General features: G+C 56.7%; 54 protein-coding genes and 1 pseudogene (1 of these 55 cut by a window edge). 33 read left to right on the top strand and 22 right to left on the bottom strand.

The window, feature by feature from the left end; all coding sequences use genetic code 11:
- A pseudogene (locus tag DC3_RS22820) lies at positions 1–187 on the top strand (carbohydrate ABC transporter permease); the annotation flags it as partial.
- A gap of 49 nt (positions 188–236) precedes the next feature.
- On the opposite strand, the gene DC3_RS22825 reads toward DC3_RS22820, so the two are convergent.
- The gene (locus DC3_RS22825) at positions 237–764 is read right to left on the bottom strand and encodes a hypothetical protein (protein WP_146888766.1); all 528 of its coding nucleotides are present in this window, start codon (positions 762–764) and stop codon (positions 237–239) included.
- A gap of 307 nt (positions 765–1,071) precedes the next feature.
- Here DC3_RS22825 and DC3_RS22830 point away from each other — a divergent pair, with 307 nt between their 5' ends.
- Positions 1,072–2,310 (top strand): hypothetical protein, encoded by a 1,239-nt coding sequence (locus DC3_RS22830; RefSeq protein WP_146888769.1) that lies wholly within the window; start codon positions 1,072–1,074, stop codon positions 2,308–2,310.
- Between the two features lie 121 nt (positions 2,311–2,431).
- Positions 2,432–2,740, top strand: a complete 309-nt coding sequence (locus DC3_RS22835; protein WP_146888772.1) for a hypothetical protein — start codon at positions 2,432–2,434, stop codon at positions 2,738–2,740.
- A gap of 73 nt (positions 2,741–2,813) precedes the next feature.
- On the opposite strand, the gene lipA is transcribed toward DC3_RS22835, so the two are convergent.
- Both lipA and lipB read right to left on the bottom strand, forming a co-directional pair.
- Positions 2,814–3,788, bottom strand: a complete 975-nt coding sequence (lipA, locus tag DC3_RS22840) for a lipoyl synthase (RefSeq protein WP_146888775.1) — start codon at positions 3,786–3,788, stop codon at positions 2,814–2,816.
- A gap of 12 nt (positions 3,789–3,800) precedes the next feature.
- On the bottom strand, positions 3,801–4,457 hold the full coding sequence (gene lipB, locus DC3_RS22845) for a lipoyl(octanoyl) transferase LipB (RefSeq protein WP_371863446.1): 657 nt from the start codon (positions 4,455–4,457) through the stop codon (positions 3,801–3,803).
- A 197-nt stretch (positions 4,458–4,654) separates the two neighbouring features.
- Between lipB and DC3_RS22850 the strand changes: the two genes are divergently transcribed.
- The 15 genes from DC3_RS22850 to DC3_RS22920 all read left to right on the top strand — a co-directional run bounded on the left by DC3_RS22850 (position 4,655) and on the right by DC3_RS22920 (position 22,107).
- Complete coding sequence (locus tag DC3_RS22850) at positions 4,655–5,005, top strand: hypothetical protein (RefSeq protein ID WP_146888781.1); 351 nt, start codon at positions 4,655–4,657, stop codon at positions 5,003–5,005.
- Between the two features lie 65 nt (positions 5,006–5,070).
- The gene (locus DC3_RS22855) at positions 5,071–5,607 is read left to right on the top strand and encodes a single-stranded DNA-binding protein (RefSeq protein WP_246130776.1); all 537 of its coding nucleotides are present in this window, start codon (positions 5,071–5,073) and stop codon (positions 5,605–5,607) included.
- Between the two features lie 237 nt (positions 5,608–5,844).
- Positions 5,845–6,636, top strand: coding sequence for an ABC transporter permease (locus DC3_RS22860; protein WP_186816200.1), 792 nt, complete (start codon positions 5,845–5,847; stop codon positions 6,634–6,636).
- A gap of 1 nt (position 6,637) precedes the next feature.
- The gene (locus DC3_RS22865) at positions 6,638–7,444 is read left to right on the top strand and encodes an ABC transporter permease (RefSeq protein ID WP_146888787.1); all 807 of its coding nucleotides are present in this window, start codon (positions 6,638–6,640) and stop codon (positions 7,442–7,444) included.
- Positions 7,445–7,456: 12 nt separating this feature from the next.
- Positions 7,457–8,440 (top strand): ABC transporter ATP-binding protein, encoded by a 984-nt coding sequence (locus tag DC3_RS22870; RefSeq protein WP_146888790.1) that lies wholly within the window; start codon positions 7,457–7,459, stop codon positions 8,438–8,440.
- A gap of 55 nt (positions 8,441–8,495) precedes the next feature.
- The gene (locus DC3_RS22875) at positions 8,496–9,374 is read left to right on the top strand and encodes a choline/ethanolamine kinase family protein (RefSeq protein WP_186816201.1); all 879 of its coding nucleotides are present in this window, start codon (positions 8,496–8,498) and stop codon (positions 9,372–9,374) included.
- A 98-nt stretch (positions 9,375–9,472) separates the two neighbouring features.
- Positions 9,473–10,456: an aldo/keto reductase gene (locus tag DC3_RS22880; protein ID WP_146888796.1), complete on the top strand. Its 984-nt coding sequence runs from the start codon at positions 9,473–9,475 to the stop codon at positions 10,454–10,456.
- A gap of 222 nt (positions 10,457–10,678) precedes the next feature.
- Positions 10,679–10,981: a hypothetical protein gene (locus DC3_RS22885; protein ID WP_146888799.1), complete on the top strand. Its 303-nt coding sequence runs from the start codon at positions 10,679–10,681 to the stop codon at positions 10,979–10,981.
- 144 nt (positions 10,982–11,125) lie between these two features.
- Positions 11,126–13,357: a diguanylate cyclase domain-containing protein gene (locus DC3_RS22890; protein ID WP_146888802.1), complete on the top strand. Its 2,232-nt coding sequence runs from the start codon at positions 11,126–11,128 to the stop codon at positions 13,355–13,357.
- Positions 13,358–13,846: 489 nt separating this feature from the next.
- Positions 13,847–14,848: a LacI family DNA-binding transcriptional regulator gene (locus tag DC3_RS22895; RefSeq protein WP_186816202.1), complete on the top strand. Its 1,002-nt coding sequence runs from the start codon at positions 13,847–13,849 to the stop codon at positions 14,846–14,848.
- A gap of 174 nt (positions 14,849–15,022) precedes the next feature.
- Positions 15,023–16,666 (top strand): ABC transporter substrate-binding protein, encoded by a 1,644-nt coding sequence (locus DC3_RS22900; RefSeq protein WP_146888808.1) that lies wholly within the window; start codon positions 15,023–15,025, stop codon positions 16,664–16,666.
- Positions 16,667–16,913: 247 nt separating this feature from the next.
- Positions 16,914–17,900: an ABC transporter permease gene (locus DC3_RS22905; RefSeq protein WP_146888811.1), complete on the top strand. Its 987-nt coding sequence runs from the start codon at positions 16,914–16,916 to the stop codon at positions 17,898–17,900.
- Between the two features lies 1 nt (position 17,901).
- Entirely contained in the window at positions 17,902–19,770 is a 1,869-nt protein-coding gene (locus DC3_RS22910) for a dipeptide/oligopeptide/nickel ABC transporter permease/ATP-binding protein (RefSeq protein ID WP_146888814.1), read from the top strand.
- Positions 19,767–20,765: an ABC transporter ATP-binding protein gene (locus DC3_RS22915; protein ID WP_146888817.1), complete on the top strand. Its 999-nt coding sequence runs from the start codon at positions 19,767–19,769 to the stop codon at positions 20,763–20,765. Before DC3_RS22910 ends, DC3_RS22915 begins: the two co-directional genes overlap by 4 nt.
- Positions 20,758–22,107 (top strand): GH1 family beta-glucosidase, encoded by a 1,350-nt coding sequence (locus tag DC3_RS22920; protein ID WP_146888819.1) that lies wholly within the window; start codon positions 20,758–20,760, stop codon positions 22,105–22,107. Before DC3_RS22915 ends, DC3_RS22920 begins: the two co-directional genes overlap by 8 nt.
- 49 nt (positions 22,108–22,156) lie before the next feature.
- Here the strand turns inward: DC3_RS22920 and DC3_RS22925 are convergent, their stop codons facing one another.
- A complete protein-coding gene (locus DC3_RS22925) occupies positions 22,157–22,543 on the bottom strand; it encodes a hypothetical protein (protein WP_146888822.1) in 387 nt (128 codons plus the stop codon).
- A 399-nt stretch (positions 22,544–22,942) separates the two neighbouring features.
- On the opposite strand from DC3_RS22925, the gene DC3_RS22930 reads away from it, so the two are divergent.
- Complete coding sequence (locus DC3_RS22930; protein WP_146888825.1) at positions 22,943–23,374, top strand: hypothetical protein; 432 nt, start codon at positions 22,943–22,945, stop codon at positions 23,372–23,374.
- Between the two features lie 226 nt (positions 23,375–23,600).
- Here DC3_RS22930 and DC3_RS22935 read toward each other — a convergent pair whose 3' ends face one another.
- From DC3_RS22935 to DC3_RS22950, 4 genes are all read right to left on the bottom strand, one after another.
- The gene (locus tag DC3_RS22935) at positions 23,601–24,815 is read right to left on the bottom strand and encodes an MFS transporter (protein WP_146888829.1); all 1,215 of its coding nucleotides are present in this window, start codon (positions 24,813–24,815) and stop codon (positions 23,601–23,603) included.
- 94 nt (positions 24,816–24,909) lie between these two features.
- On the bottom strand, positions 24,910–25,527 hold the full coding sequence (locus DC3_RS22940) for a TetR/AcrR family transcriptional regulator (RefSeq protein ID WP_146888832.1): 618 nt from the start codon (positions 25,525–25,527) through the stop codon (positions 24,910–24,912).
- A gap of 283 nt (positions 25,528–25,810) precedes the next feature.
- Positions 25,811–28,591 (bottom strand): glycoside hydrolase family 3 N-terminal domain-containing protein, encoded by a 2,781-nt coding sequence (locus DC3_RS22945; protein WP_146888835.1) that lies wholly within the window; start codon positions 28,589–28,591, stop codon positions 25,811–25,813.
- A gap of 109 nt (positions 28,592–28,700) precedes the next feature.
- Complete coding sequence (locus DC3_RS22950; RefSeq protein WP_146888838.1) at positions 28,701–29,708, bottom strand: LacI family DNA-binding transcriptional regulator; 1,008 nt, start codon at positions 29,706–29,708, stop codon at positions 28,701–28,703.
- A gap of 218 nt (positions 29,709–29,926) precedes the next feature.
- On the opposite strand from DC3_RS22950, the gene DC3_RS22955 reads away from it, so the two are divergent.
- The 4 genes from DC3_RS22955 to DC3_RS22970 all read left to right on the top strand — a co-directional run bounded on the left by DC3_RS22955 (position 29,927) and on the right by DC3_RS22970 (position 32,533).
- Complete coding sequence (locus tag DC3_RS22955) at positions 29,927–30,301, top strand: hypothetical protein (protein ID WP_146888842.1); 375 nt, start codon at positions 29,927–29,929, stop codon at positions 30,299–30,301.
- Between the two features lie 39 nt (positions 30,302–30,340).
- On the top strand, positions 30,341–30,688 hold the full coding sequence (locus DC3_RS22960) for a hypothetical protein (protein ID WP_146888845.1): 348 nt from the start codon (positions 30,341–30,343) through the stop codon (positions 30,686–30,688).
- A gap of 85 nt (positions 30,689–30,773) precedes the next feature.
- Positions 30,774–31,622: a GNAT family N-acetyltransferase gene (locus DC3_RS22965; RefSeq protein ID WP_146888848.1), complete on the top strand. Its 849-nt coding sequence runs from the start codon at positions 30,774–30,776 to the stop codon at positions 31,620–31,622.
- A 17-nt stretch (positions 31,623–31,639) separates the two neighbouring features.
- Entirely contained in the window at positions 31,640–32,533 is an 894-nt protein-coding gene (locus DC3_RS22970) for an aminoglycoside phosphotransferase family protein (RefSeq protein ID WP_246130778.1), read from the top strand.
- A 3-nt stretch (positions 32,534–32,536) separates the two neighbouring features.
- On the opposite strand, the gene DC3_RS22975 is transcribed toward DC3_RS22970, so the two are convergent.
- The gene (locus tag DC3_RS22975; RefSeq protein ID WP_146888854.1) at positions 32,537–33,124 is read right to left on the bottom strand and encodes an HAD-IA family hydrolase; all 588 of its coding nucleotides are present in this window, start codon (positions 33,122–33,124) and stop codon (positions 32,537–32,539) included.
- A 218-nt stretch (positions 33,125–33,342) separates the two neighbouring features.
- Entirely contained in the window at positions 33,343–34,542 is a 1,200-nt protein-coding gene (locus DC3_RS22980; protein ID WP_146888857.1) for a cytochrome P450, read from the bottom strand.
- A 196-nt stretch (positions 34,543–34,738) separates the two neighbouring features.
- Here DC3_RS22980 and DC3_RS22985 point away from each other — a divergent pair, with 196 nt between their 5' ends.
- Positions 34,739–36,772 (top strand): GGDEF domain-containing protein, encoded by a 2,034-nt coding sequence (locus DC3_RS22985; RefSeq protein ID WP_146888860.1) that lies wholly within the window; start codon positions 34,739–34,741, stop codon positions 36,770–36,772.
- A gap of 3 nt (positions 36,773–36,775) precedes the next feature.
- On the opposite strand, the gene DC3_RS22990 is transcribed toward DC3_RS22985, so the two are convergent.
- Both DC3_RS22990 and DC3_RS22995 read right to left on the bottom strand, forming a co-directional pair.
- Positions 36,776–37,813, bottom strand: a complete 1,038-nt coding sequence (locus tag DC3_RS22990; protein WP_146888863.1) for a M42 family metallopeptidase — start codon at positions 37,811–37,813, stop codon at positions 36,776–36,778.
- Positions 37,814–38,006: 193 nt separating this feature from the next.
- A complete protein-coding gene (locus DC3_RS22995) occupies positions 38,007–38,495 on the bottom strand; it encodes an LEA/WHy family protein (RefSeq protein ID WP_146888866.1) in 489 nt (162 codons plus the stop codon).
- A 90-nt stretch (positions 38,496–38,585) separates the two neighbouring features.
- Here DC3_RS22995 and DC3_RS30020 point away from each other — a divergent pair, with 90 nt between their 5' ends.
- Positions 38,586–38,717, top strand: coding sequence for a hypothetical protein (locus DC3_RS30020; RefSeq protein WP_281292584.1), 132 nt, complete (start codon positions 38,586–38,588; stop codon positions 38,715–38,717).
- A 141-nt stretch (positions 38,718–38,858) separates the two neighbouring features.
- Here the strand turns inward: DC3_RS30020 and DC3_RS23000 are convergent, their stop codons facing one another.
- The gene (locus DC3_RS23000) at positions 38,859–40,370 is read right to left on the bottom strand and encodes an amidohydrolase (protein WP_146888869.1); all 1,512 of its coding nucleotides are present in this window, start codon (positions 40,368–40,370) and stop codon (positions 38,859–38,861) included.
- Between the two features lie 158 nt (positions 40,371–40,528).
- On the opposite strand from DC3_RS23000, the gene DC3_RS23005 reads away from it, so the two are divergent.
- The gene (locus DC3_RS23005) at positions 40,529–41,350 is read left to right on the top strand and encodes a metallophosphoesterase (protein ID WP_246130780.1); all 822 of its coding nucleotides are present in this window, start codon (positions 40,529–40,531) and stop codon (positions 41,348–41,350) included.
- Positions 41,347–41,862 (top strand): GNAT family N-acetyltransferase, encoded by a 516-nt coding sequence (locus DC3_RS23010; RefSeq protein ID WP_186816203.1) that lies wholly within the window; start codon positions 41,347–41,349, stop codon positions 41,860–41,862. The genes DC3_RS23005 and DC3_RS23010 overlap by 4 nt, the downstream gene beginning before the upstream one ends.
- Before the next feature lie 140 nt (positions 41,863–42,002).
- On the opposite strand, the gene DC3_RS23015 is transcribed toward DC3_RS23010, so the two are convergent.
- The gene (locus DC3_RS23015; RefSeq protein ID WP_146888875.1) at positions 42,003–42,908 is read right to left on the bottom strand and encodes a DMT family transporter; all 906 of its coding nucleotides are present in this window, start codon (positions 42,906–42,908) and stop codon (positions 42,003–42,005) included.
- Positions 42,909–43,096: 188 nt separating this feature from the next.
- On the opposite strand from DC3_RS23015, the gene ispF reads away from it, so the two are divergent.
- The gene (ispF, locus tag DC3_RS23020; protein ID WP_371863447.1) at positions 43,097–43,573 is read left to right on the top strand and encodes a 2-C-methyl-D-erythritol 2,4-cyclodiphosphate synthase; all 477 of its coding nucleotides are present in this window, start codon (positions 43,097–43,099) and stop codon (positions 43,571–43,573) included.
- Positions 43,570–44,025 (top strand): tRNA (cytidine(34)-2'-O)-methyltransferase, encoded by a 456-nt coding sequence (locus DC3_RS23025; protein ID WP_146888881.1) that lies wholly within the window; start codon positions 43,570–43,572, stop codon positions 44,023–44,025. The genes ispF and DC3_RS23025 overlap by 4 nt, the downstream gene beginning before the upstream one ends.
- A gap of 43 nt (positions 44,026–44,068) precedes the next feature.
- On the opposite strand, the gene DC3_RS23030 is transcribed toward DC3_RS23025, so the two are convergent.
- The 4 genes from DC3_RS23030 to DC3_RS23045 form a co-directional block, all read right to left on the bottom strand.
- A complete protein-coding gene (locus DC3_RS23030) occupies positions 44,069–44,698 on the bottom strand; it encodes a hypothetical protein (RefSeq protein WP_146888884.1) in 630 nt (209 codons plus the stop codon).
- A gap of 67 nt (positions 44,699–44,765) precedes the next feature.
- Positions 44,766–45,485 carry a bifunctional dihydropteridine reductase/dihydrofolate reductase TmpR gene (gene tmpR / locus DC3_RS23035; protein WP_146888887.1) on the bottom strand — a complete coding sequence of 240 codons (720 nt, stop codon included), beginning with the start codon at positions 45,483–45,485 and terminating at the stop codon, positions 44,766–44,768.
- Positions 45,482–45,886, bottom strand: a complete 405-nt coding sequence (locus DC3_RS23040; RefSeq protein ID WP_146888890.1) for an NUDIX domain-containing protein — start codon at positions 45,884–45,886, stop codon at positions 45,482–45,484. The genes tmpR and DC3_RS23040 overlap by 4 nt, the downstream gene beginning before the upstream one ends.
- A gap of 17 nt (positions 45,887–45,903) precedes the next feature.
- Positions 45,904–46,728, bottom strand: coding sequence for a CDP-alcohol phosphatidyltransferase family protein (locus DC3_RS23045; RefSeq protein WP_146888893.1), 825 nt, complete (start codon positions 46,726–46,728; stop codon positions 45,904–45,906).
- Positions 46,729–46,864: 136 nt separating this feature from the next.
- Between DC3_RS23045 and uvrB the strand changes: the two genes are divergently transcribed.
- The 3 genes from uvrB to DC3_RS23060 all read left to right on the top strand — a co-directional run bounded on the left by uvrB (position 46,865) and on the right by DC3_RS23060 (position 51,488).
- On the top strand, positions 46,865–48,880 hold the full coding sequence (uvrB, locus tag DC3_RS23050) for an excinuclease ABC subunit UvrB (protein WP_281292585.1): 2,016 nt from the start codon (positions 46,865–46,867) through the stop codon (positions 48,878–48,880).
- Positions 48,881–48,986: 106 nt separating this feature from the next.
- A complete protein-coding gene (locus DC3_RS23055) occupies positions 48,987–50,012 on the top strand; it encodes a hypothetical protein (protein WP_146888899.1) in 1,026 nt (341 codons plus the stop codon).
- 120 nt (positions 50,013–50,132) lie between these two features.
- Positions 50,133–51,488 (top strand): GH1 family beta-glucosidase, encoded by a 1,356-nt coding sequence (locus tag DC3_RS23060; RefSeq protein WP_146888902.1) that lies wholly within the window; start codon positions 50,133–50,135, stop codon positions 51,486–51,488.
- A gap of 180 nt (positions 51,489–51,668) precedes the next feature.
- On the opposite strand, the gene DC3_RS23065 is transcribed toward DC3_RS23060, so the two are convergent.
- The 3 genes from DC3_RS23065 to DC3_RS23075 form a co-directional block, all read right to left on the bottom strand.
- Positions 51,669–53,894, bottom strand: coding sequence for a carbohydrate binding domain-containing protein (locus DC3_RS23065; RefSeq protein ID WP_146888905.1), 2,226 nt, complete (start codon positions 53,892–53,894; stop codon positions 51,669–51,671).
- An 80-nt stretch (positions 53,895–53,974) separates the two neighbouring features.
- Positions 53,975–54,373, bottom strand: a complete 399-nt coding sequence (locus DC3_RS23070; RefSeq protein WP_146888909.1) for a RidA family protein — start codon at positions 54,371–54,373, stop codon at positions 53,975–53,977.
- A gap of 29 nt (positions 54,374–54,402) precedes the next feature.
- Positions 54,403–54,627, bottom strand: a complete 225-nt coding sequence (locus tag DC3_RS23075; RefSeq protein WP_146888912.1) for a hypothetical protein — start codon at positions 54,625–54,627, stop codon at positions 54,403–54,405.
- Positions 54,628–55,046: 419 nt separating this feature from the next.
- On the opposite strand from DC3_RS23075, the gene DC3_RS23080 reads away from it, so the two are divergent.
- Complete coding sequence (locus DC3_RS23080) at positions 55,047–55,616, top strand: hypothetical protein (RefSeq protein WP_146888915.1); 570 nt, start codon at positions 55,047–55,049, stop codon at positions 55,614–55,616.
- A 58-nt stretch (positions 55,617–55,674) separates the two neighbouring features.
- Here the strand turns inward: DC3_RS23080 and fumC are convergent, their stop codons facing one another.
- Positions 55,675–56,650, bottom strand: partial view of a class II fumarate hydratase gene (gene fumC / locus DC3_RS23085; protein ID WP_146888918.1) — the 3' portion only. 422 nt of this gene lie beyond the right edge of the window; only the last 976 of its 1,398 coding nucleotides appear in the window; the start codon falls outside the window, past its right edge — the gene reads right to left on this strand; it ends in the stop codon at positions 55,675–55,677.

The raw sequence follows: 56,650 nt of genomic DNA on the forward strand, positions 1-56,650 counted from the left end.
ATTCACCTCGGACAACCGTACGGTGCCAGTGGTGATTGCGAACTACTCTGGAGCGTCGCAGTTTGAGTTGCCGTGGGCGAACATCATGGCGGCGTCTATTCTGGTGACGGTGCCCCTGATCATCCTGGTGCTGATTTTCCAGAGAAACATCATCTCCGGTCTCACCTCCGGCGCTGTCAAAGGCTGAACGGAGCCCTCAAGATTTCGAAACCCACCGCAAGGTGGGTTTTTTCATCTCAGAATTCAGGCTCCAGACACGGTTTCTGGAGGGCCTGATCTGCGAGCTTGCGGGCCAGCACATTCTGGTTGGCCTGTGGTTTGATGATTCCCACCACACAGGCCGATTTTGAGGTGATCTTGCTGACCACCAGATATGAGGTGATGAGGCTGCCATCTTCTGGATTTTCACTGGCGTTGTAACGCAGAATCAGGGCCACAGGAAGGTTTTTTTGTACCCTCCATTCTGCTTTTGGTCCCAGAGAGGAAAACCCTGAAGACACTCTGGAGATCAGGTCCAGAGTGGAGAGGTGCCCATCCGGGTACTGCACCTGAACGTTGCTTCTCAGGTCCCCTTCGCTGACTTCCAGGCGGTATTTTCCCACCCCAGGGCAGCGTTGCCTTATGAACTCACCTGGCCCCGTGTGCTGCTCCAGTGTGATGCAATCCCGGGCATTCAGTGAGGTGTAAATGCTCTGTGTCCTGAGAGACTGGGCTGTTGCATGTGGCACGAGCAGACCCAGCAGCACCACCAGAGAAAGTTTCATGAAATCATTTTACTGCGAACGGATGGAGCTCTCTGTGCTCAAAGGAGCAGGATGAAATGTTTTCTGTCAAACTGAACTGTGCTGTGTCATCATTGATCCACACAAAAAGAACTGCACGTGGCCTGGATGTCCTGACCGTATCTCATGCTTTGCTCGGCCAAAAGCACTGCAGTGGTTTTGGCGAACATCAATAAAATCTGCAGCTGCCAAAACAATTTCAGAACTGAAAATAGACATCTTCGACCGAAATAGACAGTCGACCTTGAATTGTGCGATTTCACACTTTAAGATGTTGAGCGGTTAAAATATGAAAAAATCTCTTGCTTTTGCTCTGCTTCTCCTCTCCACCAGTCAGGCCCAGAACATCCGTCAACTTGGAATGGGTGGTGTCTTGCTCCCCGAGCAGGATGTGGCATATCACAATCCTGCCTTTTATGGATTTGAGCGATATGATGTGGACACCAGTTACGCTTTTCCCCTGGGAGCCCTGCAAGCTTACCGCATGAGCCAGCAGTCGAACAGTGGCACCACCGATCTGCTGATGTTCGACAAGGTGTTCCATCCGCTGGAGTGGAGCTTTGCTGTTGGCCATGAGAATGTGATTCCAAACGATGGCTCAGCCAACGCTCGATTCTTCACCTGGGCAGATGGATGGAATGCCTCCCAGCACAACCACACCCTGATCCCTTTCGATCTGGCTTTCTCTGTGGCCCCCTCATGGTATCTGGACGTCACCCCCAGCATTCGGGCTTACGTGGGAGATTTGAAGTTCAGTGACAATTACCGTGAAGTTCCAGAAGGTGGCAAGCTGAAACCCAATCAGGTGTACACCGGTGCTTTTGAAGGGGGATACCGCTCCTCCATCGATGCTGGGGTGTCCTACCTGCCCGTGCTGTCCGAGGAACAGGACATGAAACTGTATGGTGGGGTGCGCAACCGCTTCAGCCTTGGATTGTTGAGGGTGCAGGGCAGTGTGCAGGACAGAACCGTCACAGACATCAATGGGGACCGGGTGGATGCCCTCAGCAGCAGCAAAGCCGAACTTTTCGCCAATGTCGATCCCTACCGTCCAGGCTTCGGGGTGCACCTGGATGCGGGTCTGATGGCCAACATGAAAGATTTCACCTTCGGGGTGGGGGTGCGCAACCTGCTGCAATACGAAGCCTGGCAGGGAAGCCGCAGTGTCACCGAAGGGAACAAAACCACCACCTCACATGCCACCTTTGTGGAACCCATTTTTGCTCCAGAAGTCCTGCTGAATGCTGCTTATGAGCTGCCCTCGGGGGACAGCAAGTGGATTCTGGGTGCGGACACGGCCTTTGGGGTGAATCAGGACCTGGCCCTGCATGTCGGTGCTGAATACCAGAACGGAAGCATGCAATACCGTGCCGGTGTGGGATACGAGAAAGGCCTGCAAATCGGTGTGGGTCTTGGAGCAGACCTGGGAGACCACTTCAAGGTGGACCTTGCCCTCACCGGACACCAGGCGGTGATCACCCGTCAATTTGTGGTGGGTGTGGCTGTAGGAGCGAAAATCAAGTTCTGAGGGTCAGATGCTCAAGTTTGAAAGGAGTGGGGGATGAACCCCACTCCTTTTTGTCCCAAAGCACATGCCCATGGAACGCTGCATGTCTTAAAATCAAAATGTTCTGGAGGAAGAAGCAAACATGATCAGGCGAAACATCCAGTGGTGGAATCCCCTGAGACCGTCTTACATCCCTGCCATTCTGCTGGCCCTTTCCTGGCCGCTTTTGTGGGCCTGGATTTTGCTGGACTGGCTGGTGTTCAATCCCTTCAGATTGTTTGACAACCCCAGAGACAACACCTACAACGTGTTGCTGGATGTTTTTCTGGTGGTCAGCTGGATTTCTCCTTTGCTGGCCTTATGGACGTACCGCACCAGGGGATGGCACTGGAGTGCAGCCCTCTTCCTGCTGGCTTTCGGTCTGTTTCTGATTGCTTCTTTCCTGCTGTGATGCTGCAAAAAGCCCCGGTTTGTCCGGGGCTCTGGCTGATGGCTGATGGCAGATGGCTGAACGCTGACGGCTTTTAAATCAGGTTTGGGGTTTCTTTCAGGTGGGCGAGGTGCTCGGGGATGTCCTGGGTGGGGCCATCATTCATGAACACCTGCTCGGCCTTGTAACTGCTGCGCACCAGAGGACCGGACACCACTTCCAGGAAACCGAGTTCCATGCCGATCTTCTGCACCTCATCAAACTCCTGGGGGGTCCAGTATTTCTCAACAGGCAGGTGGTGGCGGGTGGGGCGCAGGTACTGTCCGAAGGTGATGATGTCCACTCCGGCGTCACGGCAGTCTTTCATGGCCTGCACGACTTCTTCGAGGGTTTCACCGAGGCCCAGCATGATGCTGGTCTTGGTGTACACATCAGGACGGTACTGTTTGGCGTGGGCCAGCACTTTCAGGGTCTGACGGTAACTGGCGCGGATGTCCCGGACCGGGTGAGTCAGGCGTTCCACGGTTTCCATGTTCTGGGCGTACACGTGCACGCCAGAATCCAGAATCATCTCGACGCATTTCAGGTTGCCCTGAAAGTCCGGAGTCAGGGTTTCCACCTTGGTCTGGGGATTCATCTTGATGATCTGCTCGACGGTGCGGGCAAAGTGGTAAGCGCCCCCATCAGGCAGATCGTCCCGGTCCACGCTGGTCAGCACCACGTATTTGAGGCTCATCAGCTTGACGGACTCTGCGACATTGTAAGGCTCCATCACATCCAGCTTGCCCTGCGGGTTGCCGGTGTCCACGGCGCAGAAACGGCAGGCGCGGGTGCAGATGTGACCCATCAGCATGAAGGTTGCGGTGCCTCTGGACCAGCATTCCCCGATGTTGGGGCACATGGCTTCCTCGCACACCGTGTGCAGCTTGTGGTCCTTCACAATGCCCTTGGTGTGCTGGTAGATGTCCCCACTGGGCATGCGGACCTTCAGCCATTCGGGTTTCTTCTCTCTGACGGGTTCGGCATTCTTGCGATAAATGCCGTTCTTGATGTACCGGGGTTCGCTCATAATCCCTCTTTTTTACAATTCAGGAAACGAGAAATCGTACTCCTGAAAGGTCTGCCGGAAGTCTTCTGCGACAAAGTTCTTGACTTCCTGCATATTGATTTCACGCCCGAGCAGTTTCTGCAGGCTGGTGACGCCCCTGTCCTGAATGCCACACGGAATGATGTAGGAGAAGTGGTCCAGGTTCGTGCTGACATTCAGGGCGAAACCATGGAACGCGACATGCTTCTGGATGGCCACGCCAATGGCGGCAACTTTCTCATCGCCGACCCATACGCCAGCGTACCCCGGAGAGCCACTCGCTTCAAGCCCGTACCGTGCGAGTGTCTTGATGAGTGCCCCCTCCAGCAGCCTCAGGAAATCCCTGACCCTGCGGCCCACCGGGAAGATGGGGTAGCCCACCAGCTGTCCGGGTCCGTGGTACGTCACGTCTCCGCCCCGTTCAATGGCATGCACAGAGATGCCCTGTCCTGCCAGAAATTCACGGGGCACAATGATGTTCTCGCCCTCTTTGGCCTTGCGCCCCAGGGTCAGCACAGCGGGATGCTCGACCAGCAGCAGCGTGGGCTCCATCTCCCTTGCTGCCACCTTGCCATGCACCTCGTGCTGGACGTCTAAGGCTTTCAAATACTCGAGCGTTCCCAGGTCGGTCACGCGAAATGTTTCACTCACGTTAAGCATTCTAATGGTTTTGGGGAGGGGACAGTGGGAGGCAATGAGCAATTCATGCAGAAAGCAGAAAGCAGAAGGCAAAAGGCAAAAAGTGCTTAAGCTTGAGCATCCTGTGCTTTCTGCCTTGGCCTTCAGCCTTCTGCCAGACCGCCACATATCCGACAGCATCTCATCCTGGAATATGATGGGTTTAAGTTATGGACAAAGAAAAACTGTACATGATCGGCGGATTTCTGCTTTTTGGAATTTCTGGATACCAGGCCTGGGCGTTTCATGGTGGGGTGGTGCACTGGCTGGGTGGGTTGCAGTTTGTCGGGTCCGTGGTTTACCTGGCCTGGTACCTGTCGAAAAGCCTGAGCCTGCAGCAGATGATGCCCGCTCTTTGGGTGCTGTGGGCGGTGGGTCTGGTGGCCTGGATGCTGGATTTCTCCAGAGGCAATCCTGCATTCATTTTTGCCCTGCTTTTGTGGGGACTTGCCTTGCAGGACGATCAGAGAAAATCCCGTACCAGTGGGCGGGTTAAACATAAGGAGATTTCCCGGTCTTGATTTAGGTAAAAACATAATATACAATGGTGGGTATAGAAATCAGCTGTGCCTGAGAGGAGAAAACCATGACAGCAGTGCCTAGAAACAAGACGCAGAATTATGCCACACCCTACCCCCAGGAGCATACTGAACCCATGATTGAACTGCACCTTACAGGCATTCTGGGAACCAAGATCACTGTCCACGTGAAAGACGAAGATGAAATGCTCCGCGTCATGCGCCAGTATGGCCGCCGGGGCTGGACCAGTGGTGAGATCCCCGCAGGCGGGCTGATTCTTCCCCTGTCCATGGCCGACACCTTCGACTGGTCCCTGATCGGTGCACGCGAGTTCACCAATTCTGAGGGCGAGAAGAGCGTCTACCACAAAGGCCAAGTCTACAAGCGCCGTGAACTCGAAGAGGTGGACACCAAAAAGCTCAAGCTCCCCAGAATTGTGAAATACTCTCGCGGAGCCCGTCCCACCGACCCCGAGCACCTCAAAGAAGGCGAAGAGTCCGTGCGTTATGTCACCCTCATCACCTTCAGAGGCAATGGTCGTGCTCTGGAAGCCTTCCAGAACCCCGAAAAAGTTGCCGAACAGCAACAGAACCAGAACCCGTAAATCGTCATTGCTTCCCCCAAGGATGCGCCCCCCAGCTGCAACTGGGGGGTTTTGTTTTTGGAGCAGAAGACAAAAGGCAAAAGGCAAAAAGTGCTAAAGCTCAAGCGTTCCATGCCTTCTGCCTTGGCCGTCAGCCTTCTGCCATAAAGCTGACCGCTGCCTACGCCAAAACCCCCATCCCACACAGAGCACGACATGCTACCCTTCTTGGGTTTTCCCCAATCAACAAGGAGGCACATGACGGTTTTCTGGGAGATCATGGTCAGGGCGTATCAGCGGCAGATCACTTACCGGGCGGCGGCCATTGCGGGGCTCACCACCAATCTGTTTTTCGGGTTCATCAAGGCGGCGATGGTGGTGGCGTTCTACCAGAACACCTCCAGCCTGTCTGGGATGGATGAGAAGGCTGCGGTGACTTACACGGTGGTCACGCAGGCCTTGCTGGGTTTCCTGAGCATTTTCGGCACGTTTGACCTGATGCGCACGATTTACCGGGGGGAGGTGGCCACGGACCTCCTGAAACCCATTTCCTTTTTTGGGCTGTGGATGGCCCGGGATTTCGGGCAATCGGTGGCGCAACTGGTGCTCAGGGGCAGTGTGATCCTGCTGGTTTACGGGCTTTTCATGGACATGGATTTTCCTTCAAGCCTGATGCAGTGGGTCTGCACGATTGTGTCTCTGCTGCTGGGGTGGACGGTGTGGTTCACCGTGCGTTTTCTGGTGAACCTGACGGCTTTCTGGTCTCCTGATGCCAGAGGGATTGCCCGGCTCTGTTATGCGGTCACCATGTTCCTGTCCGGTCTGCTGATGCCCCTCAGGCTGTATCCGGAGTGGGTGCAGGAGTTCGCTGCCTGGACTCCCTTCCCGTACGTCCTGAACACACCGATGGAGGTGTACACCGGGGTGATTTCGGGAATGGACCTTCTTCCTGCTCTGGCCTTGCAGGTTTTATGGCTTGTGGTTCTGCTGCTCCTCACCCAGGTGATCTGGAATCAGGCCAGCAGACGCCTGATGGTTCTGGGAGGCTGAAATGCACACCTTCTCTGTTTACCTGCGCCTGATTCATGGCCTGGTGCGCAGCCAGATGCAGTACAGGGTGTCTTTCGTGATGGACCTGATCGCCACCACGTTCTACACGGTGGTGGAGTTTGCCTCTCTGGTGCTGATCCTCACCAGGATTCGCACGCTGGGAAGCTGGAGCATTCCCGAGATCACCCTGCTGTACGGTCTGGCAGAGTTGTCCTTTGCCCTGATGGATCTGGTTTTCGCAGGGTTTGATCCTGCCATTTTTGGAGCATTCATCCGGCAGGGGAGCCTGGACCAGCTCATGCTGCGCCCGGTGAGCCTCACTGCGCAGGTGATGGGTTCGGATTTTGGCCTGAGGCGTCTCGGGAAGTGCCTGATGGGTCTGGGCATCCTGCTTTATGGGGTGTGGGCTTCGGGAATCGACTGGACGCCCGAAAAAGCCCTCTTCCTGGTGCTGGTGCTGGTCGGGATGGTGTTGTTCTTTGCGGGGCTTTTCATGATTGGCTCGACCATCACCTTCTGGACGGTGGATTCCGTGGAGGCCATGAACCTGCTGACCTACGGGGGCCGCGCCATGATCCAGTACCCGATGAGCATTTATCAGGACTGGCTGCGCAGGATCTTCACTTTTGTGGTTCCGGCCATCTTCCTGAATTACTACCCGGTGCTGTACCTGCTGAACAAACCAGATCCATTCGGCATGCCCACCTGGATTCACTGGCTCTCGCCTGTGGTGGGTTCAGGCACTTTTCTGCTGGCGGTGCTGTTCTGGCGTTACGGCATCCGGCACTACCAGAGCACAGGCACCTGAAGGGAGCGAACCATGATTGAAGTCGAGAACCTCTCCAAACACTTCCACATTCGCAAGCACCACAAGGGGGCTTTTGCAGGCTGGAAGAATTTCTTCACCCGTGAATCCACCCTGCTCAGAGCCGTGGACGGGATCTCGTTCAGCATCCAGAGAGGGGAGACTGTGGGCTACCTCGGTCCCAATGGGGCAGGGAAATCCACCACCATCAAGATGCTTTCGGGACTCCTGTTCCCGACCTCAGGCAAGGTTTCCGTGGGCGGCCTGGTGCCCTGGCAGAACCGCAAAGCCTACGTGTCCAGAATCGGGGTGGTCTTCGGACAGCGCACCACCCTGTGGTGGGACCTCCCGGTGATTGAATCCCTGGAGCTCTTCCAGCACATCTATAAAGTGCCTGCAGAGCGCTTCAGGAGCAACCTGAAAGAATTTGAAGACCTGCTCGGCCTCAAAGAATTCATGCACACCCCGGTGCGTTCCCTGTCCCTGGGGCAGCGCATGCGTGCAGACCTGTGCGCGGCCCTGCTGCATGACCCTGAAATCCTCTTTCTGGATGAGCCGACCATCGGTCTGGACATCCTGGCCAAAGAACGCATCCGCGAATTCATCCTGCATGTGAACCAGCAGCGGGAAACCACCGTGCTGCTGACCACCCATGACCTTTCCGATGTGCAAACCCTGTGCCAGCGGGTGATGATCATCGACCACGGGCACCTGCTCTACGATGGGGACATCCCAACCCTGCAAAAACGTTTTGGGGGCGAGCGTGAACTGATCGTGGACTTTGCCGAAACCTACCCGGATGTCAGCATTCCCGGGGCAAAGGTAGGAAAGTGGGACCATACCCGGGTCACGTACACCTTCAAAGACATTGCTGCTTCAGAACTGATCCGCAGGATTTCAGAGCGGTACAGCATTGTGGACCTCACGGTGAAAGAACCGGACATCGAGGGGACCATCAGGAACATCTACCAGCACGATCTGCTCTCGGCTCCTGTATAGCCCACCCTCATTTTGAAAACGTTTTCAAATCACAATGGAACAGAGGAGTCCAAACATGTCCATTCAGGCCCTGCTGCCAGAGATTGAACCCCATCTGGCCCGTCCTTTCGAGATTGAACCTCTCGATGGGGGGTTCACCAACCAGACCTACAAGATCACAGGTCTGAACCGGACCCTGGTCCTGAAACAGGTGGGACGGCAGCAGAACATCCTGGGACTGGACCCCCAGCAGGAAGTTCTGGCCTTGCAGCGTGCTTCAATGGCAGGCATCGGACCCAGGGTGATTCACCACAGCCAGCAGGGAAATTTTTTGCTGATGGAGTTCCTGCAGGGAAGCCTGATTGAAGCAGCAGACCTGAACCGTCCTGAAATCCTCAGGGCCATTGTCGGGCAGGTGCAGGCCGTGCACCAGATGCAGGGCATTGCCCGAGCATGCAGCCCTTACCACCTGGTTGAGCGTTATCTTCAGGGGGCAAGCGAACTGGGGATAAAGATCCCCCATCAGATGGCAGGTTTCCTGAGGCGCATGGAGGGAATTGAGAAGCGCCGGAGCAGGGACCACACTTTCACCAGGGTGTACTGCCACAATGACCTGTACCGTTTCAACATCATGCAGACCCCGCAGGGCATCCGTCTGCTGGACTGGGAGCTCTCCGGGGTGGGAGATGCTTTCTTTGATCTGGCCACCCTCTCCTTCTCCAACCGTTTCAGCAGAGAGCAGGATGAAAACCTGATCTTCCTGTACTTCGGATGCTGCACCCCGGACCTGATGCAGGCCTTGCAGGACATGAAATTCATGAACATGCTGCGCGAGATCGGGTGGGCCCTCCTGCATGCCGGGCTTGAACCTGAGCAGGTGAACCACCAGATGGATTACCTTTCATGGGCACACACTGTGGTGCAGAGATTGCAAGAGGGGCACCTTGACCTCTAGCCTTCCCATGTCAGAATGAAAGCGCTGACAAATCTTCACTTTTCTTTTCACATCTGTGGCCAGATGCCCAGATTCAGACCGGACAAAGGAGTCTTCACATGCAATATCGCACACTTGGCGGAACCGGATACAACGTCTCGACCATCTCTTTTGGAGCCTGGGCCATTGGTGGCACCTGGGGCACCGTGAACGATCAGGAGAGCCTTGCTGCCCTGCACAGGGCCCTGGACCTGGGTGTCAACTTCATCGACACTGCAGACGTGTATGGAGACGGGCACAGCGAGCGCCTGATTGCACAGCTTCGCAAAGAGCGCTCTGAACCCTTTTTTGTGGCCACCAAGGCAGGCAGACGCCTTCCCCAGCAGAGCAAAGCCGGATACACCCGTGAGAACCTGGAAAGCTGGATTGGCCGTTCCCTCAAAAACCTTGAAGTGGACACCATCGACCTGCTGCAACTGCACTGCCCCCACCCCGACGTGTACGCCTCTGACGAGGTGTTCTCCATTCTGGACGACCTGAAAAAAGAGGGCATGATCCGCCACTACGGGATCAGTGTGGAGACCGTGCAGGAAGCCCTGACGGGCATCCAGTACCCGGATGTGCAGTCGGTGCAGATCATCTTCAACATGTTCCGCCTGAAACCCGCCGAGCAGTTCTTCCAGGCGGCCCGGGAACGCAATGTTGGGGTCCTGGCCCGGGTGCCCCTCGCCAGTGGTCTCTTGACTGGAAAAATGAGCCGCCAGTCCCAGTTCGAGGCCGACGATCACCGCAGTTTCAACCGCAACGGTGAGGCCTTCGACAAAGGTGAAACCTTCTCTGGCGTGGATTACGATGTGGCCCTTGATGCTGTTGAGGAACTGAAAGCCATCAAACCCGAAGGCATGACCCTGGCCCAGTTTGCCCTGCGCTGGATCACCATGTTCCCAGAGGTCACCTGCGCCATTCCAGGGGCCAAAAACCCCCAGCAGGCCGAGAGCAACGCCGCTGCCGCAGACCTTCCCGAACTGTCTGCAGAAGTCATGCAGAAAGTGCAGGACATCTACGACCAGAAGATCCGGGCACTGGTGCACCAGAACTGGTAAAGAGCGGTCAGCCATCAGCTTTCAGCATCAGGAAGCAAAGGCCTGCGCCATCGACAACATGCCTGAGCGGTAAGGTGATTTTTGCCTTACCGTTTTGCCTTTTTCATTGCTCTGAGGTTCCCGTCCTGTTCACAATGCTGACGGCTGAACGCTGATGGCTGACGGCTTCAAAAGGCTGATTGCTGACCACTGATGGCTGACGGCTTCTGTACAATGTTCCCCATGAGCAAACAGGTCTCGCCCGAGATGAGGGCCAAATACGACGAGATTTTCATGCAGGTGATGCTGGGCACGCAGGCCGAGGCGCAGACCACGCAGCCCCAGGCTCCAGGGAATCTGGCAGCCATGTTTCACAAGCAGCAGGTGGCAGATGCATTGCAGCAGTGTGCTGTCCTGATTGCGGCCTGGAATCAGGGGGAGATTGACACGAAGGCCATCAGCAAGTGTGCTGCTGCCCTCAAAGGTCTGGGTCTGTCTGCTGCAGCAGAGCGCATCGAGAATCTGGTGAAAATCGACGAGGAATAGGTTGTAGAAAGGCTTTTCACAGGGTCCATCTGGATTTTTCAGATGGACCTTTTTGTTGTCTGCAGCATGAAAAAATTTTCGCGAAAACCGTTAGGGAAGCTGTAAGAGCAGACAGGGTATAAAGAGATCACCGAGGAGAGGACCATGAAAGCCGTGAAAAGCGTCGCTGTGCTCACAGATTACCTCTATCCCTACCAGAACAGCCTCATCGCTGGCATTCAGCATGCTCTGGAACATCACGGGGTTCCCTCCACCATTTTTGTGGGCCGGAACCTGAAAACCTCGAATGTGGGTGCCCTCCGGGCCAATGACATTTACGATCTGCTGGACCCGGAGCGGCATCTGGGCATCATTGTGCTGGCGGCCTCTGTGGGCGTGCACCTGAGCGACGCTGAGCTTTCAGAGTGGATGAAGGCTTACCATCCTCTGCCTGTGGTGAGCATCGGGCGGAAGATGGAGGGTGCTTCCAGCATCCTGCTGGACAACCGTCCGGCCATGCGTGAGCTGATGAAGCACCTGATCGTGCAGCGAGGATACCGCCATCTGGCGTTCATGCGGGGCCTTCCTGGAAACCACGACTCCGAGGAGCGGGAGCGGGTTTTCCGGCAGGTGATCCTGGAGCAGGGCCTGGTGTTGGATGAGTCCATGATCATGACGGGCCGCTACGCCTCATCCCTGGCTTTTCAGGAGATGACCCGCCTGCTGCAGCGTGCCCGTGAGCTTGATGCGGTGGTCTGTGCCAACGATGAGATGGCGGAGGGGGCCATCCAGGCCATCACGGCACTGGGCCTCAGGGTACCGCAGGACATTGCGGTGGTGGGTTTCGATGACAGCGAGGAATTCAAGCATGTGGTGCCCCCACTGACCACTGTACGCCAGCCTTTCTTTGAGCAGGGAGAGGAGGCTGGACGGAGGTTGCTGGAGATGGTGCTGGAAGGTGCGGCAGCACAGGACAGTTTCATCAGCCCACAGCTGGTGGTCCGGGAGTCCTGTGGTTCGGTGCAGATGGGTTCGGCCCTGCCCCAGCAAAGCGAGGTGTTCCGGGGGGTGCTGGAAATCCAGCAGGACCTGTTTGAGCAGTTTGAACAGGTGGCCACCTGCCCAGACAAACACCAGGCTTTTCTGACCCTCTGGAAGGACACGTTGCTCAGACGGGTGCATCTGGACCAGGAATTTTTTGTCTGGCGGGACGGCCTCAGTGGCTGTGTGCAGCGGGTGGGTCTCGCCTCAGGTCCTGAGCATCTGGCAGAGGTGCTGAAGCTGGGTTTTGCTGCACAGTCCATCCTGGCGAGCATCCTGCAGATGCTGCATTCCAGAAACCACCTGCTGGGCATCAACAGCACCAAGATGGCTCCAGAACTCTTTGCTGTGGACCGACACGACGACCTGTTCCGGGCATTGCAGGGATATCTGGAACACATGGGGCTCCGGCATTACATGCTGGTGCTTTATGAGTCCTACGAGTCGACCCCTGCTCCTTATGCCCATGTGACGCTGGCGGCGGGAACGTTGTGCCACATGGACGTGGGGGTGTTCTCCACGCGTGAACTTCTGCCAGAGAGCATGCAGGAGGAACTGTCCTGCGGGAGTCTGGTGATGTCCCCACTTTTTGTGAATGAAGTGCATTACGGATATCTGCTGTACGAGCCTCCTTCCTGGGGACGCTTTGATGAGGAGGGGCTCTGTCACACCCTCAGCCAGGCTTTGCAGCAACTGGAGCAGACCCTGGCCCTGCGCAGCTATGCCGAGAACCTGGAATTGCAGGTGCAGGTGCGCACCCGCGAACTGAAAGCGGAGGTCGCAGAGCGCATGAAGGCTGAGCAGGCCCTGCGGGAAGCCAATGCGGAACTGCAGCGTTTCGCGTTTCTGGACGGTCTCACCCAGATCTACAACCGGGCGGCTTTCAATGAGCACCTGCAGAGCCAGTGGGTGAACCACCTGCGCCACAATCGCGCCCTGTCTCTGATCCTGTGTGATGTGGACTTCTTCAAGAAGTACAACGACCATTACGGCCACCTGAAAGGGGATGAGTGCCTGAAGCGCCTGGCACAGGCCCTGGCCCGTTCGGTGCGCAACAGGGGAGACACGGTGGCCCGCTATGGTGGGGAAGAGTTTGTGATCATCCTCCCCGAAACCGATGAAACAGGTGCCTTGCTGGTGGCAGAGCGCATCCAGCATGAGGTGCAGCAGTTGCAGATCCTGCATGAGCGTTCTGAAATCGGGGCCAGCATCACGGTGAGCATTGGGGTGGCAACCCTGGTGCCCCAGGCTGGAATGTCTCCTGAAGAACTGATTCATCTGGCAGACCAGTGCCTGTATCAGGCCAAGCAGGCAGGGCGTGCCCGCATCATGCAACAGGTGATGACCGGGATCTGAAAGGGTCATTTGCTGGATGGCAGGGAGATGGATGCTCTGGAAAGTACACAGTAGATGGTTCACATTTGACAGCCGAATTTCAGGCCATCAGGGTTCATCAAACCGAGGGGTGCAGAGAAGACCGGGGGGAATCAGAACAGCAGAAGCACCTGTTTCTGTTTTTTTGTTTGACATCTGGCACAGGGTTTTTGTGGACCTCCATGTGCCTTTTGAAGTGGGCCGGGTGAATTTACTAACTAAAGCTCAGATCCATCTCCTTTCAGGGTGTTCATCTGGGATAAGGAACACCAAAATACTTTTTCTTGTTTGAGAAGATGAAATCGTCATTTCTGGTGCCAGGGAAACCGATTTTTCGAATTCTGAATTTCATGTACTGAGTCTAATTTTGCGGATGTGTCTTGCAATTCCGGGGGTTTCCTCTTATGCTTGATGCAATCGTTTACATCAGGGTTTGATCGGTGCCGGCAGGCATCTATCATGGGGTACGTCATGACCAGCAGAAGCCAAAACCGACCCAACATTCGTGCTGTCGCCAATCGGGCAGGTGTGTCCACGGCCACCGTCTCACGCGCCATCAACTCACCGGAGCGTCTGGACCCCGAAACCCTCAAACGGGTGATGCATGTGGTGCAGGAACTCGGTTACGTGCCCAACCTGACCGGCAGAAGCCTGGTGATGGGACGCACGCACGCTGTTGGTGTGGTGGTTCCCAACGTGGGCTGGCCCCTCTTTGCCTCCTTTGCCAGGGGCATCGAAATGGAACTGAATGCCTCGACTCTGATGCCGATCATCGTCTCCACCGATGACCTGAAAGACCGCGAAAAAGACGCTGCCAGAGCACTCGTGGAGCGGTCCGTGGACGGTCTGATCATCATTTCTTCCAACCTTGCTCCAGGCGAGCTTGAAAGGCTTGCCCCCAGCATGTTCCGCGTGCACATCAACCCCCAGATCGACGGGCACACGCACCAGATCCGGGTGGACGACGAGGCGGGCGGATACCTTGCCGCAGACCATTTCCTGAAAACCGGGCACAAACGCATTGCCCATGTGGCCGGGGAATTTCGCTCGGGCCGGGACCGTGCCCGGGGATTTTTAAAGCGCTTACATGAGGAAGGGCTGGAACCCTTCGCCCTGTACACCGGAGATTTCACTGTGGAAGCCGGAGAAAAAGGGGTTGAGAAAATCCTGGAAACTGGCCTTCCAGATGCCATTTTTGCCGCCAGTGACCTGATGGCTGTCGGGGTGTGCCGTGCCCTCAATCGTGCCGGGCTCAGGGTTCCTGATGCCGTCTCGGTGATTGGCTTCGACGACAACCCCATTGCTGCCCTGCTTGATCCACCCCTCACCACGTTGCGCCAGCTGGATGTTGAACTTGGACGCATGGCAGGCCGGATGTTTCTTTCCCTGATGGAAGGGGAGAGACCAGAGAACCAGATCATTGTTCCAGAGCTGATTGAGCGTCACACCACCCGGATGCGTGCCCGCAGATAGGCCGCCCCTGGACCCACTTGCACTTTCACCGGGAGGAGCCGCACTCCCAGGAAAGAGGAATGGAAAGGAATGAGGACCATGCCAGACCCGGGAGATTCACGCTCACCCCCCGCCGCATAACCCCACAGTTGCCGATCTGAAACAAGCCACCCATTTTCCCTGGAGGAACATCGCATGAAAAATGCAAACGTTTACATCAAAGCCGCCCGTGTTGCCCTGACCGCCGCCCTGCTCACCGCCTCCCTGGCCCAGGCCGAGAGCGTGTTCCGCATTGCCCGGGACGCTGCGTCCCTGGCCAGCGTGAACCTCAACCCCTTCTCCGGAGGCAGCCAGCGCCTTTACCCCACCGTGTCCGCCATTTATGAAACCCTCTTCTACGTCAACTCCCTGACCGGAGACGTGGAAAACGTGCTGGGCACCAGTTACAAATGGGACAAAACCAACAAGAAACTGACCGTCACCGTGCGCGATGGGGTCAAGTGGAGCGACGGACAGCCCTTCACGGCCAAAGACGTGGAATTCACCTTCGATTACCTGAAGCAGAATCCTGCCATTGACGGCTCTGCCCTGTGGAAAAACGGCCTGACCGACGTGAAAGCCTCCGGCAACACCGTGACCTTCACCTTCAAAGACAAGAACATCCCGGTCTTCGTGTACATCGCCCACCAGCCCATCGTGCCCCAGCACGTCTGGAGCAAGATCAAAGACCCCACCACCGAAACCAACACCAAACCTGTGGCGACCGGACCTTTCCTCTTCCAGAGCGCCAACAACCAGAGCATCAAAGTGGTGAAAAACCCCAACTACTGGATGAAAGGCTACCCCAAAATCGACGCCATCCAGTGGGAAGTGGTCGGTGGTGCAGACGCCATCCTGCTGAAACTCCTCAGAGGGGACGCCGATTACTCCTACGCCAACATCCCCGACATCAAGAACGTCTACGTCAACAAGAACCCCGAAACCAACAAGTTCTACTGGCCCGTGACCGGCGGCAACTACCTGTACTTCAACACCGCCAAGGCCCCCTTCAATGATGTGAACTTCCGCAAGGCCATCGCCTCTGCCATCAACACCGACGAAGTGGCCCTCAAAGCCTACTCTGGTCTGGTCAAAGCAGCGAGCCCCAGCGGCATCATCCCCACCCAGCAGAGCAAGTGGCTGTCCAAAGCCACCGCAGCCAAAGGGCTCACCTTTGACGTGAACAAGGCCAGAGACTTCCTGAAAAAAGGTGGCTACAAGGTCGTGAACGGCAAATTGACCGACAAGTCCGGCAAGACCCTCCCCACCTTCAAGATCCTGGTGGGCGCAGGCTGGACCGACTTCATCACCATGGCCCAGGTGATCGGCAACAACCTCAAACAGATCGGCATCGACACCACCATCGACCAGCAGACCTGGGGCAGCTACTCCGGTGGCCTGCAGACCGGCACCTACGACATGGGAATCAGCTGGGGCTGGGGTGGCGGTGAAACCCCCTACAACCTGTTCTTCCAGTCTTTCGCACCTGAGTTCAGCGCCAAAGTCGGGGACACTGCAGCTTCCAACCTGACCCGCTACACCAAAGCCAACATCACCTCCTCCCTCAAACGCTTCCAGCAGAACAGTGATCCTGCCGTGCAGAAAAAGGCCATCGACACCATCGTCAACCAGTTCGTCACCGACGTGCCCTTCTTCCCCCTCACCGACCGTGTGAACTTCACCACCTACAACAGCAAGAACTTCAAAGGCTTCCCCACCGACCAAAACCCCTACTACGACGGTGGCGCAGACGACCAGATCGGTGCCCGCCTGCTGTTCCTGAACCTGGAACCCAAGTAACCCAGCAACAGGGGCGAGCCAGCGGCTCGCCCCTACAGGTGAACCCCAGGTCTACCTCTTTACAATTTCTCTCCTCGATCTCCCGATCCCCCAAAGTCCCCTCGCTTTCCCTGGTGGCATCTGTGGCAGGTGCCGCCAGCGAGGTGAGGGTGAATTCTTTTCTCCGTTTTTGACCTTGACCCAGGGCGAGCCAGCGGCCCGCCCCTACACGGATGGGGAAGGTCCACCCTCTTCAAGGAGGTGAACAGTGAATTTCTTTTTGCGTCGCCTGACCTTTTTTCTGCTGACCCTGTGGGCGGCACTCACCCTGAATTTCTTTCTGCCCAGACTGGTGCCCGGTAACCCCATCGGGGCCATGCTGGCACAATCCCAGGGAAGACTGAATCCTGAGGCTGTGCATGCTTTGAAACTGGCCTACGGCATCAGCGACACGCCCCAGCCCCTGTACATTCAGTATTTTGAGTACATCGGCAAGCTGTTTCAGGGGGATTTTGGCCGTTCGATCAGCCAGTTTCCCATGAATGTGACCGATGTGATCGCCGGGGCTGCCCCCTGGACCATTGGGCTGGTTGGAATCAGTACCATCATCTCTTTTGTGCTGGGAAGTCTGCTCGGACTGTGGACCGCCTGGAAACGGGGCAACAAAGTCGCAGATGCGATGGTGCCTTTTGGCCTGTTCCTGAACAGCATGCCTTACTTCTGGTTTGCACTCATCAGCCTTTATCTTTTCGCCTACCTGCTGAACTGGTTCCCACTCAGTGGAGGATACGAGAGCAGCAAGTCACCTGCCGATGGCTGGGCCTACTATAAAACGGTGCTCTGGCACGGCTTTCTGCCTGCCTTCACCATCATTGTGACAGGTCTGGGCGGATGGCTGGTGGGAATGCGCAACAATGCCGTCAGTGTGCTGAATGAAGATTACGTGACCTTCGCAGAAGCCAAGGGCCTGAAGCCCAGCCGCATCAAGAACCAGTACGTGGCCCGAAACGCCATTTTGCCCTCCATCACTGGATTTGGCATGGCGCTGGGCTTCGTGGTGGGCGGCTCCATCGTCACCGAGATCGTGTTCTCCTACCCTGGCATTGGTCGCCTGCTCTATCAGGCCGTGACTGCGCTGGATTACCCCCTGATGCAGGGCATTTTCCTGTTCATCACCGCAACCGTTCTGATCGCCAACCTGCTGGTGGAGATCAGTTACGTGTTCCTGGACCCCCGTGTGAGAGGAGGCAAGTGACATGGGACTCCTGAAAGCCCTCTGGAAGGAGCCCCGCTCCCGTTTCGGTCTGATCCTGTTTGCCCTGATGGCCCTGATTGGCCTGTGTGCCCCCATCCTGACTTCCCACAGCCCCACCGACATGGGCTTCATGCCCTGGGAGAAGCCCTCTGCAGCCCACCCCATGGGCACCACTGGACTTGGGCAGGACGTGTACACCCAGTTCCTGTACGCCACCCGCCTGTCTTTGACCCTTGCACTGGTGACAGGTTTGCTGGTGGCCCTGATCAGCACCGCCATCGGTCTCACTGCTGCCTTTTATGGCGGTCTGGCCGATGAACTGATCAGCTTTTTCACCAATGTGGTGCTTGTCCTGCCCGCACTGCCCCTGATCATCGTGATTGCCGCTTACATCAAAGTGGGCGGATTCTGGCCGGTGGTGCTGGTGGTGGCCCTCACCGGATGGGCATGGGGTGCTCGCGTTCTGCGGGCCCAGGCCTTGACCCTCAGAGAAAGGGATTTTGTGCATGCGGCGATTGCCTCGGGTGAAACCCCTGCCCGGGTGATCCTCACCCACCTGATTCCCAACATGAGCGGTCTGATTGCCGCCAACTTCTTCGGTGCTGCCGTGTACGCCATCCTGACCGCCACGGGACTGGAATTCCTGGGTCTGGGAGACGTCAGTTTGATCAGCTGGGGAACCATGCTCTACTGGGCCGGAAGCGAACAGGCCATGTTGCACGATGCCTGGGTGCGCATTGCTGCTCCCGGTCTGGGCATTGCTTTGCTCGGTACGGCTTTTGCTCTCCTGAACTTCGGCATCGACTCCATTTCCAACCCCCGTCTGCGTTTGCAGGCTCCAGTTCACAAGAAACCCAGACCTGTCAGCCCGGATGCCCTGCGTGCCCAGAAAAACCTGGTCAGCGCCCAGAACGTCACCGTGCAGTATGACACCCCAAAAGGTGCCGTGACCGCCGTGAGCAAGGGCAACCTGGATGTCAAGGCTGGCGAATTCATCGGTCTGGCCGGAGAATCCGGGTGCGGAAAATCCACCCTGGCCTTCGCCATGACCCGTCTCCTCAGATCCCCTGGTTTCGTGGCAGAGGGTGCCGTCTACCTGGAAAACAAGAACCTGCTGGATCTTGACGACGAGGAACTGCGCAAGGTGCGCTGGAAGGACTTCTCCCTGGTCTTCCAGGCCTCCATGAACGTGCTGAACCCCGTGCTGACCGTGCGTGACCAGATTTATGACGCCCTGCAGGCCCACGGCATGCGGGACAAAGCCGAGCTGGAAAAACGTGCACTGGAACTCTTCGGGATCATCAACATCCGCCCACAGTTTCTGGACAGCTACCCTCACCAGCTTTCCGGTGGGATGAGGCAGCGTGTGGTGATCGCCATTGCCCTCGCTCTGCAACCCAAGGTGATTGTGATGGACGAACCCACCACGGCACTCGATGTGGTGGTACAGAGAAGCCTGCTGCAGGAAATTGCCGACCTGAGAAAGAAGATGGACATCTCCATCATCTTCATCACCCACGACCTGTCTCTGCTCGTCGAGATGTCAGACCGCATCGTGATCATGTACGCCGGACAGATCGTGGAAGAAGCGAAAGCCAGCGACATTTACGCCCGCCCCCGTCACCCTTACACCAAACTCTTGATGTCCACCTTCCCCCCGATTTCTGGTCCCAAAGAGCGCAGGCACGGCATTCCTGGCCGCCCACCTGTGCTGACCGCCACCTCCAGAGGTTGCCCTTTCGCAGACCGTTGCCCCAGCGTGATTCCGGGTGTGTGCACTTCAACGAACCCCATGCTGCTGGAAATCGAAAAGGGCCATAAAGTGGCCTGTCATCTGGAGGTTCCAGAAATGCGCGAGGTGAAAGCATGACTTCTGGCCCCAATGTGAATGCCCTGGAGCTGAAAGACCTGAACAAGGTTTTCACCTCTGGCAACAAGAAAGTGCACGCAGTCAGCCATGTGAACCTGACCCTGCGCAAAAAAGAAGTGATTGCCATTGTGGGCGAATCCGGCTCCGGAAAATCCACCATTGCGAGGCTCATCACCAGGCTCCATGCTCCCACTTCCGGTCAGCTGGTGATTGATGGGCAAAACATTTCCCAGAATCCATCTGGCAAGGAACTCAAGCACCTCAGGCAGCGGGTCCAGATGATCTTTCAGGACCCTTTCGGTTCGATCAACCCGCTGCACTCCATTGGTTACACCGTGGGTCGCCCAATGGAAATCCACGGGATTGCAAAAGGCAAAGAGAAAGACAAAAGGGTGGCACAGCTTCTGGACCGGGTGGGACTCAACCCTGGCATTGAAGTGGCGAAGAAACTGCCCCACGAGCTTTCCGGGGGCCAGAGGCAGCGTGTCGGGATTGCCCGTGCCCTTGCAGCCAACCCCTCAATTCTGCTGGCCGATGAGCCGACCTCCATGCTGGACGTGTCGATCCGTCTGGACGTGATGAACCTCCTCCTGGACTTGCGCGACCAGGAAGGCCTGTCAATGATCTTCATCACCCACGACCTTGCGGGTGCACGCTACATGAGTGACCGGGTGGCGGTGATGTATGCGGGGCACATTGTGGAAGTGGGACCCACCGATCAGGTGATCAACAACCCGGCCCACCCCTACACCATCCTGCTCAGGTCTGCGGCCCCAAAGCCCGAAGAGAGCCTGCGTCCCGAGCGCATCGACTCCAGAGGGGACATTCCCAGTCTGGCTGCATTGCCCACAGGTTGCCCCTTTGCTCCCCGTTGTCCATTTGCCACCCCTGAATGCACCCAGGCGTTGCCCCAGTTCTATGATGTCGGCATCGAGCATCAGGCGAGGTGCATTCACCCCCAGAATCAGACCCAGAAGGAGTTGAGCCATGCTTGACCTGAACGTTTTCCCTCGCACTTTCAAATGGGGCACTGCAACTGCTGCTTACCAGATTGAGGGGGCAGCCCATGAAGATGGACGCGGAATTTCCATCTGGGATGTCTTCTCCTACACCCCTGGCAATGTGAAAAAAGGGGACTCTGGAGACGTCGCCTGCGACCATTACCACCGTTATGCCGAAGACTTCAGGCTGATGAAAGACCTCGGGATGAACAGTTACCGCCTGTCCATTGCCTGGCCCCGCATCCTCCCGAAAGGCAGGGGAGAGGTCAATGAGAAGGGCCTGGCGTTCTATGACCACCTGATCGACGAACTCCTGAAGCACGGCATTGAGCCTTTTGTGACCCTGTACCACTGGGACCTCCCGCAGGCCTTGCAGCAACTCGGAGGCTGGGCCAACCGGGACACCGTGGACGCTTTCGAGGAATACACCCGCATTGTGGTGAACCGCCTGGGCGACCGGGTCAAAAACTGGATCACCCACAATGAGCCCTGGTGTGCTGCCTTTCTGGGACATGGTGCGGGGGTGCATGCTCCGGGCCTGAAAGATGTGGGGGTCTCCATGCAGGTGGCCCACCACCTGCTGCTCTCCCACGGCAAAGCTGTACGCATCATCAAAGAGCACAACCCTGAGCACAAAGTGGGCATCACCCTGATTCTGGGGCCAAGCCATGCCGCAAGCGAATCTGCAGAGGATCAGGCCGCAGCAGCCAGACACGACGCCTTCCTGAACACCATCTACCTGGACCCCCTGTATGGTCGGGGTTACCCGAAAGTGCTCTTTGACCATGTGCCCCAGTTCGCCCCGAAAGTGCAGGAGGGGGACCTGGAGATCATCGCCACACCAACGGATTTCCTGGGCATCAACTATTACCAGCGCAGCATCCTGAAACACACCGAGGAAAACCCCTTCAATTTCGAGGGGGTGCGTCCTCCCGGACCAGAATTCACCTTCTTTGACTGGGAAGTCTATCCTCAGGGGCTGTACGAGGTGCTGACCCGTGTGCAGCAGGATTATGCTCCGAAGGAGATCTTCATCACCGAAAATGGAGCCACCTTCGAGGACACCCTCACCGAGGACGGTCAGGTGCATGACGAGCAGCGCCGCTTCTACATCGAACGCCACCTGAAAGCCGTGCAGGATGCCATTTCCGAAGGGGTGCCCGTAAACGGCTACTTCGCCTGGAGCTTCCTCGACAACTTCGAGTGGGCAGAGGGGTTTGAAAAACGCTTTGGTCTGGTTTATGTGGATTACCCCACCCAGAACCGTTACGTGAAGGACTCCGGGAAGTGGTACAGCAAGCTGGTGAAAGCAGCGCTGGGGGCTGTGGAGGTTTAAAATCTTAATGCTGGAAGAGGCACCTGAATAAGGTGCCTCTTTTTTGATTTCACCATGTCCAGGGCATGGGAAACCACACATCCAGCTCTTCCAGCGGTTGATCTCTCACGGCTTCTCTGAGCGTCTGTCTGGCTCTTGAGCGGATCATCTGTTTCCACTGAGCAGGGGCCATTTCCATTCCCATGTGTGTTCTGGCAAGGCGGGTTTTGGCGTAATGCCGTTTGATTGGATGTGTGAGATAAAGGCGGTAACGTCTGGCCTGTGGAGAGCGTCGTGTTTTCTTCACTGGGGAGAAAGCAATGTTCCACTCATGGGGAAGCAGCGACCTTTTTCCCGAAAGATGTTCTTCAATGTGAAGGTCATAAAACCAGTCGTTGCGCCAGAAGCTCTGTCTGATGCGGTTGCGCAAATTTCGAAAATGGTGGTGTCGAATCATGCGTCTGGAATGCCGTTTTGAAAATTTTCGACGAGAGTGTTTTTTCACCTGCTTCGAGCATAGAGGTTTCTCTGGGGTTTGCCATGAGCCCTATGGTTTAGGGCAAACAGCTTGTTCGACAGATGTTGAAGGTTTCAGGTCCATGAAACTCCATTCAAGCAATACTGTTTGAGGACTGTAGAAGCTGCTATTGATTCTTGCCTAACGGACTGTACAGTCCGTTAGGCTGAGGGAAGCGAATGAGAAGGTCAGGAAAGCTGAGGTGCGTACAGCTCATTTTGCAAAGATCAATATGACAACTCAAGCCTTTGGTAAAGATCGACCAGATCTGGTAGAAGATAAGTCGATGTGTGTATACTGGATGAGTTGTTTGAAGAAATTCAACCCATAAGGAGTAACATGAAACGGATCATCTCTACTGTCTTACTGCTTTGCTCTTTCTCCGCTGCTCAGGGTGTTGTACAGATCAACGTGGCCTCTAATACTTTAGAGGTGGCTTCCTTCAAAGAAGGGGTGAATCTCTCTTTTGATCTTGGTAAGTTTTTTGCTGTGGCTGATGCAAGGAAAATCCAGTATGATCCCAAGAGCTGTAATGTGGAATTCGGTTTCAGGGGCGGCACTTATTTCCCGGTTGATCAACTGCTGATGGGTGAAAAATTCAATGCCGATGACGATGGTTATCAATTGATTCAGAGCGGTGAAAATTATGGCATTTATTTTTGGAAGGGGAAACGAAGTGTGAAAGACACTGAATCAAAATCCCTCTTGAAATTTGTCTCAGTTGTTAATGAAGAATTGCAAATTACGGCTGCCTGTAATGCCACATTTTAAGCTAAAACCAGTTTGAAAAATGGACTTGCCGGGATCTGAAATTTTCATCTCCTTGATGCAGAAATATCACCTTATGGTGTATTTTTAATGCATTGACAGCCAGATATTGCCTTGAAGATCAATACAAATGAGCATTCCAGTAAAAATGCTGGAATGCTCATTTAGGTTTTGGCCTTTTGATAAGCTTGATCAATCGTAAATCCAACATGGGGTGCAGAATTTTAGCTCAATCCCCAATGGCCAGCGCTGGTTTTCTTCTGAGGGTGTTCATCAGGGCCAGCAGGGCCGCGATACCAGAGAGGATGGTGCCGACCAGGAACACACCACTTCCTTGCAGGGGTTCGCTGAGCACGGCGACCAGCAGAGGTCCAGCAACCATGCCGATGGCAGATGCAGACTGTTTGTAGCCCATCACCCTGGCCCGGTCATGGTCGCTGGTGAGGTCCAGGTAGGCGGCAGAGAGGGCAGGGGCAATCAGGGCAGCACCCAGCCCTGCGAAGATGGCAGCGAGAATCATCATGGGAATGCTGCTGCTGAGGAGAAGCATCAGGTACAGCGGAATCGAGAGCACAAATCCCAGCACGATGATGGGCATGCGTCCAAAGCGGTCACTGAGTTGCCCGAGGAAAGCCTGGCCTGCTGCGGTCACAATGCCATAGACACCCACGATGATGCCGAAGACGGTGGCACTCCAGCCGAGGTCGTTGTAGAAGTGCAGGATCATCTGCGGTTCCACGAAAGAGAACACGAAGGTGTTGAAGAAGTCCAGGGTCAGCAGCAGAAGCAGGAAGGGGGTGAAGCGAACAGGCTGGGCCGCAGCGGCTTTCTGTGCAGAGGTGGTGGCTTTGCGGTGGGTCTCAGGGAGTCTGAACAGGGCCAGAACCAGGGTCAGGGCGGCCAGTCCAGCAGAGACAAAGAAGGGGGCAAACAGTCCAAATCGGTCATACAGCACCCCTCCGAGGGTGGGACCAAAAATGAACCCGAAAGCAAATCCACCCATCACAATGCCTGCCCAGCGTGCCCGTTCTTTCTCGGGAATCAGGTCTCCGACGGCACCCATGGCTGCGGGCATCAAACCTGCGCCCAGTGCTCCTTGCAGGAAGCGCACAGCCACCATCAGGTTGACGTTTTCGATGTAGGGGTAGATCAGGTTGGCAAGCAGCATGGCCAGCATGGCGAGCAGGGCAAAGGGTCTGCGACCAAAACGGTCTGCCAGACTTCCCATGATGGGTGCGAAAATCAGCTGTCCGGCAGCAAAGGCGGTGGTCAGGTAGCCGAGTCCAGCCACTCCCGCCCCAAGCTGATCCATCTGCTTGGCAAATACGGGCATCCCAATGCCAAATCCGGTCTGAAAGAGGGCAAGGGCAATGGCGAAAAGGGTGATGGTGCTCTGGGCCTGTCTGGAAACGGTCTGGGGGGGTGTTGCAGTGGATGGGTTCATGGGAAGCTCCTTGGAGGGTGAGTGCAGAAGTCAAATTCTTACCTTGATACTTTTTCTAACACTGTTAGATTCTGAGCAAAAAAAGAGCATGAGGTCATGCCATGCGGTACCTCACCTCCCAGCTCAGCATCAGGTCCTGCAGGGTTTGCATGGACAGGCGTCTGGCTTTCTCCAGGGCCACATCGCAGGGATTGATCAGCACAATGCAGATCGCGCCATGGAACAGGGCCCACAGGGTCTCGGCAATGTCTCTCACGTTTGGAAAAAGAATCTGTCTGCTTGCGGCCCAGCGGCCCAGGGCCTCTTCGGCCACCTCGCACACCCGGGCACAGCCATCACAGCGGAAGGTGGCTTCGAGGTCCACCCCTGCCATGCCATTCATCAGTTCGTACATCCTGAGGTTGCTCAGGGCATGCTCCAGATACGCTTCACTCAGTTTCAGCAGGGCTGCTTCTGGGTTCTTTTCACTGGCACTGGCACTTTCCATCATGTGGATCAGGCGCTCGAATTCCTCCTGAACCACTGCATTCAGGGCGTCTTCCTTGTTCTTGAAGTGCTGGTAAACAATGGGCGCAGTGTAATCGATGCTGTCTGCAATGCGGCGGATGGTGACCGCTGACCAGCCCTCGGACTCGGCAATCTGGCGTGTAGCAGTCAGAATGCTGTCTCTGGTGGCCTGTTTTTCACGTTCGCGTCGTTCCTTGCTGCCCACGGTTTAACTCCTTTAGAAAATCTAACTGTGTTAGATTTTAGAGCGAAGTGGGTGGGGTGTCAAGCTCCCCCCGCGCATCACTTCGCTCTGCGGTCCCCCCGTCAGCGTTGGGGGGTTGGGGGATATCTGACGTGAAAGCCATGCCAGACGCCCAACAATCCCCCTGCCTTAAGGGGGACAGTGCAAGCGAAGCGAGCACAGGGGGATCTGACCTCAGCCCTCCCAGACAACAAATCTGAACCTGCTGCAGCACAGGCCACAGCAGGTTCAGAATCAGAAGGTGTTACTGGTTGTAGCTCAGCCCGAAACCATAAGCAAAGAGGGGATCATAGGTGGCGTCTCCCACGTTCAGGGGAAGCTGCGCAACGCTCTTAGGCCAGCTGAAGGAGAGTTTGCCTTTGAAGTTTTTGTCCCCAAAGAGCACATCTGCCACCCCTGCACCCTCAGAGCCAGGGAGCCATGCGGCCACGAAAGCGCTGGATTTGGCAAGCTGGTCATTCACGATCATGGGGCGACCAGAAATCAGGACCACCACGCATTTGACGTTGCTGCACACGTTGTTGACGGTGGCCTGATCTGCAGCACTCAGGGTGAGGGTGCCGTTGTCCCCTGCCCCTTCGGCGTAGGGCTGTTCGCCGACCACCACGATGGCGGCTTCATAACCTTTGCCTGTGACATCTGCTGCAGAGGGGGTCACCACATGGTCCACTGTTGCTGTGGGGGCCACCTGCTTGATGCCTTCCAGAATGGTGGTGCCTTTGGTGATGGCTCCAGCCTTGCCCTGCCAGGAAATGGTCCAGCCCCCGCTCTGCAGGCCGATGTCATTGGCATGCGCACCAGCGACCAGCAGTTTTCCAGTCTTCTTCAGGGGAAGCAGGCTGTCGTTTTTCAGCAGCACCAGCGATTCCTGCACGGCCTGACGGGCGACGGCACGGTGGGCTGCGGAACCCACCTCAGCGAGTTCGCTGCGGTCAGAGAAGGGTTTCTCAAAGAGGCCCAGCTCAAATTTCTTGGTCAGGATGCGTTTCACAGCATCATCAATGCGGCTCATGGGGATGTTACCTGCATTGACTTCTGCAATGGCTCCAGTGATGAAGGTCTGGTATTTGTCGGGCACCATGATCATGTCGAGACCCGCATTGATGGAGTTCTTGATGTCTGAATTGTAATCCCCGGGAATCTGGTCAATGGCGGCCCAGTCACTGATCAGGAAGCCCTTGAATCCCAGTTCGGTTTTCAGAATGTCCGTGAGCAGCTGCTTGTGTCCATGCAGTTTTTGACCATTCCAGCTGCTGTAGGACGGCATGATGGTGCCGACATTGTGCTTGATGGCCTCAATGAAAGGGGCCAGGTGAATTTTGCGCAATGTGGCCTCATCGACCTGGGTGTCCCCCTGATCAATTTTGCCGTTGTTCCACGTGGTTCCACCATCGCCCACATAGTGCTTGGCGGTGGCCATCACGCTGTTTTTGTTGTTCAGGGATGTCCCTTGATAACCATCAATGATGGGGGTCATCATGCTGGCGATTTCGGGATCTTCTCCGAAGGACTCGTAGGTGCGGCCCCAGCGTTCATCCCGTCCGACGCAAAGACAGGGGGAGAAATCCCAGCGGATGCCTGTCGCGTAGATTTCAGCTGCGGTGACCTCACCGATCTTCTTGACCAGCTCAGGGTTGCGGGTGGCCCCCAGACCGATGTTGTGGGGGAAAATGGTGGCCCCATACACGTTGTGGTGCCCGTGCACCCCATCCACCCCGTAGAGCATGGGAATGGACAGGCGGTTCAAGAGGGAGTGATTCTGGAAGTCATCCACCATGTTGGCCCAGTCCACAGGGTTGTTTCCGGTGGTGGGAGCAGAACCGCCACCGCTCAGCAGAGAACCAATGCTCAGGTCGGCCAGATCGTACTTCTTGCCGTTCACTGCGCTGCGCTCGGCCTGGGTCATCTGACCGATTTTCTCTTCCAGGGTCATTCTGGAGAGCAAGTCATTCACACGGGCTTCCACGCTCTTGGTGCTGTCCTGGTAGGGGAACTTCTCATCGTCCTTGATGTAGAGGATGCCTTCCTTGGTGGTGTCCAGCGTGGCTCCGGTGGGATTGGACAGGGTGTATTTGACGGTCAGGTTCCCCTCGGCCACGTTGTTGTTGCTGCTCTGGATGCTGAAGGTCTTGCTGTCCTCTCCAGCAGCAAAGGTCAGGGTGCCCGAAGCTGCGGTGTAATTGCTGCCTGCTTTGGCCGTTTTGTCTGCAGTGCTGTACTTGACAGTCACGGGACTGGTGGGCTTTTTGTCCAGCTTGACGGTCACGGTGGCCTGCTGGCCTTCGTTCACAGCCACCCTGGAGGTGTCCAGTGAGACTTTCACGGTCACAGGTGGTTTGGTTCCACCGGGAATGAGCTGGATGTCATCAATGAAGATGGTCCTGCTGACGGCTTCTCCCTGACCGTTGGACAGCTCAAAGGTGAAGCCCCACACTTCCGAGAGGGTCACCCCATCGTTGGGGGTTTCTCCGCTGGGTTGCCAGCCACGGCGCACCATCTGGTCGAAAGGCACCTCGATTTTCTTCCAGCCTTTGGTGTCGTCCTTGAAAGGAAACTCGAAGCGTTCTGCACTGTCGATGTCCTTGTTGGGACCCTTGTTGTCCAGCAGGTCAAAACGGTAGGTTTTGCCACTGCCGTCCCCGTAAAACATGAAGGTGATGGCCTTGAAGCTGCTCCAGTCGGTGCTGCCCCACTTTTTGCCGCTGGCATCGGCAATCTTGAAGTCAAAGCCGCCCCAGCTTCCAGTCAGGGTGTACTGCACTTTCAGGGCTTTGGTGTCCTTGTTTTCGGCGTTCTTGATGGTCTCCTGGGTGATGACCAGCGGATCTTCGCCTTTCTCCTTGAAGGTGCGGATCTGGGCGGTGCTGTCTGCAGCGTCCACATCCACAGCAGACTCAAAGTTCTGGAACACTGTGGGTTTGTCTGGACCCGGGCCAGGAGGAGGTGTGGTACCGCCCGTCTGGCCGCAGGCGACCAGCGAAATGGACATCATCATGGTTAGAAGAAGGGTTCTGGATTGTTTCACGGGAAACCTCTGGGGGTGTGCCTGCCAGGAACATGGGAAATCGAGAGCAAGAAGGGTCCACAGGCTGCCCGATCAGCAGCCCTGCAGGGAAGAAATGGATTGTCAGGGTTTAGTTTTTGAGGTTTAAGACGGAATGCCGGACGACCAGTAGAGGCTCAAAGCCAGGGGTCACCTCCTTGTCTGTGCTGTTCAGCAGCCCGAGCACCGTGTTTGCCGCAGCAGCACCCATCTCAAAGATGGGCACCCTCACCGTGGTCAGGGCCGGATGCATGTAACGGGAAAACAGGATGTCGTCAAAACCCACCACCGACACATCCTCTGGAATGCGCAAATTGAAATCCCTCAGGGCCTGGTAGGCTCCCATCGCCATCTGGTCGTTGCCACAAAAAAGCGCAGTGAAAGACGGACCCGAGAGGAGTTTCAGTGCCGCCTGATACCCTCCCGACTCGGTGTAATCTGCTGCAACGACCAGACCGTCTGGACAGGAGACACCGGCCTGCTTCAGGGCACGGTGGTAACCGGAAAGTTTGGAACGGGTGACGTGCGTGCGCGGGTCACCGGTGATGTGGGCGATGCGGGTGTGACCATGGTCAATCAGGTAACGGTTGGCGAGGTAAGCCCCCATCTCTTCGTCGATCCCGATGCTGTGCACGGTCTGCTCGGGGTCATGCCCGAGCACCACCAGGGGTTTGCCTGCGGGGTTCACCTCTTCGAGGTCTGCGGCAGACAGCCGCTCTCCGAAATAGATCACCCCATCGGCGTCGTTCTGGAGCAGGTAGGCCAGGGTCTGCAGTTCGGTGGTCCGGTTGCTCTGACCACTCGCCACCACCAGACGGTATGGCGTTTCCTTCAGGACCTGCTGGATGCCTTCCAGGAAAACCCCAAAAAACGGACCTGCAATCCAGGGCACCAGCACCCCAATCCCGCCCAGCTTCCGGCTGACCAGGGCTCTGGCCAGCGGATTGGGCTGGTATTTCAGCTGTGTGGCGGCAGCCTCCACCAGCTTCCGGGTGTCCTGCGAGATCGGGCCGCTGGCATTCAGCACCCGAGACACGGTCGACACCGAGACGCCAGCGAGGACCGAAACGTCCTTGATGGTGGTTCGTTTTCTGTTCATGGTTTTCCTGTGGAAACGTTTGTAGTTAATTCTGGCAGATGACAAAGGAATTTGCAATAGAGGAAGTGAAAATTTGTGGAAAGGTTTTTATAAAGCTTTCAGCGGTCAGCCATCAGTCCTGGCAGAGCAGAGGCTCTGGACCGAAGAAAGGTTTCTCTCAAGACACTGCTTCTAGCCAGGAGGGACGGATTCTGTAGCGCAGGACGTAAAATCATCACATGCATCAAGGTCTAGGTTCCATGAGCAACAGTGAAATCGATGCAAGAAACATTCACGGCCATCTGGTCAAAAGCAGCAGGTGGAGTGCGGCAGGTGCCATCTTGTTTTCAGTGAGCCTGGGTGTGGTTGCCGTTTTGTATCTTCAGCAACAGAGCAATCCAGAAGCCACCCACAAAATCTTTGATCCTGCCACAGACCCTGTCTTCATGTTCCAGATCATGCTGGTGTTTTACTGCGTCATGGTGCTCATTCTGACTGTCCGGGCCATCCAGCTTTCCGGGCTTGCACGAAAAATTCAGGCAATGCTGGACAAACAGCAATTTGCTGAGATTGAACGTGAATTTCACAAATACCGTCCCAGAAGAAGGGGCTGAAACATATGCAGGTCAACGGATCAGAGGTAGAATGTGGACATGTATGAAAGTCTGGGGGCGATGAGCAGCAGTGAAATTGATGCAAGACACATTCATGCCCATCTGGTCCGGATGCACAGGCATTTTATGCAAACTGCCATTTTTTTTCTGTTCTGGATCACCGTCAGTTCGAGTTTGCATTTTTCAGGGCATCCCAGCTGGGTCGTGATCAATCCTGCACAGGACAGGCTGTTTATTGTTCTGATGATGGGTGCTGCTGTCTGTACCGTTGGTGTGTTTTTGCAAGCCCATCATTTCGGGAACCTGAAACGAAAAACCCAGGCTCTGCTGGAAAAACACCATTTTGAAGAGCTTGTCCAGGATTACCGCAAATACCTCCCCAGATGATCCTGAACCTCCCCGTTGAAATGGCCTGTGCCTGCTACGCCACCTGACGCATGTGCAGGGCAGCAGAAACCTTTTTACTGAAACCATGCGCTATTTTCAGGAGCGGGCCCTCACGCCCGAGCAACTGGCCCAGGCAAGTGACCTGCAGGCCACCATCAACAAACAAAGGGGTCTGGACCTCAAACTGGGTCTGGATTACGAACCCCTCACCGTGCACGAGACCCCCTGGCACCGCCACCATCTGGTTTTTGAAGGGGACAGACTGGTCGGTTATGGCAGCATCCTCGGGGCTTACCACATGCCCGAACTCAAAATCATGGTGGCTCCAGAGCACCGCAGAAAAGGCATTGGCACACAGATCCTGAACACCATGGTCCGGGTCTGTCAGGTGCCGGGCGTGCAGAAAATTCTGGGCATCTGTGAAGCCGCCTCTCCTGAAGGTCAGGCCTTCTTGCAGAAGCGCGAGGTCACCCTGGACTTTGCCGAGTACCGCATGGTGCTCGATCTGGGTGATCTGGAGGCCCCTGTTCTGCCTGCAGGCATCACGGTCATGCAGGCCACACCAGCAGATGCAGAAGCCATTGCAGAAGGAGCACAGTCGGATTTCGGGTTCACCATGAACCTTGCAGAGCTGCGAAAAGAACTTGCGAATGAAGGGGAACCCCATCAGGTCCTGAAAGTGAATGGAAGGGTGGTCGCAAACCTCAGGGTCTTCCACACCGCGAATCGGGCAGGGATTTATGCCTTCCGGGTGCATCCCGATTTCCGCCGTCGGGGTCTGGGTGAACTCTTGATGCGTCAGGTGCTTTCCAGCCTGCAGGACCAGTACCAGCAGGCATGGCTGGAGGTCAACTCAGACAATCCTGCGGCCATTGCGCTCTACAGGAAGCTGGGTTTTGACATCAGCGTCAATTACGGCTACTACCGCCTTTGAAACGGAAGAGGGATAAATTGCACGAACACGAAGTGAACACCAGCGAAGATCTGGTCCAGCGTCTGCTGGACCTCCAGTTTCCTGAATACGCCCACCTGCCCCTGAAACATCTGGAATCCAGCGGAACCGACCACCGCATGTACCGCCTTGGAGAAGACCTGGTGGTGCGCCTTCCCAAAGTCTCCTGGGCAACACCCCAGATGGGGAAAGAACACCACTGGCTTCCCAGACTGGCCCCTCATTTGCCCCTGACCATTCCCACCCCTGTTGCCCAAGGGGTGCCCGCAGAAGGCTACCCCTGGAACTGGTCCATCTACAAATGGATTGAGGGTGAAAATGCCACCCTGGACCGCATGAGTGATTCTTGCCAGACGGCAAGAAAGCTTGCTGAATTCGTGCTGGCCCTCCAAAGCATCGACCCCACCGGTGGCCCCCTGCCCGGAGACCACAACTTTGGCAGAGGGGTCCCGCTGCAAATGCGAGACGGAATGACCCGCCACAACATTTCCCAACTTGAAGGCTGGTTTGATGTTCAGGCCCTGACTGACGCATGGGAACGTGCCCTGAATGCACCTGTCTGGGAAGGAGAGGGGGTCTGGCTGCATGGTGATCTGCAAGCAGGAAACCTGCTGGCAAAAAATGGGACCCTCCACGCCGTGATTGACTTTGGAGGGCTTGCCATTGGTGATCCAGCCTGTGACCTGATGGTCGCCTGGAACCTCTTTGATGCAAAATCCCGTCAGGTTTACCGTCAGGCCCTTGGGGTGGACAATGCCACCTGGGAACGTGGGAAAGGCTGGGCCTTATCCGTTGCTGTGGTGGCCCTGCCTTACTACCGCCACACCAATCCCGGTCTGGTTGCCATCTCGGAATATGCTTTACAGCAGGTGCTGGCAGACGCAGAAACCTGAGGTTCAGGGCTGCTGGATTTCAGGTTCCAGCACCTCCAGAATGGCTTCTGGCGTGGTGAAGACAAAAGCCTTCCAGCCTGCTTCCTTTGCGGCCTCCACGTTCTTCACCTGATCGTCCCAGAAGTAGATGTCTCCCTCTCCCAGTTTCTCCCCGACTTTCTGGAAGTATTCCGGGTCGGGTTTTTTCGCACCCAGATGTGCCGAGGCAAAGATGCCATCAAAATGGTCCTGCAGCCGCTCCCAGAGGTAACCTGCCCGGTGAATTTCCTGGTTGGTCGCCAGATGGATGGGATAACCCTGCTCTTTCAGCCGGTCCACCACGGCAAGCACTTCGTGGTTGGGAACAAAATCCACCTCGAACCATTCGGCAAGAAAGTCATCCACGGTGCCGGGATACCCCCACATCGGCAACTCAGGCGCGAGGGCATCCCGGATGTTCACCTCGCCTTTCAGGCACTGGTGAAAAATGCCCATGAAGAAGCGGTTGAGGACCTCCTCGGACAGACCGTATTTTTCAGCAACCTGAATGGAAAAGAGCTGGTGTGGGGGCTTCAATATCACGCCATCAATGTCAAAAAGCAAAACCGTCATGCTTTTCAGGATAACCAGTGTGCATGGGCAACACCGTTGGATGTGTTCAGATCAGGGGAAAGCTGAGGGCTGAGAGCCGAGGGCAAAAAGCAGAAGGCAACAAACTGCATGTGCTGCGATTGGACCAGAGAGTCAAAAGCCCGGTTGATCTTTTGCTGACTGCTGATGGCTGACTGCTGATGGCTGTTGTCCAGCGCCGTTTCATTTTCAGGTCTGGTTTACCGTTTCATCCTGACCCGCAGTTCAGTGAGGCCCCGCAGGGTGAAATTGGGGCGGTAGGTGAGGTGCTGCTGTTGCAACTCAAAACGGCTGAACCGCTCAAGCAGTTTCTCAAAGACCACTTTTGCTTCCAGACGGGCCAGACTTGCCCCCAGGCAGTAATGGTGTCCTGCAGCAAGGGCGAGGTGTTTGCTGGCATCCCGGCGCAAATTCAGGGTGTGCGGGTCATGAAAGACCCTGGGGTCGCGGTTGGCAGCGGCCAGCATCACCTGAATCTGGGTTCCTGCTGGGACGTTCTGGCCTGCGATCTCCATTTCACCCTTGAGCACCCTTGAGGTGGCCTGGACGGGGCTCACGAAACGCAGCAGTTCTTCCACTGCGCCGTCCATCAATTCAGGATGTGCCCGCAGGTCTGCAAGCTGTTCCGGATGGGTGATCAGTGCGTGCAGGCCACTGGCGATCAGGTTGGTGGTGGTTTCATGCCCGGCCACCAGCAGGAGCACGGCGTTGGAGAGCAGTTCCTCGCTGCTCAGTTTGTCTCCCTCAAGTTCTGCTCCGGCCAGGGCGGTCATCAGTCCAGGCTGGGGATTCTCCCGGAGGTCATCGGCGACCCGCCTGAAGTAGACGTTCATGTCCTGCACGTCCTGCATGATTCTGGGCATCATGATCTGGCTTTCCACACCCCCATCGAGCAGCACCGCGATGCTTTCCGACCACCGTTTGAACCGGGAGGCGTCTTCTGCATTGAGGCCCAGCATCTTCACAATGACCGTGACCGGGAGGGGTCCGGCCAGATCCTGAAGCACCTCCATCCCGTCCTGGGCGGCAACCCCATCCAGAATGTCATCAAGGAGTTCCTCAATCAGGCCGCGCATTTCTGCAACGACCCTGGGGGTGAAGGCCTGACTGACCAGGCTGCGCAGGCGGGTGTGGTTCGGCGGGTCCCGGAACAGCATCATGTGGTAGAGCGCATTCACCGGCATGAACTCGGGTTTCCTGAGGTCCTCTGCAGACAGGCTGAGCCGCTCCACACTGGCCCTCGGGTCCCTGAGGAGGGCGGCATTCTCCGGGTGTCCGGTGACAAAAACACTGTTCCAGTCTGGCATGTATATGGCCGGACTGTGGTTTCTCAGGTTGTCATAGAAGGGGTAGGGGTTCTGTATGCCTTCGGCGGTGAAGAGGTTCTGAATGTCTTGCATGGGGCTCCTTCCCTGAGGGTACGAGAATGCCTGTGCAGGGTTCCCGCCCGGTGTTTTTCAGTGTGCAGGTGTCCAGCTTGAAATTCGGGTTTGAAACTCAAGCAGCTGGGGACTGTTGTGTGGGCGAGGCAACATTCCAGGTAAGGAAATTTTAAGAGACTCTGGTCACATAATAGGTGAACCCTACGGAGACCTCATGGCTGCCCCCAGAACCCCTGCCCCATCCAGCCCGCGTGACATCGCCCAGCAGATGCTGCTGGTGCTGCAGGATGTGACTTCTGCCCGCACGGTGGAACTTCACCATCCGCAGTGGGGAGAACTGACGGTGGGAGAGCCCTCGAAGCATGCCCTCCCCACCCTGACCCTGCACACCCCCGATGGTCTGGGCCAGATCGTGCTGCAAGGCGAGCACCTGAAGCACATCGAGAAAGACGTGCACAGGGCGCAGAGTTATGTGGAGACCATCCTCAACCTCTCCCGTCTGATGGCCAGTGAGAGCGGCATTCAGGACCTGCTGAAACAGGCCCTGGAGGTTCTGCAGGAATCAATCCAGATGGATCTGGTCTTTGTCCTGAAGATGAACCGTGAGGGGTATGGTGTGGATGAAGTGCTGTCTCTGGGCACAGCCAGCATCCCTGAAGACGTCCCCCAGCAGTTGTTCCTGGGGGGAAGCATTGCCTGGGAAGCCCTGCGCACCCAGCACCCGAAACACCATCCGGCCCTGCCTGCAGCTTCTGGACCTGTGGAGGTGATGGTGTTCCCGCTGCACCTGCGGGAAGGTGAAGGCCGCATCCTCGTGGTGGGCAGGCAGCAGGGCACCCCCTGGCTCCCCGAGGAAAGGACCCTGCTGGAATCCATGGCCCTGGGCATTCGCATGGTGCACCAGCAAGGAGAATACGTGCGGCACCTCAGGGACGTGGCCCTGATCGATGCCCTGACCGGTCTGGCCAACCGTCGCGCCTTTGAGAGTGACCTCGAAGATGCCCTGCAGGATGCCCAGCACAGGGGCCTTTCGCTGGGGGTGATGGTGCTGGACCTGGACGGACTCAAGAAAGTCAACGACCAGCAAGGCCATGAGAGAGGGGATGCCCTGCTGCGCACCTTCGGGGAGGCCCTCAAGCAGCACCTCAGGCAATCGGACCCCGCCTACCGTCTGGGCGGAGATGAATTTGCAGTGATCCTCAAGAACCTGCAGCCCGGTCAGCTGTCCATTCTGGAAACCCGACTGGCCTCCATCAGGAGCACCGTGCGTCAGAAGGGGTTCGCCGAAGCAGACGCCAGTGCAGGGGTTGCTTTCCTGGGCCGGGATGGAGAGACCCCTGGTGAACTCTGCCGGGTGGCCGATGAGCGCATGTACGCCCAGAAAGCCGTGCACAAAAACCACCAGCAGGCCAGCCTGCTTGGATCGGTCAGCCCCAGGGCCGCGTGGCAGACCCTGCGTTCCACGCTGGAACTGCTCTCCCACGACCAGGAGGCCGGTCCAAAATTCTGGCGCACCCTGCTGCAGGCCGCCATTCAAACCATCCCCAGCGTTGAAGCAGGGTCCATGGACGTCTGTCATGAAGGTTATTACGTGGTTGCGGCACAGGTCGGTTACGAGGACGAAATCCTGGGCATCCAGCTCAGCGAGGACAGCCAGTTGAAATGGTACGGCAAGGGCAGAGACAACTACCTGAAAGGCGTGCCCCGCCTGCTGTACGGTCTGGAGATTGCCCGTCATTCCAGTGCCACCATCGAACACGACAAGTACGAGGTGTTTGATGACGCGGGATCGCTGGCGCAGGTCAAGAGCACCATTTTGCTTCCCATCGTGGTGGACGGACACCCCATTGCCCACATGAACCTCGACAACCACACCGTGGAACAGGCCTTCAGCCAGGAGGCCATCGAGATAGCCATGGACTTTGCTGCGCAGGTTGCTGCCCTTCTGCTGGCCCAGCAACGCCGGGAGATCATCGCTGAACGGGAGCACCACATGAAACTCCTTCAGGACTTCACCCGCGAGGTGCTGCACCTGCAGTCGGAAGCGGAACGCCTGGAGTCTTTGCGTGCCCTGGCCATGCAGCTTCTCAACACCCATCAGGTGACGCTCGATGAAAACCCGCAGGGCAAGTTCAGCCTGCGCCTGCCACACGGTTACCTGAATGCTGTTCCTGAAAAAGGAGATGCCCTCTCCAGATCCGGGAGAGAGCACCTCGGGATTGCTGCCCTGCTGCTCGGCGCAGATTAAGTTTTACTCTTCCAGAACGTAACCCAGAATCAGCTTGCCTGTGTCTTGCAGGGCGTCCAGATGGGTGCGCTCGTAAGCGTGGCTGGCATCCACTCCAGGACCGATCAGGGCTGCGGGATAATTGCCTCCGGCACGCCATGCTGCGCTGGCATCCGAGCCGTAATAAGGGTAGATGTCGATTTTCAGTTCGATTCCAGCCCGTCTGGCCGCTTCCCGCAGGCGGTTGCCAAGCGCATGGTCATAAGGCCCGGAGGAATCCTTGACGCAAAGGGTGCAGTGGTGCTCACTGGAGGCCTGTCCCTTCCCAATGGCGGCCATGTCCACAGCAATCAGTTCCTCGGTGTCGTGGGGGATGCCCACCGAAGCCCCGTGCCCGACCTCCTCATAGTTGCTGATGAAGAAGTGAACGGTGTGCTTCAGGGGCAGTTGCTGCTCCAGAACCGCCTTGGTGACCCCCAGAAAGATCGCCACAGCGGCCTTGTTGTCCAGGTGGCGGCTTTTCAGGTACCCCGCATCCGTCAGTTCAGCACGGGGGTCCCAGGAAACAAAATCTCCAACCTGAATGCCCAGGGCAAGGGTTTCTTCTGCGCTGCTGGTGCGGGCATCAATGCGCACCTCGATGGTCTCCTCGGTGCGCTTCAGGTCCCGCAGTTCTGAACCCCACACGTGGGTGCTCTGTTTGGTGTTCACCACGGTGCCCGTGAGGGTCTGACCATCGTTCAGGTGGATGGTGCAGTATTCCCCTTCCACAGTGGCCCAGTCGTACCCGCCCAGAGCGGTGAGCTTCAGGCGGCCATTGTCCTTGATCTCTTTGACCATGGCCCCGAGGGTGTCGATGTGGGCACTGAAAGCCACGGTTTTGCCTTCTTCACTGCCCTTGAGGGTCCAGTACAGTGCCCCTTTGGGGGTGCATTCCGGACTCACTCCGAGGTCATGCAGCATGCGGGACAGCACCTCCATGCCTGCAGCCGTCATGCCGGTGGGAGAGGGGGTGCGCAGCAGGGTCAGCAGCTGTTCTGCAACATAGTGGTGGTTGATCATGGCACACAGCATAAGCGATCAGCGGTCGGCCGTCAGCAGTCAGCAGATGGATGAAGCAACGCCTCTGTTGAAAGTCGGAATCTGCGGACCTCTTTGCTGCAGCTCCACCCGGAGGGTTCTGGAGAAGCTTCAGCTCCTGTCTGTTTTTTGCTGACGGTTGATCGCTGAGGGCTGATCGCTGAGGGCTGACGGCTCAATTCACGTTTCCCTGCGCCACCACCATGTTCGAGAAGGTCACGGTGCCCAGCAGACCTGCATCCACCTGCACGTTGGTTTTCACCAGGTAATCCACCCGGCGTCCCTGGGCAATGTCTGCGATCTTGCTGGCAAGGTTGAGGCCCACCGGAAGGGTGAATTCGGTGGTGACCACATCGCTGCCGTTGGGCTGAAGGCTCAAATTGGGAATCACCGCCTGCCCGAAGTTCTGTCCATCAAGCAACAGGTCCCCCTGAATGCGGCGAATCTGCAGGCCGAAAGCATTGGGGTTGGTCACCCGTACATCCATGCGGAAAGTGGCCTCTCCTTCAAAAGGATTCAGAAGGTTGGGGATGGTGTATCGGGTCATCTGAAAGCTTTGCACCTGAAACTCTGGTGGCTGGACGGTGGTTTTCACCACGGCACAACCCGAGGTGAGGGCAGCAAAAAAGGTCAGCAGCAGTGGATTTTTCAGAACCTTGATCATGGCCCCAGTGTAACTTGTGTGCCCCCACACAAATGAAAGCCAGCTTAAGGAAACCTTGGGAGGCTTTTCCACGTATCTATAAGCATGTTCGTGATCGTGTCCATCCTGGTGGTCCTGCTGGCAGTGCTCGCAGGCCAGCAAGTGCAAAAGAACCTCCGTCCCATTCCTGTGCGGACCCGTGAGCAGGAAGCACGGGAACGTCGGAACCAGTTCCGCCGATAAGCCTTTCCAAAACCCAGAACAAACCCAAACCCCTGGAATTCCAGGGGTTTTTGCTGACTGTTTCTTGTGGGCGAGCACTGCAACTTTTGTCTGGCGTTGTTCGCTGTGAACCGTCTGCTGTGAACGGACCCCTTCCCGGGATCAGCGAGGAAAAGTCAGGGCTTCGCGCTTCCCTCCAAGGGTGTCCCACAGGGTGAAATCTGCCCGTGCCCCTTCCCGGATGATGCCATAATCTTCCCAGCCCACCGCGAGAGCCGGACCCCGGGTGTGCGCCCACAGGGTTTCTTCGGCAGTGAGGCACTCCTGAGGGCTGAACGGTGCTCCATCAAGGCCCAGACGTTTCGTTGCGGCTTCAAAGCTGAGCCTGGGATCAGGGCTTGCCACCGGGCCATCCGAACCGAAAGCGAGCAGGGCTCCCGCTTGCTTCAGGCTCCTGACGGCATAGGTGCCGTCCTCCAGATGGGGCACCAGTTCCCGGACCAGTCTGGCGTCTCCGATCAGGTGCACGGGTTGCATGGAGGCCGTCACCTGCAGTTCTCCAAAGCGCACAATGTCCTGTGGGCTCAGGTGCTGGGCGTGTTCCAGCCTGAGGTGCAGGCCCTTCTGGTCTGCCAGGGGTTTCAATTCTTCATAAAGGTCCAGCAGCACCCGGTTCGCCTGGTCTCCGATGGCATGCACGGTGGGAATGAATCCATGCTGCAGGGCTTTTTCTGCCCTCTCACGGATCAGTTCAGGCTGGTCCAGAATCATCGGGGTGGCCTGCGGATTCTGGTATCCCGGAGCGAGCATCCAGGCGGTCTGGCTTCCCAGAGCACCATCCAGGAAGAATTTCACCCCTCCGAGTTTCACCCGGTCCCCATGCCCACCATACAGACCAAGCCCAATGGCATGCTCCAGTTCGGTGTGAGGAATGCAGGCCCACACGCGCAGGGGCAACTCCCCCTGCTGTTCCAGATGCATCAGGGCCCGCAGGTGGTCTGCTGGCTCGTAGGCCATGGTGTGCACGGCGGTGTAACCGAAATCCCGCATGGTTTTCACCGCAAGGCGGGCTGCCTTCAGGGTCTCTTCCCAGGTGGGTGCAGGGATGCTCGCCTGCACCCGTTCACTCGCCGACTCCAGCAGGTACCCCGTCAGCAAACCATTGACCCGCACCAGTTCGCCCCCTTCAGGATCAGGGGTGCTGTCGGTCAGTCCAGCGGTTTTCAGGGCAAGAGAATTGGCCCACGCGCTGTGCAGGTCCCGGGAATACAGCAGCACCGGACGGTCCGGGATCACCTCATCCAGCAGGCCCCGCGCCGGGTAATCACTGAGCCCGAGTTCGGTGATGGTGTACCCTCCACCCACAATCCAGCCTTCCGGATGCTGAAGGGCGTACTCCCGCAGCCTCTGCTGCACCTCAGCAACCGAACTGCAGCCCTCCAGATTCACCTGTGAGAGCCTGAAGCCATAATTCACCAGATGGATGTGGGCATCGGTCAGGCCCGGGGTGAGGATGCGGTCCCCGAAATCCAGCACTTCCGCCTGGGGGGCAATGCCTCGCAGGTCCTCCACACTCCCAACGGCCCGGATGCGCTCTCCAGACACCAGAACGGCTTCAGCGCGAGGGAGATCGGGATGCAGGGTCAGCACGTCAGCTTTGAGAAGGTACTCCATGCTGGCAAGCATAACAATTTCAGGCAGAAAGCAGAAAGCAGAATGCATTGAATCCGTAACCTGATGTGGGCGCTGCTTGCACAGTGCCCTTGTCTGAAGAAATTTCTCTTCTGACTTTTGCCGCCAAACACTCATGAACGCTGGGCATACTGAAGGGCGTGAAAGTGACCCGACGCCAATTTTTTCAGCGCATGGGACTTGCTGCAGCCTCTGTGGTGGGACTTGGAGGATACAGTTTTGCTGAAGCAAGACAATTCGAGGTGAATGAACACACCCTGCCTGTGAAGGGGCTGCAGTCTGCTGTGCGGGTGGCCCACCTCTCAGATTTGCATTACAGTGCCCTGGTGTCCCTCACACAAATTGAAAGCTGGATCAAGGCCACCATGCAACGCAGGCCGGACCTGATTCTGATCACCGGGGATTTCATCTCAAATTCTGAAGATTATGCAGGCATTCATGATCTGGGGCGGGTGCTTTCCCAGTTGAGGGCCCCTCTGGGGGTGTATGGCGTGTGGGGAAACCATGATTACTACTTGCCTCCCGAGCGCCTGATTGAATTTGAACAGGTGCTGCGTCAGGCCGGAATTCGCCTGCTCAACAATGCCGCAGTCCAGTTGCGTCCCGACCTGCAACTTGCTGGACTCGATGACCTGGTGGAAGGTCTCCCCAGCCTGGAAGCGGCCCTGCAGAACCTCAAGCAGGACATTGGGGTGCTCCTGATGAGTCACAACCCGGATGTGCTGCCCCAGGTCCCTGAATGGGTCGACCTCACCCTCTGCGGCCACACCCACGGAGGCCAGGTCCGGCTTCCTCTGGTGGGAGCCATTCACATTCCCAGCCGTTTCGGTGAACGGTTTGCGCAGGGTGTTGTCCATGCCCCAGCACGGGGTTTTGTTTCCAGGGGACTCGGCGTCACCGGGGTGCCTTTTCGTTTTCTTTGCGATGCGGAACTGGTCATGCTAAATTTGCAACCAGTGTGATAGAGCTTGCCCCTTATTCTGAGACTTCCCCTCACCTGAAAGCAGGCGTACGGGTCTATGCCCTCACCTGGGGTTATGACGAGAGAACTTCCCTGAAGTTCTTTCGGGAATACGCCCGCAAGGAGGGATTTCTGGGCGTGGTTGCTCTGGATGGAGGAGAGGTGGTGGGCATCGCCTTCGGGGTGAAAAGTGTTCCGGGCAACTGGTGGCACGACATTGTCTCCAGGCACATCGGAGAGCACCACGCCGCCCTCAAGGACGCCTGGGTGCTGGTGGAAATTGCCATCCTGCCCAGCTACCGCAACCAGGGCATCGGGCAGCAGATGATCGAGTACCTGGGTTCAAGGCAGCCTTACCCCAACCTCCTGCTGTCCACCCAGACCACCAACCAGGGGGCCAGAAGGCTGTATGAGCGTCTGGGCTGGTCCTATCTGCATGAGGGCATCCAGTTTTACAGCGACAATTACACCCGCTTTGTGATCATGCACCGTCCGAGGGAACTGAAACTGTAGAGAGCGTTCAGCTCTCTGCAGGAGAGCATCAAACAGTGTCACGGGAGTCTGATGGTGTTTTGCCCCGGTAAAAATTCAGTCCAGGCTAGCAGAGACCTGGACTGAACAAAAAATGCTTTTGGCTGAGGGCTGACCGCTCCCTACTCCTGCACCGGAACAATTTCCTTGCGGTCTGGCAACTGCGAGAGCACCATCGCCAGCACAATCAGCGCCCCTCCTGAAATGCCCCTCAGGCCCAGCACCTCTCCGGCCCAGAAGAAAGCAAAGATGCTGGCTGTGACGGGTTCCAGTGCATAGATGATCGCAGCTTCCACCGCCGTCACGAACTTCTGTCCGATCACCTGCAGCATGGTGGTCAGGGCCGTGGCTGCAAGACCCAGGTAGATCAGGGGCCACAGGGCTTCTGGCGGGACACTCAGGTAGGCTTTGAAGTTGGTGACCAGGCTGTCTTCCAGATGTCCCATGTGCTGGGTGGCTTCGATCCCTGCCCACAGCCAGCCAATCAGCACCACAGCCAGAATCTGAATGGCGGTGAGGGGCAGCACCTCATGCCTTTTGGCGGTGCGCTCCAGGTAGATGATGTACCCGGCATAGGTGAGGGCACAGCCCAGGGTCCACAGGTCCCCGATGGCCAGACTCCCCCCCTCCCAGGAAATCAGGCTGATGCCCAGGGCACAAAGCACCACTGATATCCAGACGCCAGGAGAAATCTTTCTGCCCGTCATCACAGCCAGACCGATGGGCACCAGAATGACATTCAGACCGGTGATGAACGCCGCCCGGTTTGCCCCAATGGTCTGGAGTCCAATGGCCTGCGTGATGTACCCTGCCCCCAGCCACGCACCGAGGATCATGCCATCCCGCCACAGTTTGGGGTTGGTCTTGCGCAGAAAAAGCAGCAGTGGCAGTATGGCGATGCTGAAACGCCAGGCAATGAAACTGGAGGTGGGCATGTGCTCGGTGGCGTCCTTGACCAGAGAAAAGGTGCTCCCCCAGAAAGCGGTCACCAGCAGCAGCAGCAGAATCCCGACGGTGTGCATCGACATGATGGGTATCCTAACAAGGGGGCGTCAGGGTTAGGCTATTTTGCGTATCCAGGATACAAAGCAGAAGGCAAAAGGCAGAAGGCAAAAGGTGACTACAGATTGCCAATGCTTCAGCATTCTTGAAAAGCCTTCTGCTTTCAGCTTTCTGCCTTCAGCGGCGAAGCCCACCTTCTGCCATAATGTTCACCATGCTTTACCGCATTGGATATGGAGAAGATGCCCACCGTCTGGAGGCCGGACGCCCCCTCACGCTGGGCGGAGTGGTCATTCCCGACAGTCCGCTGGGCGCAGTGGCCCACAGCGATGGAGATGCCGTGTTGCACGCTGTTGCAGATGCCCTGCTCTCAGGGCTGGCCCTTGGGGACATTGGACAGTATTTTCCGGACACCGACCCTGCACACAAAAACATGGACAGCCGCATCATTTTGCAGCACACCCTGGACCTGATCCGCCAGAAAGGGTACGCCCCGGTCAATGTGGCCCTGGTGGTTACCCTGGACCGACCCAAACTGGGACCCCTGAGGGCAGAGATTTCCCGTTCCGTGGCGCAGCTTCTGGGCCTGCCTGAAACCGAGGTGGGGGTGTCCTTCAAGACCAGTGAAGGTCTGGCCCTGCAGCATGTGCAGACCCGCGTGACGGTGCTGCTGGAGCGCATTCCATCATGATTCATGTGGTGCTCTTTGAACCTGAAAATCCTGGCAATGTGGGGAACATCATGCGCACCTGTGCGGTGCTCGGGGTGAAACTGCACATGATCCGCCCTTTCGGGTTCCGGTTGATTGACCCGCAGTACAAACGGGCGGTGATGGATTACACCCAGCATGTGGAGTGGCAGGACCATGCCGACTGGGAAACCTTCAGGTCCACGGTTCCTGAGGGGGCCAGGCTTTATGCTTTCACCACCAAGACAGACCGGGTGTACACTCATGTGGAGTACCAGGACGGGGATCACCTGGTGTTTGGACCGGAATCCAGGGGTTTGCCAGAATGGATTCGCACCTCCATTGAACCCGTGACCATTCCCATGCCCGGTCAGGGCCGCAGCCTGAACCTGTCGGTTTCGGTGGGGATAGCGGCTTTTGAAGTTTTGAGGCAAATGAACAACAACTGGAAATAAAAAAAGCAACCTGGTTCTCAGGTTGCTTCTCTTGAATTCTGGTTTATCGGAAGTTGCTCAGGGTCACAGTGTGGTCATCAACAATGGCGACAAGTCTACAGCCAGCCAGGGTGTTCTGGTCTGCCTCTACGAGTCCTTCGATGCTTGCGATGTTGTCTCCACCAGAAGTGACCGTGTCATAGAGATCGCGTCCAAAAGTAAAACTGATCTCCTTGGTGCTGTCCAGCGTGTATTCGAAGCCCCCAAGGAATGCAGTTTTTCCAGATGCAGCGCCCGTGACAGGGTCTGGGTTTTGCAAAGCTGTGGGACCCGTTTGTGCACTGGCATTGCGTACCATGACTTTGACACCTTTGAGTTGAACATTAAAGGTGTTGGGTGGAGTCAGGCAGTCGGTGACCTGAACCTTCTTGATTTTAATGCTGGCAACAATGGTATCTGCTCCTGCGCTTCCCCCAAGAGGCAAAGAGTTTTTGTCAATGTCCTGGAATGCAGGTGCGACAAAGTTCAAATCTGCACCAACCGCCAGGATCTTCAGTGCATCAGATGCAATTGCAGCTTGATCCAGACCCATGGGGTTTTGATCCAGCACCTGAGGCTGAACCAGTGCCAGGGGATTGCAACCTGCAAGAAAGCCAGTCAGGGCAATGACGCCAAGCCATTTGGAGCTTTTCATACTTTCCTCCTTAGGACAAGTCCACTTTAGCAGTTTCTTCTGTCCTCGGCGTGAAATTCCAGACCGATCACAGGTTCCAGCCTCCCGAGACTTCCAGCACCTGTCCAGTGATGTATTCAGGGCCATCCACAAAATTCCAGACGGCAAAGACCAGTTCTTCCAGTTTGCCATCTCTGCCTGCAGGAACCTCTGAGAGGGGCTTGGTGACACTGGTTTCCATGATGCCCGGGCTCACCACATTGACCGTGATGCCATGTTTGATTTCTGTTTTCGCAAGGCTCTTGCTGAGGATGATCACGCCTGTCTTGGCAATGGCATAGGCGGTGTTCCCGGGTCGGGCCAGCACATTTTCGGCCCCCGCGTATCCCAGGTTGATGATCCGGCCATGTTTTTGCTCCCGCATGAGGGGAATGGCGGCACGGCAGGTGTAGAAGGTGCTGTTCAGGTTGCTGTCCAGCATGTCATGCCAGTCTTCCAGGGTGTTTTCCAGCACGGGCTTGAACACATAATTGCCCACGTTGTTGACCAGAACACTGAGGTTCCCAAGCTGCCTGTGTGCCTCCAGAACAAGCGTTTCGGCTTCTTCCGGTCTGGTGAGGTCCGCTTGCAGGGTGACACACTGCACCCCCAGAGCGCGGATTTCTGCTGCGGTTTTTTCGGCTTTCTCTTTGCTGCTCATGTAATGGATGGCAACATCGAAGCCTTCCTGAGCGAGCTTCATGGCAATGGCCTTCCCGATGCCCCCTGAGCTTCCCGTGACCAGAGCCCCCTGATTTCTGCGTTTCATGCTTTCCCCTCCACCTGATCGATCAATGTGCGGGTGAAGCTGTTGAGGGCATAAGTTCTGGCTTCCTCCAGGGTCACCCACCTGTGTTGCAGGATTTCCTCGTTGTACTGCAGGTCCTGCTGTTCTGTGCGGGCAAAATAATCCAGCAGGATCATGTGGCTCTTGCTGTGGAATTCAGGGCTCAGCACGGCTTCTTGCACCTGCACGAAACGCAGGTCGGAAAGTTCAAGGCCAACCTCCTCCTGGAACTCCCGCTTCAGGGCCGTCTCTGCGGTTTCGCCCCATTCCACTTTGCCGCCGGGAACCCCCCACAGGCCGCGCCATTTGGTGGTCTGAACAATCAAATATCTGCCAGTGGGACCCTGAACCAGCGCTCCCACGCACACCACAGGTCGATTCATGTTTTCCCCTCATGAGGTCAGGAATTTTTCAGGAACTGCAAGGTGATCCTTTCGCGGTACACCTGCAGCAGCAGCAGGAGAGCTGCCTGCACGTACAGAGCATACACGTACCACAGGGGCTGCCCGAGTGCAATAAAAACGCCTGCCACCAGAAATTGTGTGGCAAGGCCCATGTTCATGCTGAAGTCCAGCAGTCGGGGCGTGTGATAGATCAATTCAGCGTCTTTGAGCTGATCGGGCCGTGCTTTGCGGGTGATGGCTTTGAAACGGCCATCGTTCCAGGCACGGATCAGGCGGTCCTGAGGTCCAAAGACCACATTGTAGAAGCCCCGCATCAGGCCCAGAATCACCGGGTTGTCGCCCTTTTGCTCGGGGGCAGCCCGGAAGGTGTTTCCTCTGGACCGCTGGTGTGCCGCCTCCCACTGGAAATCGGTGGTGCCAATCAGGGCCAGCAGTACCCAACCCAGAAAAGCCTGAAACCACTCGCCGGATTGTGCGCCAATCGCCACAAACAGGGCGGTGTTCACCACAAAATCCATGTTGGTGTCCAGGTAACGCCCGGTTTCGCTGGTTTGCCCAGTGGCACGGGCCAGTTGACCATCCGCCCCATCCAGCACCGATTTGACCTGCATCAGGAGTGCAGGCCACCACGTCTGGCCCTGCGGGATCAGGCTGACCGCATGGAGGCCCAGCACAGTGTGAAACATCACCACCATCTCGGGTGTGACCCGCGTTTTCGAGAGCGGAACCACGATCAGGTGGGCCAGTGGCCGGTAAATGAATTTGCTGGTCCACTCAAACCTCGGGCGGGGTTTGACGCTCTTCTGGTACAGGCTGTCCACGGTTTCAATGTAACAGTTTGGGCTTTGGGAATTTATGGTGTGCCTCGCAATTGTGAGCGGAATGTCAGGTCCTGCACACCTGAATTAGGCCAAAACACCCACTCTTTTGTTTGGTTTATGACGTAAAATGAAGGTTATGCTCAAGGTGAAATCAGAATTTACACCCAGAGGTGACCAGCCGACAGCCATTCGCAGCCTGGTGGAAGGTTTGAACGACGGGCTCAGATTCCAGACGCTCCTGGGCGCGACTGGAACGGGCAAAACGTTCGCTGCTGCTCGTGTGATTGAGGAAACCCAGCGGCCTGCTTTCATCCTTGCTCCCAACAAGATCCTGACCGCTCAACTCGCCAGTGAATTCCGGGCTTTTTTCCCTGATGCTGCCGTCGAGTTCTTCGTCAGTTACTACGATTACTACCAGCCTGAGGCTTATGTCCCCGGCAAAGACCTGTTCATCGAGAAAGATGCAGCGATCAACCAGGAACTTGAGCGGCTCAGGCACTCCACCACCCGCAGTTTGCTGACCCGACCAGACACCATCGTGGTGGCTTCAGTTTCTGCGATTTACGGTCTGGGAGATCCTGAAGAGTACCGCAAGATGAACATCATCGTGAAGGTCGGGGAGAAAATGGGCCGCGATGAGATCATTGATCGGCTGCTGGAATTGCAGTACGAGAGAAATGACATCGAGATCCAGGCAGGGCGCTTCCGGGCCAAGGGGGATGTCATTGAGATCTGGCCCTCCTACGATGAAGCTCCGATGCGGGTGGAACTGTGGGGAGATGAGGTGGACCGCATCGTCATGTATGATCCGCTGACCGGGAATGTGGCTGCCGAACTCCCCTCCAGTGTGATTTACCCTGCGAAGCATTACGTTTCGAGTGCAGACAACGTCGAGCGGGCCATCGTGACCATTCAGCAGGAACTTGAGGAGCGCCTGGAGTACTTCAAGAGTGTGGGCAAACTTCTCGAAGCTCAAAGGCTCAAAGAGCGCACCCTGTACGACCTTGAAATGCTGAAAGTGCTCGGGTACTGCTCCGGCATCGAGAACTATTCCAGGCACATGGATGGCCGTCTGCCCAACGAGACCCCATACACCATGCTGGATTACTTCCCGGACAACTTCATCACCTTCATTGACGAGTCGCATGTGACGGTGCCCCAGATTGGCGGCATGAGCAGTGGGGACAGAAGCCGCAAGCAGACCCTGGTGGATTTCGGGTTCCGTCTGCCCAGTGCGCTGGACAACCGTCCCCTCAACTTTGAGGAGTTCCTGGACAAGACCGGGCAGATTGTCTTTGTCAGTGCGACCCCTGGACCTTATGAGCGGGAAGTTTCAGGCAACGTTGCAGAGCAGATCATCCGCCCAACCGGTCTGGTCGATCCGCAAGTCACCCTGAGGCCCATTCAGGGACAGGTGGAAGACCTGCTGGGTAGGGTGCGCGAGAGGGCCGCAAAAGGGGAGCGTGTGCTGGTGACCACCCTCACCAAGCGCATGGCCGAGGACCTCACCGAGTACCTGCTGGAAAAGGGCGTGCGGGCAAGATACATGCACTCCGACATCGACACGGTAGAACGACAGGTGATCATCCGTGACCTCAGGCTCGGGCATTACGACGTGCTGGTCGGGATCAACCTGCTCCGTGAAGGTCTGGACCTTCCAGAGGTGTCCCTGGTGGCGATTCTGGACGCAGACAAACCGGGCTTTTTGCGCAGTGAGCGCAGCCTGATCCAGACCATTGGTCGCGCGGCCCGCAACGTGAACGGCGAAGTGGTGCTTTATGGAGATGTGGTGACTCCAGCAATGGACTACGCCATGAAGGAAACCGAGCGCCGCCGCGAGAAACAGATGCAGTACAACACTGAGCACGGCATCACCCCCGAAACCATCCGCAAGGAAGTGCGGGATGTGATCCGTGGGGAAGAGGAACCCGAACTCAAGAAAGCCATGCCAGACACCATGGACCGGGACACCATCCTGGCGCAGATCACCGATCTGGAACTGGACATGTGGCAGGCCTCTGAAGATCTGGACTTCGAGAAAGCCGCTGCTCTGCGGGACCAGATCCGCGAACTTGAAGCCAAACTCTCAGGCAAGGACTTCAAACAGCCCACAGTCCCTGGACAGAAGGTGCGCAAAAAAGGCAGAAGGTAAAAGCTGCACGTCAAAGGGACCCTGGACATCCTCCAGGGTCTGCTTTTTGAGGAATCCTGTAGGCCACAATACACGTGACATGCAGGGTTTTTTCTACTGTTGAATCATGCAACAGGCTGCCAGAGATGTGACCCGCCCGAAACCCGAACGCAAGGACATCCAGGCCCTCTGGGGGGGCATCCTGTTCAGTGCCCTGTTCACCTTGCTGGTGTGGGTGCTGGATTTCCGTCTGGAGCCTCTCAGGCAGACTTTTCTTCCCGATCAGGGGGCATCCTGGTATTTCTGGAAGCTGCCGAACCCCACCTTCTGGACTCAATTCAGTGCGTGGTTCCTGTACCTGGCTCACCAGATTCTCATCTGGGGTCTGATCTATTACGCCCAGACCCGCGTGAAGAAATACACGGCTGGACTGCACCCGGTCAATGTGTGGGCCCTGGGTGTGAATGCGGTGTTTGTGCTTCTGCACCTGCTGCAGACCCACCTGTTCTATGACGGTCTGGCCCAGGATGTCAGCATCTACAGCTCCCAGGGCTCGGTGATTGTGCTGCTGGTGCTGGTCCTGATCATGGAGAACAAACGCCGGGGCATGTTTTTTGGCAAGAAAGCCCCCATCAAAGCCACCATTGTGGACGCCGTGCGCAAATACCACGGCTACTTCTTCTCCTGGGCTGTGGTTTACACCTTCTGGTACCACCCGATGGAAACCACCTCAGGCCACCTGCTGGGCACCTTCTACACCCTGATGCTGATGCTGCAGGGCAGCCTCTTTCTGACCCGCATCCATGTGAACCGCTACTGGACGCTGGTGCAGGAATTGCTGGTGGTCATCCACGGCAGCATCGTGGCCCTGTCCAACACCAACGGTCTGTGGCCGATGTTCGCGTTTGGCTTCCTGGGCATTTTCATCGTCACCCAGATGCACGGTCTGGGCTGGAGCAGGCTCACCCGCTGGATCATCACTGCCCTGTTCTCTGGCTGGGTGATCTACGTTTACAGCGGCAGAGGCTGGGACAAACTCAATGAGATCGTGCGCATTCCGGTGATCGATTACGTGCTGGTCTTTGTGCTGGCCGGACTGGTGTGGCTCCTGATCTGGATTGGAAAGGGCATCCGCAGATTTCAAAGAAGCTGAAACTGGCAGATTGCAGGCCCAGGATGGTGTTCCCGGGCTTCTTTTTTGCCTGCCCGGACTCCTTTATACTGATGACACCTGACCTGAATCCACGCAATCACGCAACCACAGGAGGTCAACATGTCGTCACAGTTTCCACAAGATTTCGTCTGGGGAACCGCCACTGCGGCATATCAGATTGAAGGGGCCGTGCGCCTCGACGGACGGGGAGCCAGCGTCTGGGACATCTTCTCCCACACCCCTGGCAAGATCAAAGATGGCAGTCATGGAGACAGGGCCTGCGACCATTACCACCGCTTTCCCGAAGACCTCGCCCTGATGCAGGACCTCGGGGTGAATGCCTACCGCTTCTCGGTGAGCTGGCCCCGCATTCAACCGGAAGGCAAAGGCCGTGCCAACAAAAAAGGCCTGGGCTTCTATGACCGCCTGATCGACCAGTTGCTGGAGATGCGCATCGATCCTTACGTGACGCTCTTCCACTGGGACCTGCCGCAGGCCCTCGAAGACCAGGGAGGATGGCTCAACCGGGACACCGCCTACCGTTTCGCAGAGTACGCCCACATCCTGGCAGATGCCTTCCAGGACCGGGTGAAAGCCTGGATCACCCTCAATGAACCCTTCGTGGTCCTGACCCTGGGTTATGCCCTCGGGCAGCACGCCCCGGGCCGCACCCTGATGCTGGACGCCATGCCTGTGGCCCACCACCAGCTTCTGGGGCATGGGCTTGCGGTGCAGGCCATCCGGGAGACCAGCAGCAGTCCAGTGGGCATCACCAACAACCTCGCCCCCGTGATTCCTGCAGGAGACAGCGATGAAGACCTGCAGGCCGCCTCCAGAATGGATGACCTGCACAACCGCCTTTTCGTGGACCCCATTCTGCTCGGTGAGTACCCCAGAAGCCTCCTCGCAATGCTGGGAGAGCAGGCCGAGACCTTCATCCGGACAGAAGACCTCCCAATCATCGGTTCAAAAATCGACTTTCTGGGGGTCAATTATTATTACCCCGACCATGTGCGGGCCAGCAGCACCAGCCCACTGGGCATGGAGATGGTGCCCATGCTGGATTACAAACAGACGGGTTTCGGGTGGCCCATCGTCCCGGAAGGCCTGACGCAACTGCTGCTGGACCTGCAGGAACGCTACAGCGAAAAACTCCCTCCCATCTTCATCACCGAAAACGGCTGCTCCTATCCAGACATCCCCGATCCAGCAGGCAAGATCAACGACAGCAAACGCATCGACTTTCTGGAACAGCATTTCGAAGCCCTCGCAAAAGCCATCGACAGAGGGGTGGATGTGCGCGGGTACTTCTGCTGGAGCTTGCTCGACAATTTCGAATGGGCTGAAGGCTACACCCAGCGTTTCGGACTGGTGCATGTGGACTTTGAGACCTTCAAACGCACCCCCAAAGCCTCCTACTACTGGCTTCAGGGATACCTGAGAAGTGGTAAATGGCGCAAGGAGGGAGCGGTGTAGAAGCATTCAGCGTTCAGCCATCAGCCGTCAGCAAGAGCGAAGGACCCCAGAAATCTTGATCAGACAGCAAACAGAAGGAGCATGTGCTCCTTCTGTGAAAAAGATCATTCAGGTGCTGGACCAAAGATTTCGTCGGACTGGATGCAACATTTCGGAATGCTGACCGCTGAAAGCTGAACGCTACTTCCCGATTTTCAGGCTGTCCACGTAACGGTTGCCTTCCAGTCCATCCGGGAACACCAGACGGAAGCGCTGCAGGCCGTTCCACTGGAAGCCTGCATCTCCTTTGAAGCTGGAGATGGGAAGCTCAATTTTCTTCCAGCCAGTGAAGTCTTCCTTGAAGGTGGTGCTGATCTGGTGTTGCGGAACAGAAGGCTCGTAGTACCGCACGTAATCAATCAGCAGGTCTGCAGGGAAAGGAGTGGTTTCGTCTGGGCTTCCAGGCCAGGCCCCACCGATGGCGAGGTTCAGCAGGATGAAGAAAGGCTGGTCGAAGACCCAGGTGGTGCCGTCTGGAATGTCCTTGGACGTGACCTTGTAGTATTCTTTGCCGTCAAAGAAGAAGGTGATTTCTCCGGGGCGTTTCTCGATGGCGTAGGTGTGGAAGTCTTTGGCCACAGGTTCCGTGAGGGTCAGGGTCTTGCTGAATTGCGTGCCTTCTCTGAAGTAGTAACCCGGTCCGTGCAGGGTGCCGTGCACGTTGTAAGGCTCCTTGCCAATGGTTTCCAGAATGTCGATTTCACCGCCACCGGGCCACCCTGCGGTGCCAATGTTGCTGCCCAGCATCCAGAAGGCAGGCCAGAAGCCCTGTCCAGCGGGGATTTTCAGGCGGGCCTCCACGCGGCCATACTCGAATTCTTTCTTGTTCTGGGTGCTGATGCGGGCAGAGGTGTACAGGCACTCGCCGTACCAGCATTTGATGCCGGGAGGGGCCTTGTCTCCCCGGATGCGCAGGTTGCCCTGTCCATCGGTGCTGACGGTCTCGACCCTGTCGGTGTAGTACTGCAGTTCGCTGTTGCCGTTTCCGGTGCCGATCACCGCGAAATTCCAGGTGTCCTCGCTGGGCTGCCAGCCTGCAGGGTTGTTGAATTCCTCACTCCAGGTGACTTTCCAATCTTTTGAGGGTTGCAGGGTGGTGGCGTCTTCGAGTTGCACCTGAATGTCTTTTCCGGTGTTCTCACCGTAATACCAGAAGCTGAGGGTCTGCGCTCCAGTCCAATCTTGCACCGGGCGCAGGTTGCGGGTGGCCGACGGTGCCGCGTTGCCAGAGAGCTTGAGCCACCACATGCCTTCCACAAGGTCCTGTTCGGGATGGGCCTGGGCACTTCCCTGTTTCACGTCGATGGTGGACACCGTGAGGTTTTTTCCGAGGTTCAGGTTCCCCGAGCTGCTTTCAAAGTCGTCTCCGAGGGCCAGACTGGGTGAGTCATCATCACCAATGATGAGTTTGCTGGTGGTGGCCGCTAGGGTGGCATTTTTCGGGGGGTACAGTTCCAGATTGACCGTGCGGGTGCCGCTGTACTTGCTGTTGGGATAGGTGGAGACCTCAACAACTTTGCGGGTTTCTCCAGGCTGGAAGGTCAGGATGCCATTGGCATAAACGAAATCCTTGGTGGTTGCGCTGCCATCGGTGGTTTCGTATTCCACTTCGATGGGTTCTTGTTGCGGGGCGTTCAGCAGGATTTCGAAGGTGGCGGTCTGGCCTTCTGTCACCCGCACTTCTTTGTCTTTGAAGGAGAGCTGTGCAGGGGCTGCCTCTGCCTGAGGTGGCGCTTCCAGATGGGCTTCAAAGCGGTCAAAAGCGTAGGTGGTTTCCCCCTGGGGCAAATTGAGCGCATAACCCCAGACTTCTTTCAGGGTCAGGCCGTCCGAGGGTGCACCTGCAGGCTGGAAGTCACTGCGGCGTTGCAGGGCACTGAAGGGAATGCTGACCTGCTTCCATTCTGCGCTGTCATCGGTGAAACGGAAGAAAAAGCGTTCTGCGCTGTCTGCAGTCTGGTCCCTGCCCCGATTGTCAAGCAGTTCAAACTGGATGGGGTTGCCACTGCCTGATCCCCTGAACCAGAAACGGATGCCGCTGTAAGGGCTGAGGTCCAGGCTGCCGGAAGCGCCATTGATCCCCACCGAGAAGTCATGGGTGAAACCGCCCCACTGCTTGATGTTGACCGGGGTGACCAGCACATGGTTTGCTGCACCCTGGGCAGCCACATCTTCAGTGCTGGTGGTGAGGTTGACCGTCCCACTGCCATCCTGCCAGGTGATGAACCCGCTGCTGGCAGGCAGCGGAGACTGTGCTGCCGCACCTTCGAAGTCTGCAAGGACCAGAGGACTCTGCTGGGCCAGGGCGGAACCCATGAGCAGGGTGCCTGCAACGAGGAGATGCTTTCTGCGACCGTGAAAAACCATATCAGCCTCCGGGTATGAAAACGTTTGCGTAGCTCCATTTTGCCCGAGAGGATGCACGACATCAAGCGACAGGTCTGCGTCTATCCGACAGCGATGGCCTCCATCTCCAGCAGCAGGTCTTCTCGAACCAGTGAAGCCACCTGCACCGCAGACATGGCAGGCAGATGGTCCTCCTGAATGAATTCTGCTCGAACGCTTCTGAAACGCACGATGTCTGCCCGGTCCTTGAGGAAAAGGGTCATCTTCACCACATGACGGAAATCCATCTGCACAGCCGCAAGGGCCGCCTGCAGGTTCAGCATCACCTGTCTGGCCTGCAGCTCAAAATCACCAGCACCCACCAGATTCCCGTCTGCATCCAGGGCGATCTGGCCTGAAATGTAAACGGTGCGGCCTCCTGTGACCTGCACCACATGGGAATACTGCTGGACGGGATGCAATGCGGAAGGGTTCAGGCGTTCAATTCTGGTTTCTGACATGGGATTTCAACATCACACGCATCCAGGGGTCAGAGAATGCCGCCTCCCAGAAACAGACGCAGGGCAGCCAGCAGCAGGATCACAATGTTCAGGTTGCGACCTGCAGTGCTGCCGCTCAGGCTTCCCAGAATCAGACCAATGATGCCCAGGGGCAGGGTGATGAACCAGTTGACCCATCCCAGCAGGGGAACCAGTCCAACCAGCAAACCGATGGCCGCCACAATCCCAACAACCACAGAAAGAAGATTCATCATGCATACAGATACGTTCTCTATGCAGCAGAGGTTGCCAGCACAGTCCACAAATGGAAAGCATTTAAAGGGAAATCAGGATTTTTCTCATGAAACCTTTCAGGCTGTCCATGAGTTTCATGCAGATGGTTTCCGCTTTAGGAATCCAGGGCAAAAAAGCACCTGTAACATTTGTGTTCAGTGTTGACCAATCAAAAAGCATGCATGAAAACAAAATAAAGAGCAGATGAAATCAGAAACACGTCAGATTTCAGTCATAACCGAGTCAGCTTCGATTTATACACTGCAAGTGTTTCAGAAGCTGTCCGAATGAAAGCTGGTCCTGTTCGAGTTGACCTCCATTGTTATGCACGTGGACTGAGCTCCTGCACCTGCTTTCTGACAGAGAACAGTTTCAGGGTTTATGCCCCCAGGAGGACATCATGAAAAAAACCATCCTTATCGCCGCCCTTCTGCTGATCAGCAGCCCTGCTCTGGCCGAAGACACCGCCCCCAAAGCCCTCACGGCGGTTGTGGCTTTTGCTGCCCTCAAAGGCCAGACCGTGACTTTTGTGGATGCTGCTGGAACGGTCATTGCCACCCTCAACCCCGATGGCACCCTGAATGCCACAGGTGACCTCAGCACCGTCAAACAGGTCGTGGTGACCGATGCTGCAGGCAAGAGCACCACCTATGCCCTCTCAGGTGACCTCAGCAAACCCGGACAGGTGAAAGTCATGGTGGACGGCAAGGCCCTTCCTCTGGTGGCCGTGCTCAACAAGAACAGCAAGGAAGACAAGGTCAAACCCGGCAAAGATGACGACAGCAGCGACGATGCCGATGATGACAATGGTGGCAAAGACAAAGACCACCATGGCAACGGCAACAGCGACACCAACAACGGCAAGAGTGGTGAGCACCACGGCAACGGCAACAGCGACACCGAAAATGGCAAGAGTGGTGAAGACCACGGCAAATCTGGAGACAAAGGCAACTCTGGTAAAGGCAAATAAAAGTCAAAACATCAAGAGCCTCCTGAGAAGGAGGCTCTTTTGCTGGAGAGGGTTCAGTTCACGCGCTGGGATGGGTCATGTCCATGGGGATGACCCACTTCTCGAACTCCTCTTCGGTCACGTAACCCAGGGCCAGTGCGGCTTCCTTCATGGTGGTGCCTTCCTTGTGGGCTTTCTTGGCAATGGCTGCAGCCTTGTCGTAACCAATGTGGCGGTTCAGGGCGGTCACCTGCATCAGGTTGATGGACAGGTTGTGCTCGATTTTTGCCAGGTTGGGCTCGATCCCCTCTGCACAGTTGTCATTGAAGGCCACGCAGGCATCACCAATCAGCTGAATGCTTTCCAGCACGTTGTGCACCATCACAGGCTTGAAGACGTTCAGCTGGAAGTTGCCCTGTGATCCCGCGAAGGCCACTGCAGCATCATTGCCGAACACCTGCACGCACACCATGGTCATGGCCTCGGACTGGGTGGGGTTCACCTTGCCGGGCATGATGCTGGACCCGGGCTCGTTCTCAGGAATGCTGATTTCCCCGATGCCGTTTCTGGGACCGGAGGCAAGCCAGCGCACATCGTTGGCCATTTTCATCAGGGCACCCGCGAGGGTTCTGAGGGCTGCACTGGTCTGCACCAGGGCATCATGGGCACTCAGCGCCGCAAATTTGTTTTCAGCACTGCGGAAAGGATAGCCGGTTTCTTTTGCAAAGTAACTGGCCGCCAGATCCCCGAAGTTCGGGTGGGCATTCAGGCCCGTTCCCACTGCAGTTCCACCAATGGCGAGGTCATACAGGCCGGTCAGGGCGTGCTTCACTTCGCTGATGCAGTAATCAAGCTGTGCGACCCATCCGCCAATTTCCTGCCCCAGGGTGATGGGGGTGGCGTCTTGCAGGTGGGTGCGGCCCACTTTCACAATGCCGCTGAACTGTTCGGCTTTCTGGGCCAGGGTGTTGCGCAGCTTCTCCACTTTGGGGAAGAGCTTTTCATTGAGTTCCAGCACCACGGCAATGTGCATGGCGGTGGGGAAGGTGTCGTTG

This window comes from Deinococcus cellulosilyticus NBRC 106333 = KACC 11606, assembly GCF_007990775.1.
Lineage (GTDB): Bacteria > Deinococcota > Deinococci > Deinococcales > Deinococcaceae > Deinococcus_C > Deinococcus_C cellulosilyticus.

Excerpts from the sequence above, each read along its gene's own strand:
- DC3_RS23080 (WP_146888915.1), top strand. The coding sequence starts at position 55,047 with ATGAAAAAAACCATCCTTATCGCCGCCCTTCTGCTGATCAGCAGCCCT.
- tmpR (WP_146888887.1), bottom strand. The coding sequence starts at position 45,485 with ATGAAACGCAGAAATCAGGGGGCTCTGGTCACGGGAAGCTCAGGGGGC.
- DC3_RS22990 (WP_146888863.1), bottom strand. The coding sequence starts at position 37,813 with ATGATCAACCACCACTATGTTGCAGAACAGCTGCTGACCCTGCTGCGC.
- DC3_RS22965 (WP_146888848.1), top strand. The coding sequence starts at position 30,774 with ATGCGCTATTTTCAGGAGCGGGCCCTCACGCCCGAGCAACTGGCCCAG.
- DC3_RS23015 (WP_146888875.1), bottom strand. The coding sequence starts at position 42,908 with ATGTCGATGCACACCGTCGGGATTCTGCTGCTGCTGCTGGTGACCGCT.
- DC3_RS23040 (WP_146888890.1), bottom strand. The coding sequence starts at position 45,886 with ATGAATCGACCTGTGGTGTGCGTGGGAGCGCTGGTTCAGGGTCCCACT.
- DC3_RS22995 (WP_146888866.1), bottom strand. The coding sequence starts at position 38,495 with ATGATCAAGGTTCTGAAAAATCCACTGCTGCTGACCTTTTTTGCTGCC.
- DC3_RS22830 (WP_146888769.1), top strand. The coding sequence starts at position 1,072 with ATGAAAAAATCTCTTGCTTTTGCTCTGCTTCTCCTCTCCACCAGTCAG.
- DC3_RS22860 (WP_186816200.1), top strand. The coding sequence starts at position 5,845 with ATGACGGTTTTCTGGGAGATCATGGTCAGGGCGTATCAGCGGCAGATC.
- DC3_RS22825 (WP_146888766.1), bottom strand. The coding sequence starts at position 764 with ATGAAACTTTCTCTGGTGGTGCTGCTGGGTCTGCTCGTGCCACATGCA.
- DC3_RS22890 (WP_146888802.1), top strand. The coding sequence starts at position 11,126 with ATGAAAGCCGTGAAAAGCGTCGCTGTGCTCACAGATTACCTCTATCCC.
- DC3_RS22920 (WP_146888819.1), top strand. The coding sequence starts at position 20,758 with ATGCTTGACCTGAACGTTTTCCCTCGCACTTTCAAATGGGGCACTGCA.
- DC3_RS22875 (WP_186816201.1), top strand. The coding sequence starts at position 8,496 with ATGTCCATTCAGGCCCTGCTGCCAGAGATTGAACCCCATCTGGCCCGT.
- DC3_RS23025 (WP_146888881.1), top strand. The coding sequence starts at position 43,570 with ATGATTCATGTGGTGCTCTTTGAACCTGAAAATCCTGGCAATGTGGGG.
- DC3_RS23060 (WP_146888902.1), top strand. The coding sequence starts at position 50,133 with ATGTCGTCACAGTTTCCACAAGATTTCGTCTGGGGAACCGCCACTGCG.
- DC3_RS22960 (WP_146888845.1), top strand. The coding sequence starts at position 30,341 with ATGTATGAAAGTCTGGGGGCGATGAGCAGCAGTGAAATTGATGCAAGA.
- DC3_RS23065 (WP_146888905.1), bottom strand. The coding sequence starts at position 53,894 with ATGGTTTTTCACGGTCGCAGAAAGCATCTCCTCGTTGCAGGCACCCTG.
- lipA (WP_146888775.1), bottom strand. The coding sequence starts at position 3,788 with ATGAGCGAACCCCGGTACATCAAGAACGGCATTTATCGCAAGAATGCC.
- uvrB (WP_281292585.1), top strand. The coding sequence starts at position 46,865 with ATGCTCAAGGTGAAATCAGAATTTACACCCAGAGGTGACCAGCCGACA.
- DC3_RS22900 (WP_146888808.1), top strand. The coding sequence starts at position 15,023 with ATGAAAAATGCAAACGTTTACATCAAAGCCGCCCGTGTTGCCCTGACC.
- DC3_RS23000 (WP_146888869.1), bottom strand. The coding sequence starts at position 40,370 with ATGGAGTACCTTCTCAAAGCTGACGTGCTGACCCTGCATCCCGATCTC.
- DC3_RS23055 (WP_146888899.1), top strand. The coding sequence starts at position 48,987 with ATGCAACAGGCTGCCAGAGATGTGACCCGCCCGAAACCCGAACGCAAG.
- DC3_RS22895 (WP_186816202.1), top strand. The coding sequence starts at position 13,847 with ATGACCAGCAGAAGCCAAAACCGACCCAACATTCGTGCTGTCGCCAAT.
- DC3_RS23075 (WP_146888912.1), bottom strand. The coding sequence starts at position 54,627 with ATGATGAATCTTCTTTCTGTGGTTGTTGGGATTGTGGCGGCCATCGGT.
- DC3_RS22835 (WP_146888772.1), top strand. The coding sequence starts at position 2,432 with ATGATCAGGCGAAACATCCAGTGGTGGAATCCCCTGAGACCGTCTTAC.
- DC3_RS22885 (WP_146888799.1), top strand. The coding sequence starts at position 10,679 with ATGAGCAAACAGGTCTCGCCCGAGATGAGGGCCAAATACGACGAGATT.
- DC3_RS22935 (WP_146888829.1), bottom strand. The coding sequence starts at position 24,815 with ATGAACCCATCCACTGCAACACCCCCCCAGACCGTTTCCAGACAGGCC.
- DC3_RS22910 (WP_146888814.1), top strand. The coding sequence starts at position 17,902 with ATGGGACTCCTGAAAGCCCTCTGGAAGGAGCCCCGCTCCCGTTTCGGT.
- DC3_RS22880 (WP_146888796.1), top strand. The coding sequence starts at position 9,473 with ATGCAATATCGCACACTTGGCGGAACCGGATACAACGTCTCGACCATC.
- DC3_RS22975 (WP_146888854.1), bottom strand. The coding sequence starts at position 33,124 with ATGACGGTTTTGCTTTTTGACATTGATGGCGTGATATTGAAGCCCCCA.
- ispF (WP_371863447.1), top strand. The coding sequence starts at position 43,097 with ATGCTTTACCGCATTGGATATGGAGAAGATGCCCACCGTCTGGAGGCC.
- DC3_RS22930 (WP_146888825.1), top strand. The coding sequence starts at position 22,943 with ATGAAACGGATCATCTCTACTGTCTTACTGCTTTGCTCTTTCTCCGCT.
- DC3_RS22855 (WP_246130776.1), top strand. The coding sequence starts at position 5,071 with ATGACAGCAGTGCCTAGAAACAAGACGCAGAATTATGCCACACCCTAC.
- DC3_RS22925 (WP_146888822.1), bottom strand. The coding sequence starts at position 22,543 with ATGATTCGACACCACCATTTTCGAAATTTGCGCAACCGCATCAGACAG.
- DC3_RS22865 (WP_146888787.1), top strand. The coding sequence starts at position 6,638 with ATGCACACCTTCTCTGTTTACCTGCGCCTGATTCATGGCCTGGTGCGC.
- DC3_RS22985 (WP_146888860.1), top strand. The coding sequence starts at position 34,739 with ATGGCTGCCCCCAGAACCCCTGCCCCATCCAGCCCGCGTGACATCGCC.
- DC3_RS22915 (WP_146888817.1), top strand. The coding sequence starts at position 19,767 with ATGACTTCTGGCCCCAATGTGAATGCCCTGGAGCTGAAAGACCTGAAC.
- DC3_RS22980 (WP_146888857.1), bottom strand. The coding sequence starts at position 34,542 with ATGCAAGACATTCAGAACCTCTTCACCGCCGAAGGCATACAGAACCCC.
- DC3_RS22955 (WP_146888842.1), top strand. The coding sequence starts at position 29,927 with ATGCATCAAGGTCTAGGTTCCATGAGCAACAGTGAAATCGATGCAAGA.
- DC3_RS22870 (WP_146888790.1), top strand. The coding sequence starts at position 7,457 with ATGATTGAAGTCGAGAACCTCTCCAAACACTTCCACATTCGCAAGCAC.
- DC3_RS22950 (WP_146888838.1), bottom strand. The coding sequence starts at position 29,708 with ATGAACAGAAAACGAACCACCATCAAGGACGTTTCGGTCCTCGCTGGC.
- DC3_RS22850 (WP_146888781.1), top strand. The coding sequence starts at position 4,655 with ATGGACAAAGAAAAACTGTACATGATCGGCGGATTTCTGCTTTTTGGA.
- DC3_RS23070 (WP_146888909.1), bottom strand. The coding sequence starts at position 54,373 with ATGTCAGAAACCAGAATTGAACGCCTGAACCCTTCCGCATTGCATCCC.
- DC3_RS23030 (WP_146888884.1), bottom strand. The coding sequence starts at position 44,698 with ATGAAAAGCTCCAAATGGCTTGGCGTCATTGCCCTGACTGGCTTTCTT.